Origin of the sequence: Chryseobacterium luquanense, from assembly GCF_026460945.1 — a bacterium.
GTDB lineage: Bacteria > Bacteroidota > Bacteroidia > Flavobacteriales > Weeksellaceae > Chryseobacterium > Chryseobacterium luquanense.
The window spans coordinates 1-57,671 of sequence record NZ_JAOVZV010000019.1; the positions used below are offsets into that span (position 1 = coordinate 1).

Consider the following 57,671-nt stretch of genomic DNA (forward strand, 5'->3'; position numbering starts at 1 on the left):
ACATCCGGGATGTTCAGTAGACATTGAAATGCGAAAAGTTGACACCAATGAAACTTCGTATTTCACAAGAATCATGGTGACAGAAACAACACATGAAATCGATACGATTGGTCATTACACAGGAAGTTTTAACGGAATAGCCTCCGATACAGGATTTTTACCAAAACCGGAATTCACCGTTCCAATCGCTCAACCACAGATTGCTACCGTTATTTCCAACGCAGATCCGGAAGGACAGGGAAGGGTTCAGGTAAAGTTTGATTGGCAAACCAGTGATACCACCCATTTTATCAGAATGATGAGCCCTGATGCAGGAGGAACCGATCAGATTACGCAAAACCGAGGTTATGTTGCGATTCCGGAAGTTGGAGATCAGGTAATGGTGAATTTTGTGCACAATCATCCTGACCGACCTTTTGTGATGGGTGGAATGTTTCATGGTGGAATTGGTTTGGGGGGAGGAATCAACAATCATTTAAAATCAATTCAAACCAGAAGTGGTATCAGAATTTTAATGAATGACGAAGAAGGAAGTGTAAATATTATCGATCCAAGCGGAAATACGTATTTCATGGATGGAAAAGGGAATATTTCAATGAATGCACCAAAAAATTTCACTTTAAATGCAGGTGAAAATATCAATATCACTGCAGGAAAAGAAATTTCAATTGGAGCTGGAGCAAGTATTACGAGTTCGGCAAATGACAATATTATTTCTACAGCAGGAACAGATATTGTACAAACTGCAGCGGGAGATATTCGTGAATCTTCAGATATGAGAACGGAAATGGTAGAGAAAGAGTTTTTCCGTCAGTCTGAAACTTCCAATGAAATTGCGGGAGAAATCTCAATGTTCAGCGAATTGGAAAATATGACAATGCAAAGCGGAAAAATCGTTGAATTCAACAGTGCAGAAAAATCTAAACTTTTCTAATCATGGCTATCCGAAAAACAGCAAAAAATATAATCATTAAAGTAAATGATACCTATCATTTAAATGTAGGTAAGAAAGCTGAGAAAATTGCACAAAAAATAAATGCAGAAGCTAAAAAAGGCAATCTTATTTTGGCAAGCAATAAAAAAATAATGTCTCATGGAAATAAGTAATTTTCATCAAATTCAATATTAATCCAGAAATGAAAAACCAATGGCAAATATAACTTTTGGAAGCTATTCTCCCTCTGAAGATGAAAAAGACGACGCTATTGAAATCAGATTAGGTTTTTTTTTCGATGGTACTTTGAATAATGAACGAAATACCTATATCAGAAAAGAGAAAGAAAAGAAAAAGAAAGGAGAAAAGTATGATGCTAAAGCTGTGAAAGAAGATCCTTGGGGTTTTGATAAAGACAGTTATTTAAATGACTATTCTAATGTAGCGAGAATGTATCATTTTTATACATCGGCGCCTTTTATTTATATTGAGGGAATTGGTACTTTAAATGGTGATACGGATACGGTTGTAGGTTATACAATGGGAATGGGAGAAACAGGTATTCGAGAAAAGATAAGAAAAGGATGTAAAAAACTGAGAGAAAAGCTTACTCCCGGTACCACAGTAAATATAACGGTCGATGTGTATGGTTTTAGTCGTGGCGCTGCTGCTGCAAGAGCTTTCGTGAATGAGATTACAAAGTCATCGTATGATGCCACTTTAACGGAGTATGGTTACATGGATCTTGACGGACATTCTGTGAATGCCAAAAAACTTCCCGCAAGAGGTTATTTGGGATATTTATGTAATAATGATGGGATTATTATTTCTGGTCTTAAAGTACATTTTGTAGGTCTTTATGATACAGTTTCGTCTTATGGAGGAAATTTTGAAAATGATAATACCTCTGTAAATGATAGAAAAGAATTAGGATTAAGTGCTATAAGTGGACCTAAAGTGATGAATATAGTTCAAATTGCTGCAGGTCATGAATGGAGATCAAACTTTAATATTACCACCATTGAAAGTACTACAAATAGAGGTTTGGAAGTAGTTCTTCCTGGAGCTCATGCAGATATTGGAGGTTGCTACGAGAGTGAGACATTTAAACAGTACCATAGATCATCTGTTTCTCCGGCAAGAGTTATTAACGACAATAATCAGTATAATACTTTGGCTAATCAGAAAAGACAAGTGTATATTGATGAAGGATGGTATTTGGATAAACAAATTACTATTGCTCCACATTCCAATAAATATGTGAATTATATTGGTTTACAGGGCGAAAGATTCATCGATAAAAGATACAGCTACATTCCGCTTCATTTTATGTGCAGTTTATCAACGGAAAAAGGCAGCAATTTTAGTGTAAATGGAGTTACTGAAAAATTTAAAATTCCGGAAAAAGCAGGAAATGGCTCTCACATCTTGCATTATGTAAAGTCAAAATTAGAACAATATGTTTCTGCTGTAAAAAAGGCAGAATTTAGTAAAAGAAAACAAATTTCATATAAAACTTATCTGGATTTTGAAAACGAAAAAAAATTAATCAATCAATATATTCATTGGTCTGCAACAGAAAAGATGGGGCACGGTCCAAGACCAAACAGAATAAGAAAACCAATTTATGGTTAATTTAAAAAGTATATTAATTCTATTTTTAATGGGTATTGCAACCATGCAGTTTGCTCAAAAATCTACTATGAATAAATACAAGTACGATGCAGGAATAGGAACTCCTGAAAACTTTGATATCGATACCTATCAACAGGTTTTTTACTCTGGAAATAATGAAATGATTCCTATAAACGGGATGGGTGTTCAGCTTGGAGGGATGTGGGGAAGCGGAGGTGATTTTGTTGTGGGCGATGAGACGAAAGAAGTTCCTCAACTATTAAAAATTGGATATTATTCATACATAGAAAATAAATTCTTTGAAGGAGAATTTGAATTACCTAAAGATGATATTGAAAAACTTCTGCAGGAAAAAACAGTAAATCCGTTTAATGGTTTAAAAGAGCAAAAATATAATTATTTTGCTGTTGGTATTGCTTTAAACGGTGTTACTGTACTTTGGATTAAAGGTAATGAAAATCAGAAAGAAATAGGACGTTTTCAGGCTTTAGAAAAACATTATGATAAATTCAGTGATGTTATAGACGATGACAGAAGTCAGCAGGAAATTTATGAAGGATGGTTCAAAAATTATAGTGAAGACCTTAAAAAGCAAATAGCTTCTAATTCTTTACCTTACGATAGATTGGATTTGTATAGAAAAAAATACAAGCTCAAAATCAATCTTTCCAAAAAAATAAATTGGATGCAGATTGGAGAAATTAATATGGAAAAACAGACCACTTTTGCCAATAATGAAGCATATAATGATACTGCAATTCCTTATAATATTTGGTTTAAATGGAGTGATGGAGATAAAAAATATGAAGCCAGAATTGTATTTTCTAAAGATGAAAAATATTACAGAGCCAATTACAAAGGAGAAACTGGTTCGAAGTTTCCACCAGATTTTACAACTGAGCAAACGTATAAAGTTTTCAATTTAATAGATCAGAATATTCCTGCGGATTTATTCATTAACGTAAATCCGGAAAATAATGGAATTAAGATTTTATTAAAACAGAATGACAAAGAGCATGAAATAAGTGACTTCACCTTTAAAATATTTAGTAAATGAAAAATTTAGCAGTTCATATCATAATTAGGCTTGCTATTGCTCTTGTTCCAATTTTTATTCTCGTAAATAAAAAACTAAATGAAACGAGTGGTAATAGCGGAATGGGCATAGATTTGCCAATGATGATTGCTTTTGGGATACTTATAATTTGGGGGATTTTTATGATTTTTGAAACTGGTAGATTTTTTTATTCGAAAAATAATAAAATGGCTGTAATCAATCTATTTTTAATCGTTCCTGTACTTTTTGCTTTCATTTATATAGGAGGAATGTAAGTAAATATTATGCAGAAGTTTAATAAACATATCATTCAATCTGGTGAAACGCTGAAAAGTATTGCGAATCTTTATGGTATTTCCGAGTCGTCATTGAAGCTTTTTCACAACAATCATTGTAAGATAGAAGATCAAGTCTTAATACAGCTTAACAAACAAAAAGAACTTTTTCTGCCAAGAACAGCAGTTTCAGATAAGAATAAACTTGTAAAATTTGGTCATGGAAACAGATTGCTGTTTCAACCGGAAAATTCGTCTCTGAAATACAGCACGATGATTACGATTGAAAAGAACGGACAAAAAAATGAACTTAGATATGACAGTTCCGTTCGATGGATAAAAAGTGAAAACGGATTTCATTTTTTTGAAATTGACAGAATTTCAGATCTTTTTATAAATGAAGAACAAGTAAACGAAATTGCAGATTTATTGGCATATAAAACATCAAAAGTTTTATTTCCAATGCAGATAAGTGTCGATCAGCAAGGCAAATTTAATAATGTTGAAAGTACTGATCTATTTAAAGAAAGATGGAAAAATATTAAAGATGAGATTTATAAAGAGTTTGAAGGGGATATTGTAGATGAATATTGTCAAAAAATTGAGAAGGTTTTAGAACAACCTAATTCTCTTTTTATTTTCATTAAAAACGATTATTTCATCCGCACTTTGTTTTTTGGAATTTATAAGAAATTTAATCAGGATTATCAGACTGAAATGACTGAAACTTTTCCAGTAGTCAATAATGCAATTGAACCAAGCTATAAAATTGAAGTTGAAATTGATCCTTTAAAAGATGAAGATGATTTAATAAATATTGCAGGAACCGGAAAATTATATGATGAAAGAAGCCGATATGATTTTAGCAATGGAGCGCCATTTTCTTTGATTATAGAAGATAATCCGGTAATGAATGATGACGGAAATTTCAGGCTTAAATATTATCTGAATGGTGAAACCCAACTTTCAGAATCACTGTATTTAGAATGTGACATTAATCTTGAAAGCAGAAAAAAAGTATCGGTAGTTGTAACAATTCTTACCGATTAAATTTAAAACCAAACCAATGAAAAAAATAGTATTTGATAAACTTTTCTTAATGCTTTTTATTCTGGTTTTTGCTCTGAATTTTGGGCAGAAAACAGAATTTACGGTTCCAAAAGATATTGAAACATTGCAAAACACCATTTTCGATTTTGCCAATGATTTTACGAAAGACGAACCAAAAGCCGCTGCTGCAGGAGATAATGAATTTTCAACCACGGTTGATCTGTATGATTTGAAATTTGACTCAAATGAGAAAAATCCTTATTTGGATTTAGCTTTAAAAAAAGGTGCGAAACCTAAACAGTTTATCCAAAAAGCGATCTGGAATGTTTCTATGAAAAAACTTTCAGCAAAAAGCACAAAAGTCACTGTTTTCCTGGAAGAAATCAATCCTGACAATTGGTCAAAGAAAGAAGTTGATGTAAAACTCACAAAATCGACAGGGAAGCTAGAGAAAGAAGTCAAAGAATTTCTTTTAAACTCAAAAAACAAAAAAAAATCAAATGAATCAGCTTCGGTAAGTTCAGACCCGGAAATTGAGGTTACTACAGAAGCTCAAACAGCCAATGAAATTGCTGGCTTTGAAGCTAAAAAGTCGCAAAAAAAGATTGCATCAAAATATCTTCAGAATCTTTTTTCAAAAAAACAATTTATCAGTCTTCCGACCAATGCAGATCAGATTACCAGGCTTTTAAAAACAGATCCTAGTGAAATGGATTGTGAAACCTGCAAAAACGGAAAATATTCTAATTGGGATTTTGAAAATTTTAATATGATTTATGCAAATATGACGAGCGGAGAAGAATATTACGCTATTCAATATTATGGTGAAGATGCCGTTTCGGGATTGCCTTACGGTTTGGTTTTTAATGACAGTTCGCCTTCAGAATGTAAAGATAAATTTGCGAGATATAAAGCTCAATTGTATCAGACAACAGTGGGAGTAGATGAAAATACCTCAAAAGCTTTGACGGTTGTAACTTTTAAAATGAATACTTCATTCGTCCGTTTAGAATTCGGTAATGAATATTTATCGAGAATTATAATTTCAAATAAAGAATTTTAGTTATGGCAGAAAAACACATCGTAGTACAGGGAGCTATGTGCAAATGCCAATTTGGGCAGGCTCCGGATAATCTAAAAGTGCTTACTCACCAAAAAGAGTATGCAAATGATAAAAGTGCAGCAAAAAAATTGATTGTTACCACTAAAGAAATTGGCGCTGCAACATTTGAGAAAAATACATTCGGAAGTTGCTTAAAAATGGGAAGTCCGCCTCCGCCATGTAAAATTATGGTTACTGAATGGCAGAATTTTTACGATAAAGTACAGCTTAGCAACGGAGGTTACATTATTTTGGAAGACAGCAAAGCTGTTTGTGCGATTGCCGGAACTCCGTGCATAGAAATTATAGATCACGGCCAAAGAGCTGAAGCAAGCCAGCAAAATTTCAAAAATGCTGATCAGGATGTGCAGCAGCAAATTAATCCGTTGATAGATTCGGAGTCTATGTATAAAGAGCAATCTTCAATGACGGGAGTGCAGGAAGGTGTAATTTAAAGAATAATCAGATGGCAAAAGGCGTAAAAAAAATAAAAGTTACACAGGGTAAATATTATCCGAAAATGTCTGTTCCCGGTCAGCGAGTTACGATTATGGCAGAGCAGGATGTGTATTTTCAGGTAGAAGAATGGTTGCCCAATACCACTGCTGAAGATAAAAAAAAGCCTGTGATTTGGATGAGACAAACCAATGATCGTAAAATTATTCTTTTTCAGTCACCTTCAACTACAGGATATAAATTCTATATGCAGAAAAAGTTTTGCGGTAGTTATAATTTTTATGTTGAAGCAAGTTTTTCCGGGCAGCGAGATTTTAAAAATAATGTAGGTTTATATGTTAAAGGTTGGTGCGAACCGAAAATTATCACCAGCAAATGGTCTTATCAAAAAGACAGTCCAAGTATTAAAAACAATAAGAAAGCACAACATATATCTTACGGTCATATTGTACATCTCAATTTACAAACTGAGGGTCTTAACGGAAATAAATTAATTATAGAACTGTGGAATCAGCAGTATGCAAAAGCAGATAAGCAGATTTGTGTATATACTGATGTGCAGGTTATTGATGGTGAAGTTAATCTGAAAATACAGAATACTTACGCCTGGATGGCTCATGTAGATAATATTCAGAATCTTGAGGAATTTTATATCAAGGTTAAAGATCAGGCTTCAGGAAAATATATTAAAGATAATCTTGGTGATGATTTGCATGCAATTTACCTTAATGTTAAGAATAAAGTTGCCACAACAAATACAAATGTTAGCCAAAATCAAACTCCTACAAAAGTTTATAAACCCGATGTAAATTCTGCAAGAATTGAACCTTGTAAATTTGAGGTGATTAAATTTACAGAAAACGTCGTGAAAGACGGAAAAGCAAGCAATTCTACAGTTACAGTTTTTGATAATGGAAAAGGAATAAAACGAATTAAAGCTCCCGATGAAAGAATTCACAGAACCATTTATTACAAATTTGATTCTACCGAAATTGATAAAGACGGACTGGAAGTTTTAAATAATATTTTGAAGTTTCTTTTAGAGCATAAAGGTTCTACCATAAATTTAAGCGGTTACGCATGTGTTATCGGAAAAGAAAATTACAATAAAGGTCTTTCACAAAGGAGAGCAGATGTTGTGAAAAAATTCTTTGGATCCGGAGGGTTGGATCTGTCCAGAATCATTTCTCTCGGAAAAGGAGAAGTAGATCCTACCGATGATAAAATGGGTAGAGATAATATAAAATACAAGAACGAAAAAGACTACGAAAACAACAGAAGAGTAGATATTTCTTTTACGTTTCATGCTCATGATGCTCAAACGATTATTTATGAAACTTTAGCACCAAGCTCAGATATAAATCTTACAGTTGATGTTTTACAGCATGTAAATAAAGCCTGTTTCAGAGATAAAGATAAACATGAAAAGAAAATTGTTGTAAAGTCTATTGAGTACAAACAACCTCATGAAATTGGTGCGAGTTCATTGGCTTTTCCTGTAAATTCTCAATTAGCTTGGGGAAATATTGCACCTCTGAATTATATTTGGCCCTCTTTCAATGTATTGGAAATGGGAAGTTCTGCTACAGTTTACAGTGTTTTTGTGAATTCCTGCAGATGGTTTTCAAATAAAAACAATGCGGTTGTTCAGGTGAAAGTTTTCCCGGATATAAAATGGACTGTCGAATTTAAATGGAATCACGATCAACCTTTTGCGCATACTTTTGGAAATAAACTTCATCCTTATGATATTAAAGAAGGACGAGACAAAGTAATCGGCGCTGAAGCCGATCGTGGATGGTCTAAAAACTATGGCGAAATGGATCAGTCATTTGCTCTTTCATTAAAAGCAGAGTGGAATAGAATCACACAGGGAAGATCAAGTGCTCCTCAAACCATGGAACTCGGGCACAAATGGGATGGTAAGATCCGAAAAACGCTTGGGATTTTTAATAAAATGAAAAGCATGACGGAAAGGGTTTCAAACTCACCACTTTCAAAAGGCAGAGCTAAATTTACAATAGAATCTCCCAAAATTGCATTCGCAGCACAGTGGTATTTAGAAAGAGCCCCTAAAACTGCGATTGATCTTACAACAATGGTATCAATAGGAGTTTCTGCTAAACCTTTGGTAGAAGCTAAAATTGAAATTGATCTCTGGAAAATATTTATCAAATTTGGTGGAGATGCTGTTTGTCCGGGAGCGGGAAGTGTGATTTCATGGATTTTAGATAAATTGGGGAAAGAGGCAGGAATGCATTTCCTTATTAGTATAAGTGGTGGTATATATCTTGATGGGAAAGTAACGATTAACACTTCTTACCCGAAAGAAACTTCCGGAGAAGTAAAAGCAACCGGAAAAATTCAGGTTGTTGCCGAGTTTAAAGCTTGGGCAAAAGGAGGAATTGGTTATCTGGCTTTCGAAGGTGAAGTTAAAGCTGATGTAAGCACTTCTGTGACTGGTGGAATAAAAGTTGGTGCAGATAAAAAAGGAATTTATGCTGCTCCAATCGCAGAGTTTGCAGGTGTAAAGGCAACTTTTGTTGCCATCGGAACGGTGAAATTAGGGATTTTTAAAAGAACCTTGAGTTATGAAGGCGAATCGAGACTCGTGATGCCCGATGAAATCAAGTTTGAAAAACAATATATTGGACAATAAAAAAATAAAAATGAAACAATTGTTAGTTATTTTAGGATGTTTTTTAGCGTTTAGCTGTAATTCTCAAAAACAGGGAGATGAAAAATTAATCGGTAAATGGGAGAGTTCTCTTAAAGATTCAAAAACAGGAAGCCCGATCGAAAAAATTGTAGTAGAGTTTACAAAAGACGGAAAATTCATGCAATATGTAGGAGAAGGAAAAATGCAAAACACTGTAGAATCTACTTATGAGGTTAATGGTGATAAAATTGTAACTGTTGAAAAAGAAACGAAAGAAAAAACAGAAGGCAAATACACCGTTAAAAATGATACTCTAACAATCTCTTTTGAAGGAATGGAAAATAAATTTGTGAAACTTAGGTAACACTATATTTTCAAGTATCAATATCAAATCAAATATTTTCAGAAAAAAATAACAAATGGCTCAATTCAACGAACCTTATTACTTGGTAGACTTCAATTCGTCTATATGTAATTTTGATATTCTCATTAATGATATGCCCGCTTTCAGCCATCACGTTGGAGGTGCGGTTTCGTCTCATATTCCCATCAATCATTTTATATTAGAAAATGGGTTGCAGAATATTAAAATAAACGTGTTGCCCTTGCAAGGTGAAGAATCTTTGAGAAATGACGGTTTTATTACAATAAAAGTCTTTAGTTATGATGCTTCAACAGATAATTATGACAATACAGTTGAAGCGTTCAAGTATGAAAAATTAGATTTTTCAGAAAACAATTTACCTGTTGTAAGTTTGACTCATGATTTTAAAGCTGAGGTGAATTATTTAATTAGCGGTTGGAAAAATTCGGAACAATTTAATACCCATACATTGAATAAATATGAGGTTGAAAAATATTTCAGATTCATTCATGGTTTATTTAAAGATAGGGATATTGATAAACTTCACGATGAAATGAAGGATAGATTTGATGAAATTGATACCTCAATGTACCTCGGAGTTGTAGATAATAAATTAGAACTGTCAAATCTTTTTGGAGAACTGTTTGGTGGAAAATACGTACTGGATAATTTCCCGGAAGTAACTGATGTGAAATTTTTTGGAGATGGTAAAATTTGTACTTTATTAGATTCAGAAAAAAAGCCAATTATACATTATACCAATAAAGAAACGAAAGAGGAGTTTTCTCTACCGTTATTTATTCATAAGCCAAAAGATAAATACAAGATTATCAGATAAAATTTAAATTAAGAGAAATATCAAACTATATTCTGGTTTTTTATTTCTCTTATTTTTTTATGGTCTAAAAATTCCCCAAAATATTCCCAGGCAATTGAAAATAACCAATTTTTAATTTTAATGATTGATAAAAAAGACTTATTTTAGTTATACCAAAAATCAAAATATTAAAATATAAATGGGAGTACTTGTTACCAACGAGACTGTAAAACAATTATTTCATATTGCACAGTCAATTGCAAGAGAAAATTATAACGCAACCTACAGCGGACCGCACATTCTACAGGCTTTAATGCACAAAGATATTGGTCTGAATGAATTTCTAAAATCTATAGATAAAGATCCGGGATATTTTTACGAATGGGCAGATGTCCGAATTGAAGATTATCCTAAAACCACACATCTTCCTGCCGAAGTTGGAGAAGGCGAATTTGTAGATCAGATTTTAGAAGAAGCCGATGATATCCGTTTAAAATTAGGTTTGGATGAGATTACTCCGGTTTGTATTTTGACAGCGATTGTAAAACCGCAGGTTGCTTTTACTTTGCAGCAGCTAAAATCACTTCCGTTAAGAGAACACGAAATTTTCAATTTATACAGAAAAGATACACCTTTCGCAGCAACACAAAATGGTGAAATTTCATCGCTTTTTGGTGGAAGTTCATCAGATTTTTCAGATTCATCTTTTCCTTCCATTAAAGCATATTGTATAGATCGAACTGCACAAGCGAGAAACGGCGATTTGGAAAACATTATCGGAAGAGATAAAGAACTGAGAATGTTGGTTGAAATTCTTTGTAGAAGAAGCAAGCCGAATGTAATTATTATCGGTGAACCGGGAGTGGGTAAAACTGCTTTAGTCGAAGGTTTTGCCACAGAAATAATCAAAGGAAATGTTCCCGAAATGCTTAAAAACGCAACTTTACTGGAACTTGATACCGGAGCATTATTAGCTGGAACTTCTTATAAAGGTGAAATTGAAGACCGTCTGAAAAAAGTAATCAATGAATGCAAAAAGATTGAAAAAGCAGTTCTCTTTATTGATGAAATTCACACGCTTTTAGACCCAAAAGGCAGCATCGGAAATGTTGCTAATTTATTGAAACCTGAATTAGCTCGTGGAGAAATTACCGTAATCGGAGCAACAACTCAGGAAGAATATAGAAAAATTATCGAACCGGAACAGGCGTTTAACAGACGTTTTGAAGTTTTAACGGTCAATGAGCCGGATGAAAAAACCTGCGTTAAAATGATTGATGTTTTGCTCGATGGTTATAAAAAACACCACGGAATTGAAGTTGAAAAAACAGCAATTCCTGAATGTGTACGTTTAGCAAAACGCTATGCAAAAGGTAAAAAACTTCCTGATGCAGCGATTGATTTATTAGACCGAACAATGGCAGCAATAAAAATGCTGGATGAATTGTCAGAAAAAGAATTGGAAAGTTGGAAAGAAATCTATGAAAATATTTTAAAAGAAGAATATTTTGATGATAAAGATAAAGCTGATGAATTAATCTGGAATTATAATTTATTACGAGATAAAATCAGCCCGATTCTGTGGGGTTCTTTAAATGAACAGCCACAAATTGATAACTCAATGCCGGTTGAATCTATCCAAAAAATTATTGAAGATACTTATGCTGAACTTTTACAACATGCAGCTGTAAAAAGAGAAAAAGTAGATCGCTTGGAATTAGCGGCGGTAATGGCGGCAAAAACCAATATTCCAATCGGTAAAATTCAGGCTCAGGAAAAAGAGAAACTTCTGAATATGGAAGGTCTATTAATGAATAGAGTAGTAGGACAAGATCATGCTTTAAAAATTCTTTCGGATGCGATTGTAGAAAACCGAAGCGGATTGAATAAACCGGGACAGCCAATCGGTTCATTCTTCCTTTTAGGACCGACTGGAACTGGTAAAACAGAGTTGGCAAAATCTATGGCAGAATTGCTTTTCAATGATGAAAAAGCGATGGTTCGTTTCGATATGTCAGAATTTAAAGAAGAGCATTCTGCAGCACTGTTATACGGTGCGCCTCCTGGTTACGTTGGCTACGAAGAAGGTGGAATGTTGGTCAATAAAATAAGACAGCAACCTTACACGGTTGTTTTATTTGATGAAATCGAAAAAGCACATCATTCTGTTTTTGACGTGTTTTTGCAGATTATGGACGAAGGAAAAGTTCATGATAAACTAGGAAAAGAAGGTGATTTCAGCAATGCTTTGATTTTATTTACTTCAAACATCGGAAGCGAAGAAATTGTAAAACAGTTTGAAGAAGGAAAAGTTCCTGAATCAAATTCATTAATGCAGATTATGTCAAATTCAGGTAAATTCAGGCCGGAGTTTTTGGCGAGAATTACAGAAATTATTCCTTTTGCGCCGATTACTGAATCTATTGCGGAAAGAATTTTTAATATTCAGTTGAAATCACTTCATAATTCTTTGACAAGATTAGGAATGAGTTTGAAAATTAGTGATGAAGCTGTGAAAAATTTAGCTTTAAACGGATTTAGCAGTAAATACGGAGCGAGACAGATTTCAGGAGTAATCAGATCTCAATTGGCAAGACCAATTTCTAAGATGATTGTAAGAGAAGAAGTGAAATCCGGACAGAATCTTTCAGTCGATTGGAATACTGAAGAAGAAAAAATCAGCTGGAAAGTAGATTAATTGAAGAGTCTAAATAAATTCTCTCGCAGATTGAGCCGATTATTTTAATCTGAAAAATCTGCGAGAATATAAATATAATTTGATTGTGATTTTTCAGGATAAAAATTTGAAATATCTAAATGAAAATACACTGAGAAACATATTAAAATGAAATCCAATCTTAAAAGCATCATATTAGCTACAGCATTTTTAAGCTGCTCTCAATTTGTGAGTGCGCAGTTTCTTTCCGCATCCGATACTTCCGAAAGCAGTGTGAGGAAATATAAGAATATTATTGAAGCCAACAGAGAAATCGTTACTTTCATCGAATATTCTATGGTTGAAAGAGGTTTACCGAAGCATTTGAGAAATTTAGCTTTAATTGAATCTCATTTTAATAGAAATATTACTTCAAGCGCTGGAGCAGTGGGAGTTTGGCAATTCATGACTGCTCATGCCAATCAATATGGATTAACAGAAGATCGCCGAAATGATTTGTACAGAAGCACGAAAACGGCTGCAGTTTCATTAAAAAATCTGTATAAAAAATACAACAATTGGGTGACGGTTGTTGCGGCTTACAATTGTGGCGAAGGAAATATTGCCAAAGCAATGCAGGCCGCCAATTCAACGCAATATCACGTTTTCTCAAAATATTTGCCTGCAGAAACCATTAATCACGTTAAAAAGTATCTCAACGCATGTTATGCAACAGGTGAGTTGTCATCGGTTTTGGCTAATTACAGCGATTCAAGAACGATGTCGCTTTTGAAAGCAAGAGAAAATCATATTCCGGGAATTGCATTGTCTGAAACTGAAATTAATGCAGGTTTTAAACTAGATGTAATTGCCGAAGAATTAAAAATTAACATGAACGATTTATTAAGCTGGAATCCTGAAATTGTAAGCAACTTAGAAGCAGATGGAGAAAGCAAACTCTTTCTTCCCACAGATGTAATGCCTGATTTTTTAATGAGAAAAAATTCAATTCTTTCTAAGTCAATACGTTCGAAATAAAGATTGTGAAAAATAATAATTAAAAAGCCTGGAAATTCCAGGCTTTCTTAGTAAAATATCAAAATCATTAATTTATGAAGTCATTTTGTGCTTTAAGGATTTGAAATAATCAACGTTGAAGGAATATCAGATAACCAAAGACTTTTTGAGTCGATTAGCCCTCTCCAGCTTTTCCTACTGATTAACATTAAATCCTGAGTGTTAAGAAATTCCTTTTCAATCTTTTTCTCGTTGTATAAAGTGATGTGATTTGGTGCAACCTGTTCGATACTTCTGATCAATTCTTTCACTTCGATATTATTTCTGATCTGTCCTGCGACATCCAGAATGATAATTTGTGAATTGTTATTATTAATCAGCCTTTTCGCATATTCAAGTAAATAAAAATCACTTAAATTAAACATAGGAATGAAAACTCTGTCTGCAGAATTAAAATCTTTTTCAACCAGAACTCCCACCGGAATATTGGTATTATCCAAAATCTGCAGCGTAGAATCGTCGAATGGTGAATTGTTGAAAATATTGCTTTTTCCTTTTACCGTATTCAGTAATTTTTCAGGATTAATAATTTTTGTAGTGAAACCTAGAAGTCTTCCCAGCAAACTACCTTCATACATCGACTTTCCAAGCATAATCAGAAGAAGATCGTAATTTCCTTTGTTTGAAATATTCGTTAAATCATTTTCAAGATCAGTTGAAGCCTTAAATAGAGTGGTGACCTCAAGATTTAGCTCTTCAGAAGTTTCAATAACATTTTTAAACTGCTCTTTTTCAAAATTATCGATATCAAAAGCGTGCAGTTCATCAACCGGAGCAATATTCATTGCGGTTACACTTTTGTTTCCGTTCATTTTATGGGTAAGATTATCGGCAAGTTTTAATAATGTACTTCCGGATTCCGGAGTTTCAAAAGATAAAAGAACTCTGTATTTTGCATCGTTTTCATCTGAATCATCCTCTTCCAATGAAGATTTTTTTCCTTTAAAGAAATAATTGATAACGTCAAGACAAGGCCCGGTCATAAACGTGGTGAATAATGCCATAATCACCAACATTGCAAACAGTTCGGGTCCTAAAACCCCTAAGTCATACCCGATATTTAAAACAATCAATTCGGTTAAACCTCTCGTGTTCATCAATGCGCCGATTGTGAGACTGTCTTTCCAGCTGAGTTTGAGGAATTTTGCTGTTAAAGCACTTCCTACAAATTTTCCGACAACGGCAGTTAGAATAATAAAACCTCCGATTTTCCAAAGATGCGGATCATTCAATAATCCGATTTGTGTTCTTAAACCAGTAAAAACAAAAAATAACGGAAGCAATAAAACCAATGCCACATCTTCTATTTTTTCGATAAACAGATTTCTGAATTTTACGTTTTCAGGCATAATTGCTCCTGCCATAAATGCTCCGAATAAGGCATGAATTCCGATAACTTCTGTTGCGTAAGAAGAGATAATTAAAATTAAGAAAAATACGGCCACCAAAGCTTTGCTGATGAAACCTTTTCCTTTTTGAGATTCTGCAATTCTGTGTAAGAACGGTCTTACTGCTTTTATCATAATAAAAACATACACTATCGCCATGATAATTACGAAAATCGACCCCGAAAAAGATCCGGCTTTTACCACTGCGATTACGGCCGCCAAAATACACCACGCTGTAATGTCATCGGCTGCAGCACAGGTAATTACAACAGTTCCTATCTTGGTTTTATGAAGATTTCGTTCCTGAACAATTCTTGCTAAAACCGGAAATGCTGTAATACTCATCGCTATTGCTATAAATAAAGCAAAGGAGCTGAACTGAATTCCGTCCGGTGCAAATTCTTTATAAATGAAATATGAGAGCCCAACTCCCAATGCAAATGGAATGATAATACTTGCGTGACTGATAACCACTGCATCGTGAGCTTTTTTTCTTAAAACACTCAGATCAAGTTCCATTCCGACGATATACATGAAGAGAATCAAACCGATTTGGCTCAAAAACTGCAGGTTTCCTAATGATTCCTTTGGGAAAATAAATGCTGAAAGTTCAGGAAAATACAATCCGAAAAGAGAAGGTCCCAAAACAATACCGGCAATCATTTCGCCAATTACGGAAGGTTGTTTTAATTTAACACAAATCCACCCAAACAGTTTGGCTACCATTATAATCGTAACAATCTGTGCGAGTAAAAGTGCTAATGGATGATGAAGATTTGATAGAAAGGAATCTGTGAAGTTTTCCCACATTGTAGCTCCCGTTGCTTTGCTCGGTGGAATGTTTTCCCCAATTTCGAGCGTTTTTCCTTCCACAAAAAACCAGTACATTATGCACGAGAAAAAGATAATCGTTGCTACATAAAAAATAATATTTCTATATTTCTTCATAATCATTAATCATTTTATTAAAGTGTAAATTTCTAAAGAATAAACGGATGCTAAAAGTTGATTTAACTTAAATGTAATCAATACACAGAATAATGTAATGAAACTTATCTGAAGCGATATCCCAATCCGATACCCATTTTCCAGCTCCCATTATCAGTAGAAGTTTTGGTATTGTAATAGAAGGGAATCTGTAACACTGCCTTTTTATAAGCCACTGCAAAACCAACTCCCAAAGTTGGCATTATTATGCTGTTTTTTGTTCCGGAAGACTGATCTTCTTTTATTCTTAAAGAGGGTAGCATTCCAATTATTATTTTGGTGCTTTTGTGGTTGAAGTTTACATTCGGACCTGTGAAATTTAGAAATGCACCGTGGTCAACATAACCTGCAACGGCAATTCCATCAAAAAATGAAACTTTTATTTTAGAGTCTTTTTCCTGAGAAAAATAAAAAGCGGAAATAAAAATTCCGCATCCGTAAAGAACTTTTTTCATGATAAACCAATTTAATCAAGGGGCAAAAATAAGTTTACTAAAAGTTTTTCTTAGAGTTGATGTAATAAAACGGATGAATTCTGCAATGAAAGCTAAAACATTTGAAAAAAGTTTATTTTCCAAACATTTCCATTAATGAATTTTTGTATGTTTCACCGATATGAATTTTTAAAAACTGATCTGATTCTGTAGAAATTGTGGTGATAATTTCATTGGTAGATAAAACTTTCACAGAAGACAAGGCGATAATTTCTTTCTTATTAACCTGTGCAAAATCTTTTGAAGGAAGCATTTCCAGAAGGGATTTAAAATTAAGATTTTTCAGTACGAGTATTGTTCCGTCTTTCAGAATAATGTCTTTGTCTCGACTGTCGATTTCAGAAGTTTTAATATAGGCAATTTGTTCTGTGAAAATCGTAGACTTACCGATGTTGGTATTCCACTCGATGAATTCTTTTTTCTGACTGTTATTTAAAAGATCTGCCGCTTTTTCAAATGCCTGAATCAATCTTTCTTTTTTGATTGGTTTTCGTACATAGTCCACAACATTCAGATCAAAAGCTTCGGCTGCATATTCTTTGTAGGCGGTTGTAAAGATAATTTTTTTTGAGTCAGAAATCAGTTCGGCAACCTGTAACCCGGTCATTCCAGGCATTTCAATGTCTAAAACGCAGAGATTACAGTCTATGTTTTCAATTTCGCTGAGAAATATTTTGGGATCATTAAATGCTTTTACAACTTCCACGTTTTCAATTTGCTCGCACAGAAGTTTCAGGTAGCTTATCGCCAATAATTCATCATCAAGAATAACGCATTTTATCATAGAATTCGCCTAAATTGATTGTTAATTCTGCGGTGAAGATACCGTTTTTTGAGTTTTTATGAAGCGTGTAAAAATCGTTATAAATCATTTTCAATCTTTGGTCTAAAGACTGACTTCCAAAACCGCTGTTTTCTTTGTGTAAAACATTTTTCAGAGAAGCTTTATTGCTTACTCTCATTGTAAATATTCCGCCGTCAAGCTCCATTTGAATGGAAATAAATGAATCTTGCGCTAAAAAATCGGTGTGTTTAAAAGCATTTTCAATTAAATCAACAGAAATTAGCGGTGCAAAAATTTTCTCTTCAAAAACAGAATCAGACTTATCAATTTTAGATTTAATTCTGAAATCAAAAAGCGGGTTAATCTTGATTTTATTAATTTCAATAAGACTTAAAGCGAAATTTAATTCTTCTTTAGGACTTACAAACTTGTTGTTGCTTTCATACAGGATATAGTCCAGAACATTCGCTAGTTTGTCAAGCGACATATACGTTTGATACGCATGTGACTGTACAGAATTGAGAATATTTTTAAATAAATGCGGATTGAGCTTGGTTCCGATATGTTCGAGCTGAACTTCATTCAATTTTTTTTCAATCAGTTTATTAGCTTCAGAAAGTCTGATGTTTTTATTTTTTAACCGTTGATTTTGGCTGAAAAGATAAATTCCGACCGTTAAAAAAAAGAAAATAGCAAAAACTCCAATGAAAATCAGATAATCTTGAATCAAATAGAGATTGCCTTCCATTTTTTAGGGGAATATTGAGATGAAATTTATTGTTTCAAATATAGTTAAAACTATGAATTTAAAACATTTTACTAATATATGTGCCACGAATTCACGAATTTTCATTAAATTTTATTTGTGCATTTGTGGCATTAAACAATTTAAATTCGTAATGATTTTATTTCAGCTTTTTCAAAGAATTTAAAATCGCCTTTTCTTCACACTTTTCATATGTAATTTCATACATCGGATTTTTCTCAGGATAGGTAATCACATAATCCGGACAAGGTTTTTTCTGAGCATGACTGCGCTCGAAATCTATTTTTCCTAAAGTAATGATGCTATCTTTTAAAAATTTTTCATCAACTTTTAAACCAGTCATTTCATTTTTAAATTGATCAGAATATTGAAAATCTTTTGATAATGTTTCGGCGATAACACGGCTGTTTGGTAAATATCCGCTGCAGCTTACGCCTTTTCTATTAAGAACAAAAAATACAATCAGAAATCCGGGAAGAAGTCCTATTAAAAAGAATTTAAGTTTTTTCACTTTAGAAAATTAAAAGATTGATATCGTGATAAGTAAGTCCGAAACGGTCGCAGATAACTTTTTTGGTATGTCTGCCTTTGTACATATACAGACTTTGCTTCATTTCGTTTTTTCTAATCAGCATATTTTCAAAACCGCCTTCTTCATCATAATTTAAAATATAGGAAAGGAAGAAATTGGAAATTGCTTTTGTGGTTGTTCTTGGCATTTTCGAGGTAAGATTCGGTAATCCGCAATGAATAACGCCGTGTTTGATGATGTAAGGATCTTCCATTGTTGTCAGTTCGGAAGTTTCGATGGCTTTTCCGTTGTCGATCACGATATCGATAATTACGCTGCCTTTTTTCATTTTCATCACCATATCTTCGGTTACAATCGGCTGCGAATTGAGTCTTGGTAAGGCTCCGATAACAACATCGGCTCTTCTTAAACTCTTGCTTAATTCTTTAGGATCGATAATAGATGTTGGAACTCGGCTGTCAACCAAAGTATGAAGTCTTCTCAGTTTTGAAAGTGAATTATCAAAAACTTTTACGCTTGCTCCTAAACCGATTGCTGCTTTTGTGGCAAATTCACCGACGATTCCGGCTCCTAGAACGACAACTTCTGCAGGTCTTACTCCGGTAATTCCGCCAAGCATTAATCCGTTTGATAAGGCTAATAATTCTGAAGCGTATAAAATTGAAACAGTTCCTGCAATTTCTCCGATTAACCTTACCAAAGCCAGTTGTTTGTATTCATCAGCGATAAATTCAAACGCAATAGCGTTGATTTTTTTCTCGGCTAGTTTTAAGAAATAATCTTTGTCTCTTAAATTGATCTGAAGCGCAGAAACTAAATAGGTATTTGGTTTAAAATAATCAATTTCTTCTTCTGTAGGCGGATTTATTTTTAGAACCAAATCTTGGGAAAATGCCTCTTTAGCATCCTGAGTAATTCTCGCTCCCGATTCCGAATACTGCAAATCTGTGAAAAATGAGCCTTGTCCTGCACCGGATTCGATGATGATTTCATGACCGTGCTCTACCAAAACCTGTACTGCATCAGGAGTTATACATGTTCTTCTTTCATTGAGACAGGTTTCTTTTGGGATTCCTATACTGAATTGTTTCCCTTTTTTAATAACTTCCAACTTTTCCTCCTTCGGCATTAATTCTTCCTCGGAAAAAGGAGTAAAAATATTTGTAGTACTCATTATTTATTCAATTATAACTTACAGAAAATTATTTTGTACAATCGATTTCTTTAAGCAAAGATATGTTATTTAATCGAATGTAATCTCTCTGCTTTCTCCAGTATTATTAATGGTCATCGAGTGATAGTCTATTCCGTAAAGCTCATCTTCATACACTTCAGGCCATTCTATAATGCATAAAAATGAATTGTCGAGATATTCTTCAATACCAATATCATATACTTCATCAATATTTTTTAAACGGTATAAATCGAAGTGAAAAATCTTTCCTTTAGGTGAATTGTATTCATTTACAATCGAATAAGTAGGAGAGTTTACTTCATCTTCACTGCCTAAGTTTTTAAGCAGAAACTGAGTGAAAGTAGTTTTACCTGCACCCAAATTTCCTTTTAATAAAAGAATATTGTGTTTCAGTTCGGGTAAAAGTGAATCAACGACTTTTTGCCAGTCTTCTATCTTTTCTATATTAAATTGCATGAGCAAAGATAATTAATTGTACTAAATTTTTAATTTCCAAAATATGAACTTTTAATTTGAGATTATAAAATGGCGAACATTTTAACCTTTAAAAAAATCGGTGAAAGTGAAATATTATTGATTTACTTTAAACTCAGAATCCACTGATACAGATTATTTGTCCAGTTTTCAAGATGCCCTTTCCCAATGGCCAAACCAAAACCGTGACCTCCCTTTGGAAAAATATGCATTTCGACTCCTACTTTTTCTTTCTGCAAAGCTTCATAAAAGACAATACTGTTTCTCACAGGCACTGTTTGATCATCTGAAGAATGAACTAAAAATGTGGGCGGAGTTTTACTGTTAACATGCAGTTCGTTGGAATAATAATTAACAAGATCTTGACTTGGATGTAGTCCTAATAAGTTTTCCTTCGAGCCTTGATGTCCAAATGCTGAATTCATAGTAATCACAGGATATACTAAAATCATAAAGTCTGGTCTTGCACTGATTGATTCAATTTCTGATTTTGGCAATTTGTCTTCACTGTCAAAATGAGTTCCCAATGTGGAAGCAAGATGACCTCCCGCTGAAAAACCCATAATTCCAATTTGGTTTTCATCGATATTCCATTTTTTAGCGTTAATTCTTACAATTCTTATGGCTCGTTTGGCATCTTGCAATGGCGCTTCGTTCGCAATAATTAATGATTTTGATACCGGAAGTCTATATTTTAGTACAAATGCTGCAATACCTTTAGAATTAAACCATTTAGCAATATCAGTACCTTCACCATCGTACGCTAAACCTCGATAACCACCTCCCGGACAAATAACTACTGCTTTGCCAATTGCGATTTTTTTAGAAGGTAAATAGACTTCTAACGTAGGTTTTTGAACATTTTCAATCCACAAAATAGTTTTTTCAGTTGAAGTTTCTTTTTCCTCAGTGATTTTCTGATTTGGAATTTGCTCTGCCCAAAGTGGAACTATTTCCTGACCGTGAAATATAGCAAATGATGAAAGTAATAAGCTAAGCAAAAGATTTTTTTTCATTGCTGAAATTTTTATTTAATTGTTTTCAAATTTAAGGTAAATTGGGGTTAATTTGTCATTCTGAATGAATCTAAATATTTTTTAGAAGTTGAGATCCTTTAAAACTGGGAGGAAATTTATAGATATAATTGTGATATGAAAAAAAGATATATTAGTTTTAAAAAATGGTCACCAATAAAATTTCTATCAATATTAATGTTATGCACCATTTTCTTTTCATGCCGTAGTCATGATGTTGCTTTGCATTATTACAATGGTTTGAATTCGAATAAAAATCATACCTGGTCTTCTTCTCTATATATATTTTTTGAAAAAGATGAAGAAATGACAAAAGTTCCAATTAAAAGTAAAATTTTAAAAGAAGAATTGTCAAATATTAAAAATAAAATTATTACTACAAATCAGGTGTTAGATTTTGATGATGGTAATTATTCTTTTGCATTTATTAATGAAAAAGATACTTTGTTTGCAGATGATAGATTGGAATTTTGGAAATATAGAAACAAAGGTTTAGCCGTAAAGCTTGGTGATTTTTCAAAAAAGAAAATATTGGAGTACTACAAAATTAGCCCAAACCAATACTGAAATTCGTATTTTTGCCAATATGATTTCCAAGCAGTCAATAGATAAAATATTTTCAACAATCCGGGTAGAAGAGATTGTTGGCGAATATGTGCAGTTGAAGAGAGCGGGGTCAAATTTTAAAGGTTTGAGTCCGTTTCACGAAGAAAAGTCGCCCAGTTTTGTAGTTTCTCCAAGTAAACAGATTTGGAAAGATTTCTCAACAGGAAAAGGGGGAACTGCGATTTCTTTTTTAATGGAAATCGAAAACTTTACCTATCCTGAAGCGCTACGTCACGCTGCCAAAAAATACGCCATCGAAATTGAAGAAGATCAGCGTGAATTTTCTGAGGAAGCTAAAAATGCCCAATCTGAAAGAGATATACTTTATAAAATACATGAAGTTGCCAATGATTATTTCCAAAATATTCTTTGGGAAAATGATGAGGGAAGAGCAATCGGACTTTCGTATTTCAGAGAGCGTGAACTGAAAGATGAGATTATCAAAAAATTCCAGCTTGGTTTTTCCCCTGAAAAGAAAAATTCATTTACAGAATATGCGATTGAAAAAGGATATTCAAAAGAGATTTTAGAAAAATCCGGTTTGGCAATTTTCCCGGAAAACGCTCCGAATGGAATCGACCGTTTCCGTGAAAGAGTGATGTTCCCGATTCACAGTTTTTCCGGCAGGGTTTTGGGTTTTGGAGCCAGAATTCTTAAAAACAATATTAAAACTGCCAAATATCTCAATTCTCCCGAAACAGAAATTTATCATAAATCAAATGTTCTTTATGGTTTAAACCAAAGCAAACAGGCAATTTCGAGAAAAAACATTTGTCTTTTAGTGGAAGGTTATATGGATGTGATTTCACTTCATATGTCTGGAATTGAAAATGTTGTGGCAAGTTCCGGAACTTCTTTAACGACCGAGCAAATTAAACTCATCAAAAGGCTCACAGAAAATGTAACGATTCTTTTTGATGGTGATAATGCAGGAATTAAAGCGAGTTTCAGAAGTATTGATATGCTTTTGACGGAAGGAATGAACATTAGAGTTCTTCTTTTTCCTGATGGTGATGACCCCGATTCTTTCGCCAGAAAACATCCTCAGGAATATGTTGAAAAATTCATCGAAAATCAGGCGATGGATTTTATTGATTTTAAAGCGGAAATTCTTTTAAAAGAAGTCGGAAATGATCCAATAAAAAAAGCTGAAGCAATCCGTGATATTGTAAAATCAGTTGGTTTTGTTCAGAATGCTTTAAAACAAGAAGTTTATTTAAAGGAAGTTTCAAATAAATTTGGTCTTTCTGAGCAGAGTTTGTTTAATGAACTGGATGTTCAGAGACAGGTTACTCAAAATCATAATCAACACGCTCAACAGCAAAAAGAAACTGCTGCTCCTGTAAAAATGGAGATCGTTCCTTTTGATGAGGAAAAAAGTGATCCTTATTTGTATGATGTTTTATTCATGGAAAACAAATTGGTTGATCATATGTTGATGTTTGGCGATATTGTTTTAAAAAGAACAGACGATAATAATACTGAATATCAAATTACAGTTATTGAAGAAATTTTGCATCATTTTGACGAAGAACAGTATAAATTTCTGGTAAAAGGAAACGAAATTATCATTAATCAGGTAAAAGAAGGAATTCAGAATGATGAGCTTCGAAGCGGAAGTTTTTTTGTCAGTTTTATGGATGAAGAAATCACCACTAAAGTTGTTGATGCATTGATTCCTTTGGATGAGCTTGAAAATTGGAGCTCAAGAAATATTCATCCGCCAAATTATGGTGATAAAGTTGCCGAACAAATTAAAGGTGATGTTTTACTTCACAAATACCGATATATCGATTATTTAATGAAAGAAACGATTGCTGAACTCGAAAAATACAGCAGTACCGATGAGGTAAAATATTTTGAGCTGATTAAAAAAATTACTTTGTTAAAACAGGCTTCAATGAGACTGAATGATATTATTGAATATTCGCCCATCAAAGGAATTTATGTTGACAGAAAGCGATAGTTAGTTGATTATCTTTAATTGTCGGCTGATAATTTGAAAAAATAGCTCTTCATTTTGTTATAAAAAAATCTGAAAGCTTAAAACTAAATCCAGCAACCTAAACTGACAAAAAGTCCTATAAAATTTTAGGAATAAAAGTTGTAATTTACAGTTTAAATAAATTTTAAAATAATACCGATAGAAATATGGACATTAAAAAAGAATTCAGAGATTTCTCTACGAAACACTTGGGAAATAACGGTTTGGTAACCGATCAGTATATGGGAATGTTTAATCCTACCAATCTTACACCTTACATTATGGAGGAAAGAAGATTAAATGTTGCTCAAATGGACGTTTTCTCTCGTTTGATGATGGACAGAATTATTTTTCTAGGAACAGGAATTGACGATCAGGTTGCAAACATTGTAACGGCTCAGTTGTTATTCTTAGAAAGCGCAGATCCTTCAAAAGATATTCAAATCTACATCAATTCTCCTGGTGGAAGCGTTTATGCTGGTTTAGGAATTTATGACACAATGCAGATTATAAAGCCGGATGTTGCAACAATCTGTACCGGTATTGCCGCTTCAATGGGAGCTGTTTTATTGGTTGCAGGTGAAAAAGGAAAACGTTCTGCTTTGAAACACTCAAGAGTGATGATTCACCAACCTTCTGGTGGAGCTCAAGGGGTAGCTTCGGATATGGAAATCAATTTGAGAGAAATGTTGAAGCTTAAAAAAGAGTTATATGACATTATTTCAGAACATTCCGGGCAAACTTACGAGTGGGTAGAGAAAGCTTCAGACAGAGATTACTGGATGACTTCTACCGAAGCAAAAGAGTTTGGAATGGTAGACGAAGTTTTACAGAGATCAAAAGAGAAGAAATAATTTTTCTTGAATTAAAATAAAAATCCCCGTTCACTGATAAAAGTGAGCGGGGATTTTTTGTGTTTCAGAATCAATTATTTTTTGATAATCTTATGAACCGTTGTTGATTTATCTGTTTTAATTTCAACAAAATAAACTCCCGATTGTAAGTTTTGAATATTAATCTTTTTGTTTAGCGTATTCATTAGTTTTTGTCCGGAAACAGAGTAGATGTTAATATCTTTAATGTTGTCCTGAGTTTCAATAACCACAAAATCACTTGCCGGATTTGGATAAATCTTAAAACTTTCCTTTACCGAATTTGAAACACTTAAAGTAACATTTGCCTCCGTTGGAGTAAACGGTCTTCTTGTTCCAAAACTTAATCCGAACCAATCGTTATTATTTAAAGTAATCGCTGAAAGATTAGCATTGGTTTTCCAGTTTGACAAATTGGTTCCTTTGTATAACTTCCAAGTGTTTGTTCCGTTCGCTGTTCCAGAAAAAGAATTTAATAACAATGTTGAAACCTGATTCGCTGCTGAAGTATAACTAAATGTACTAGTTTGTGCATCAATTAATTGTAAAGCCTGTTCTGCGGTAATTGTTCCGTTATATTGAATTCCAAAAACAAAAGAATTGGCATTTCCGTTAGAGTTATTAGTTCCAAAATCGACAACGACTAAGCTTTTGTTAGAACCCGTCCCGATCCAATTAGTAATTTGTGATGCATTATACCAAAGTGAACTATATGCAGGAATCGGTGTTGCAGGAGCTTCAGCAGTTGGATTGCTAAATCCATAACTTGCACCATACCATTCTCCGTTTGCAATTGTTCCGGAATTCATCCATCCTCCCATAGACCAATTACTTGTGTCGCTTCCGCTCCATAAACTCCAATAATCAGGAACTGACTGTGCAGTATGGTTGTTAAAAGAAATCTTATCAAGAAAACCGTTATTAAAAGTCAGATTATAATCAAATGCAGGTTCTGCACTTTTAATCATTTGTAACATTTGCGGGCCTGTAATATTTTGTCCGGAATTGAATCTCACTCCCCAAACATAAGATCTGTCATCTGTTCCATCTTTAAAATCGGCAACAAAATAGGCTGTTTGTGAGCCTGTTCCTACAAAAAACTTTACATCATTTGCTGTTAACTGCGCAAAGCACAATGCAACGATAAAAGTACATGTAAGACTTAATATTTTTTGCATTTTAAATCTTATTTAATGATTAATTTCTCACTGAAACTGTTATTTTTATCTGTGATTTTTACAACGTAAACTCCTTTAGAAAGTGTACTTACTTCAATTCCGTTTGGAGTATATTGCGTGTTGATAATCATTCTTCCATTCACATCATAAACCTGAATATTTCCTCCATTTAAGTCTTGTACAAAGAACTTGTAGCTTGCAGGATTTGGATATATTGATAATTTAGAAGTTTTTAAATTTTCAGCAGTTGAAAGAGATGCGCTGCTGTATGCAATAATTTGATTAGGTAAAGAAGTTACCGTAAAAGTATTCAATAAAGAACCTTGTAAATCGTAAGTGTAAATTTTTCCCGGCGCAACATATCCTTGTGGATCGGCGGCATAAATTTTATTATTCACAACATTAAATCCATAAGCTGTTCCGTAACTGTTTACAGCAATCGGGGTAACTGCGATTGGATTTGTAGTGATGGAAGGCGAAGCAATCGGTGTTTTATAAATCGAAGCTTCGTTCATATAATAGATATTCGTTCCATCTGTGTCCATGTAAGACGGTTTTACACCGACAGGAAATGTTGTGCTTGAAGCTACACTTTGAGTAGTCGTGTTGTAAACAGTAAGCCTTCCAAAAGATGTTGCAGAGTAGGGATCTCCCGAACTCATAATGTACAGTAGGTTATCTTTTTCAAAAATACTGTTTGGAGAATTCCCAACATTTACCTGAGATTCAACGGTGTTGGTTGTCGTATTGATTATATCCATAAACTGATTCAATCCGTAACCTCCTTTTAACAAAACATATAATTTGTTGTTTTTGCTGAAGATTTTTTCAGGACCGTTTCCTACAGGGATATTTGTTTCGTGAGTATAATTGTTAAGATTAAATACTGCCACATAATCATCAGTAGTACTACTGCCGCTTCCCCAATTGGTGACGTAAGCTTTGTTGCCATTAAAAGCAATGTATCTTGGATTATTAAGATTGGTCGAAATTGTTGTAATTAAAGAAAAATCAGATTTGTTGATGACTTTGATTTGGTTTGAAATATTTAAAACCACAAAAATTTTATCACCAAAAATTTTAATGTCTTGAGCCGTATCGCCCAATGTTGCATTGTTATTTTTACTTTTATAATAATTGTTGGTGACAACCGATTGATTGTTAATAAGTGATATTTCAGCATTATTGCTTCCAGCACCGCCTTCGTTAAGTACTAAGACTCCTTCAGTCTGAGCATTTGCAAAAGAAATTACAAACGCAAGAATAAGAAAATAGATTTTCTTCATGATATAATTATATTAAAGTTTTACTCCCGAAACTTCACTGCAGGAAAAAACAGTCATGAAAAAATCTATAAAGATTCTTATTTCATAAACTTTTCTTCCCGAAAGTTGAAATTCATCTAAGGCAGGTCTCCTGGCTTGCATCTTATTATTACCTTCCCATTTCGTTTAAAACAAAACAGTGGTTTTATTTATAATAAGTTGAATAGCTTACAGTTGCGGGTACAGCTCAAGAATTATTGTATTTCACTTGATTCCCTATTAATGAACGCATGGGTTCAACCTTAAACTTTTGCAAAGATATTATTTAAAAATTGAATGATATTTTAATAATAATTCAATGATTTTTAAATTATGTTGAATAATGATTATTTGTTAAATGCTTGTATTGTTGATTTAACTAAAAAAGACATATCAAACGATATGTCTTTACTTTTTTATGTGAATTGTTTCTTAATTAAAACCTTCAATAATTTTTGAGAAATCTTCAAGTTTTAATGCAGCTCCACCAATCAAACCACCGTCAATATCAGGTTGAGAGAAAATTTCTTTTGCGTTATCAGGTTTTACAGAACCACCGTAAAGAATAGAAACTTCGTCAGCAACTTCCTGTCCGTATTTTTCTGCAATAATTCCTCTGATGTGAGCGTGAATTTCCTGCGCTTGTTCCGGGGTTGCAGTTTCTCCTGTTCCGATTGCCCAAACTGGTTCGTAAGCGATGACAACTTTTTTAATTTCTTCTGCAGAAAGCGTGAAAAGAGCCGTTTCAGTCTGAGTTTTTACAACGTCAAAATGTTGCCCTGCTTTTCTTTGCTCTAAAGTTTCCCCGTTACAGTAAACAGGAATTAAACCTTTATCTAAAGCTAATTTTACTTTTTTATTGCAACTTTCATCGCTTTCTCCGTGATATTGTCTTCTCTCAGAGTGACCGATTAGAGAACCTGTTGCATCGATAGACTCCAACATATCTGCAGAAAGTTCGCCTGTGTATGCTCCACTTTCAAATTCGCTCATATCCTGAGAAAAAACTCCGATTTCGTCTTTCTCAAAAATATCTTTTGCCATCATTAAATACAAAGAAGGCGGCGCAATCCAAACTTCGCAATTGCTAGTATTACTATTTTTATAGCTTAATAATTGAATCATTAATTGTTGAGCATCAATGACATTTTTGTTCATTTTCCAGTTTCCTGCAACTATTTTTCTTCTCATAGTTCTATATTATCTTTTTGTTTCTTTTTTATTTATTAATTCCCTCCAATTTAAACATGAAAGCATATTCCAAAGCAATATCTTTCAGATAATCAAATCTTCCTGAAGCGCCTCCATGACCGTATTCCATATCTGTTTTTAAAAATAATACGTTTTTGTCAGTTTTTAAATCTCTTAATTTTGCTACCCATTTTGCAGGCTCAAAATATTGTACCTGAGAGTCGTGTAAACCTGTTGTTACCAATAAATTAGGATAGTTTTTTCTCTCAATATTTTCATACGGAGAATAAGATTTCATATAATCGTATGCTTCTTTATTATTCGGATTTCCCCATTCATCATACTCATTCGTTGTCAAAGGAATACTTTCATCCAACATCGTATTGATAACATCCACAAAAGGAACTTGTGCAATTACTCCGTTCCATAATTCTGGTTTCATGTTGACAACAGCTCCCATCAAAAGTCCACCTGCACTTCCTCCTTGAGCATACAAATGTTTTGGTGAGGTATATTTTTCTTTCATTAAAAATTCTCCTGCGTTGATAAAATCGGTAAATGTATTTTTCTTTTTCAACATTTTTCCGTCTTCATACCATTGGCGCCCCATTTCTTGTCCCCCACGAATGTGCGCAATTGCAAAAGCAAAACCTCTATCCAGAAGACTCAGTCTTGTACTGCTGAAAGTTGCTTCCATCGAGCTCCCGTAAGAGCCGTAAGCGTAGAGTAGGAGTGGGTTTTTACCTTCCTTTTTCAACCCTTTTTTATAAACAATAGAAATTGGAATTTTTATGCCGTCTTTTGCAAAAGCGAAAAGTCTCTCCGTTACATAATTGGCTTTATTGTAACCTCCCAAAACTTCCTGTTGTTTGAGTAAAGTTCTTTTTCCTGTTTGTAAATTTTGCTCATACTGTGAACTCGGAGTAATCATCGAAGTATATCCGAATCTGAAATAATCAGTATTATACTCAGGATTTCCTGATGGATAAACGGTATAAGCTGCTTCATCGAATTTTAAAAACTCTTTTTTATTGGTTCTTCTGTCAATAATCACCAATTGAGAAAGCCCGTTTTGTCTTTCACTGAAAACCAGGTAATTTTTAAACTCACTGATTCCTTCCATCAAAACATCTTTTCGGTGCGGCATGAAATCTTTCCAGTTTTCAACGCCTGTTTTATCCAAAGGAGTTTCCATCACTTTGAAATTGAGCGCGTCTTTATTGGTTGTGATTAGAAACTTATCTTCCAAGGCAGTTACATCATATAAAACGTCTTTCATTCTTGGCTGGAAAACCTTGAAAGCTGCATTAGGCTCATCTGCATTAATATATCTTGTCTCTGAAGAAGTGGTCGCTGAAGAAACAATCATAATGATTTTTTCGTTCTTGGATTTTCCTACGCCAATATAATTGGTTTTGTCTTTTTCTTCGTAGACTAAAGCATCTTTTGAGGGATCTGTACCTAGAGAATGTCTGTAAATTTTCTCTGTTAAAAGCGTTTCAGGATTTTTTCCTGTATAGAAAATTGTTTTGTTGTCATTCGCCCAGGTTGCAGAACCAGTGGTGTTTTTAATTCCTAAATCGGTAATTTTTCCGGTTGTTAAGTCTTTTAAAAATAATTTATACTGCCTTCTTGAAACATCATCAACACCGTAAATCATCTTAGAATTATCTGGACTGATGCTGAAACCTGCCGCAGAATAGTAAGCATGACCTTCCGCAAGCTGGTCTACATCCAAAAGAATTTCTTCGGGAGAACTAAGATTACCTTTTTTTCTGCAATATTTAAAATACTGTTTTCCGGTCTCAGTTCGGGTGTAGTAATAATATCCTTTCCTGAAAACCGGAACAGATTCGTCTTTTTCCTTAATTCTTGCCTTCATTTCCTGAAAAAGCTTCTCTCTGAAAGGCACTGTATCTTTCATCATTCCTTCCCAGTAAGAATTTTCGGAGGTAAGATAATTAACAACTTGTGTAGAATCTTTTCCCTTTTTGAAATAATCGATCATCCAGTAATAAGGATCATTCACCTTATCACCATGAATGTTTCTCAGGTGTTGTTTTTTATCGGCAATCGGAGCTTTCATCTCCGGAAATATCTGAGACTGAAATAGGGTTGTACTCATTACTAATAGGGACAGGCAAATTTTTTTCATGTTATTGTTGCATTTTTTATCTTTAGTTTAAGTTCCAAAGATTTTTCAGAAGAACATAGAATGTATGTTCTTCATCGGTCACTTTATCATCAGCTTTAATCAACGTTTTAGCAAATTGAATGAAACTTAAACGTTCTTCTTCCGTAGAATCCTCCAGGAAACAACGTCCGTGAAATTCAAAATGATCTTTCCATTCTTCAGGTTGAAGTAATGCGATCGTTTCTAATTCGTTATCCAAATTCATTTTAAAAGGAAATTCGTCAGCAAGATATTGTTGTACCAACATTCCTTCTTCGGGAGCAAACTCTCCGTCAACAGACGAAAGAATCATTAATAAGTGATAACCGGCGATAGATTTATTTGATTTTTGCATTTTTTTAGTTTAAAATTTAATATTCTGAGTTTACTATTTTTTAAAGGTTTAAAAATTGATAATTCCTTATTCACAATTGGCTATGAAAACCTAGTCAATATAGTTTTTAGCAGGTTGTTTATCAACAATTTTTCCTTTTTCTAATGTTAAAACGAATGGATTACTTCTTGCAATGGTTTTAATTGCAGTTCCATCCATCATTGCATTTTTTATTGTTTTAAAAGTATTTTGTTCGGTAGAAACTCCATAAATCACAGCTCCCTTCTGAGCGTTTACTTTAGCTTCTATGTTTTTAATTAATTCTGGAGAAACCTCTTTTGGATGATACGAAAAAACTAAAATTGCTTTTGGAGCATTGATAACTTCATCAGTTAAATCAATTCCTGTAGGATCTTCAATTTTGAATTTTACGATTTCAGATTTATAACCTTCTTTGATTAATTTAGACTCATTTTTACCTTCTTCAATTTTCCAAGGCGAACCTTCTTCCCAATATTTTGTTTGGTTAACGTAATCATCTTGATTCACTTTTAGAACTTCTCTTGTCTTAGAATTTTTCATTGAATAGACAGTTTTATATTCAGAAGGATTTTTATTGATTTTTGCTTTTTCGGCTTTCAAATCAGTTCCGACTTTATAATCACGGAAGTCAATAATCGGTTCATTGATGATTCCCATTGACATAATAACGATCATGATTCCACAGAAAACGCCTAAAGCGACTGATTTAAATTTATTGTTCTCAGGTTTATTATTGTCACTGTAAGCATCTTTTTTAGTGAATTCTTTTCTGTATAAAATGAAAAGGATAATTAGACCAACCAAAAGAATAACATCTTTCAAAAAGCTTTCCCAAGGTGTAAATTTAATCGCATCTCCGAAACATCCGCAATCTGTAACAACATTAAAATAAGCTGAATAGAATGTTAAAAATCCAAAGAAGACACAAAGAGCAATCAGTGCAGAAAGCGTGAATTTCAGTTTTAATTTTAATAAAAGTAAGAATCCTAAGAATAACTCAAGAACAACTACAATAATTGAAAAAAGGAGGGCAAATTTCTCCAAAAACGGCATATTGAAAACCGATGGAGAAAAATATTCTTCCATTTTAAAGGAAAAACCTACCAAATCCACAGCTTTTACAAAACCTGAAGCGATGAAAATAACAGCAATAATGAAACGTAATAAACCTTTTATCATAATAATCGTTTTTATTTCGGTTGAGTTGTTTGTTCAGAAAATTTAATCAGACAGAAAACTGCATAATTCAGCATATCAAAATAATTGGCATCCAAACCTTCGGAAACCAAAGTTTTTCCTTGGTTATCTTCAATCTGTTTGGTTCTCAGTACTTTTTGGTAAATCAAATCGGTGATGGAAGAAATTCTCATATCTCTCCATGCTTCGCCGTAGTCGTGATTTTTCTTTTCCATTAAAGCCTGAGCTTCAGCAGAATATTTATCGTAAAGATTTAGAATTTCTTCAGGATTTTCATTAAAATCGTTCGAAAGACCTTTCTCAAGTTGAATCAATCCTATAATTGAGTAATTAACGATAGCGACAAATTCTCCTTCCTCACTTTCATCAATCATTTTTACATCGGTCATCTGTAACGTGCGGATTCTGTTGACTTTAATATAAATTTGGTCGGTAATCGAACTTGGGCGTAAAACTCTCCAAGCTGCACCATAATCATGCATTTTTTTACTGAAAAGATCACGACATTCACTGATGATTTTACCGAACTGTTCTGAAGTTTTTGACATAAATTTCCTTAATCTTTCAAAGATACAAATTAGGTTTTAGGTAGCAGGAATCAGATATTAGTTTTTTAGGTAGAAATTACAGGTTTGACACAAGAAGTAAGTATTTTTGCACAATGGAAAATCATTCATCACTCATTGATAATTATTCATTAAACTGCAACGGAAAATTAGTTGATTTAAGTTCACCAAAAATCATGGGAATTTTAAATCTTACACCTGATTCTTTTTCTGACGGCGGACAATTTAATAATGAAAAATCGGCTTTAGAACAAGCCGAAAAGTTGTTGAAAGATGGAGCTGAAATTATTGACATCGGTCCTCAATCTACAAGACCAAATGCTGAATTTTTGAGCAGTGAAGAAGAAATAAGAAGAACTGGAAAAATGATTTCATATATTAAAAAAGAGTTTCCTGAAGCTTTAATTTCTCTTGATACTTTTTATGCAGAAACCGTAAAATTTGGTTTTAATGAAGGAATTGATATTGTAAATGACATTTCAGGCGGACAATTTGATAAAAATATGTTTGACACGGTTGCTGAAGCAAAACTTCCCTATATTTTAATGCACGTAAATCCTTCTTACGAAACAATGCATGATAAAATTAAATTTGATGATATTATATTGAATGTCAATCAATATTTTACTAAAAAAACGAACGAACTTTTACAAAAAGGAATTAAAGATATTATTCTTGATCCCGGTTTCGGATTCGGAAAAATGGTTGAAGATCAAATGAAAATGATTAATGAAACGCAATTTTTAGGCTTTGGAAAATTTCCTTTATTGATTGGTATTTCACGAAAATCTTTTATTTATAAGCCTTTAGGGAAATCTCCTTTAAATATCAACGAAGAAACGCAAAAACTACATTTAAAAGTTTTAAAACAGGGAGCCAAAATTTTGCGTGTTCATGATGTTTCAGAAGCGAAAGAAACAGTAGATAATTTCTTGAAATTAAATTACTAAGATCATAATTGAGTTACTTTTAATAGTTAACATCTTCTATAACGTAGCCAATGAGTGTAGAATCTGCATCATATCTTAGTTTAAGATTAATTTCTCCGTTGGGATCAATCATATCATATTTTTCTTCAATCTGATACACTTCGTAATGATTACAATCTAATGAAGATGGTTTACCGATTAATTTGATAACATCACTTTTTTTGGTGCCTTTTTTATCTTTGGTAACGCGGAAATCCAAAACATTATAGATTAAATCATCAAGCATTTTTTTTCTGTAATTTTCTCCATACAAACCATTTTCAAAAGGAATCCATTTTGAAGAATCAAATTTTTGCCTGTTACATCCGCTCAAAAGAAAAGCAGTGAAAATGACAACTGTTATTCTGAAATTTCTTTTCATTTGAAATATTAATTTGAAAAAATGAACGATACTAATTCAAATTCGCAAGTTTATCTGAGAATTGTTTTGAAAATTCTTTTCTGTCTTCTTCCAGCTTTTCAGGATTTGACGGAAGAATATAGTTGAAAAGTATTTTTTCTTCGTTGTCTAAAAAGATGATTTCTTTTTCTTCGCCATCAATCATTTGCGAAAAAAGTGACCACATCGAAGTGTCTTTTAGTCTTAATAATTCAAAAAATTGCTCTGCTTTTATTTCTATTTTTTTCATTGATTTATTTTTTAATTAATTACTGCTTCTTTAACCATCCCTTCAAAAATTCTTTCGAATTTTCGCCACCCCTCCAAAGGAGTGGAATTTTTAGAATTCTAATAATTTAAGTTTAAACTGTATTGCAAAATTCTGCTTAAAATTAGGCGTTGTATAATATCCGACTCTATAAAATAAACCAAGATTAAAATAAGAGGAGAGAAAATTATTCCATTCCAAACCAACTTCCTGATACAGATGATCCAGTTTTTTAAATCTGAAATCATGGTATTCCGGATGCTTCATATCGCCAATAGTTCCACGCAGAACAAAATCAAAACTTGTCACATTTTGTCCGATACTTTTAAAATAAAACGGGAGTTTATGAGTAAGATAATACGCTACAAATTTATCATTGTAAAATTTTCCGCCTTCCAAAGTGGCAAACCCCAAGTAAGAAGTAAGGTTAAAATTAATATCTCGACTCGGAGAAGCCAAACCGTTTGTTGTAAAGTTCTTCCAAATCGGAGCTTCACCCAAAAGAAAACCTCCGTATAAACGAAGTCCGGTAGTTCCTAATCTTGTTTTAAAATTATGAACAAACAAAGCATCAAAACGGGTGTAATTAAAATCTCCTCCAAAAATTTTTAGACTTTGCTCATAATTAAAATAAAGCTCAGGATATTTTTGGTCAATCACCGACTTTCCTTGCGGAGTCATCACATTCGTAGAATTTGGAGAGTATTTCAATGTAATTAAAGTGTTGAAATTTTCAAATGCACCTTGTTTTCCTCGGAAACTGTAATCAAACAAAGCTTCTTCTGTATTTCTTCTTGCAGCAAAAGCTAAAGTTAAACCGTTTGTTACATCATTTAAATAAGACAAAGAAGCACCTTTATATCGGTAATATTTGTCGTTGTTCAGGTTATTTCCATAATTCATCATTCGCATTCTGAACGTCCAAAGTCTGCGGTAAAATTCGCCGGAAGAATTTACATCATCATAATATTCAATTCTGAAATAAGAATTTTTTTCGAGAGAAGTTTTCATGTCCAGACCGATTCCGTACTTGAATTTATCGTCGCCTAGCCCGTAAGCAAAATAATAATCCGGAGAAAAATAAGGATCAAAATTCTCATTCAGTTTTCCTTTTAAACCAAATCTGAAACCCTCGTATAAGTTATAATTGACAACTTCACCAATATCAAAATCAAAACTTCCTACACGAACCTGTCCGTTTATCAAACCTGTCAAAACCCTTGCTGTACGGTCAATATTATAGAGTTTTCCTAAACTGTCGAGAGTTTTATAAGTGTGGCTTTCCCGTGAAGATAATGGTTCGGTTCGGTAAAGATGAAGCGTTTTTCCATCGGTGTTTTTTACGGAAAAAGTATAGCCTTTAAAATCATCGGCTTTTTCTTCGATAGGGGAGGTGTAATTAGAATATTTTGCATATAGATAAGCATAAGTTCCGAAACTGCTCTTTTTTTCTTGCTCTTTTTCGGGATTTTCGTTGTCTTGTCCCATCATCATTCGGCTCATGCGAAGTTTTATGCTTTCTTCGTACAAAAACCATTTATGGTTGAAAAAAATCCATGTACTGGTAATATTTCCTTCATTTTTTTCTTTACTGATGCTCTCTATTTTTTTAATTCCGTATGTTTCAGTGTCGATATAAATGGAACCGCTGAATTTTCTCTTTTTCATCGGTTTTTTATAATTGACTTCACGAAATCGAATTACATAATTCTGTCTTCCGTCGATTTCTATGCTGTCTGTAAGGAAAAAACGGTACAAACCACGGTTTTCCTGTTTGATCTGATTTGGTATTTTATTTCGGTTACTTTGCAGGGCTATCATTTCGTAGATGGGCTGTTTCAGTCCGGAAATTCGATTATCGAGAATGTTTATTTTTTCGCCGTATTTTTTAGAATAAATAAATTCCTGAGCTCTTTCCCAAAGGAAAAGTTTACTGTTGGCAAAAATTCTTCTTGCCGAAATGTCTTTCAGAGAATCTTCTTTTTTATTTTTTTTAAATAAGCCTAAATTATTGGTAAAAACATTGTTGAATGCCGTAATACTGTCCTGATCGATATCCAAAGAAACTTTTTCGTAAGAATTGTAAGCATAAGAATCGAGACTTTCGGGGGAATTACTTTTAAATAATTTATCTACTTTTCGTAGAATTTCCAATGCTCTCGGATCACTTTTATCTTCGAGGATGACGGTTTCTATCGCATAGGTTTTAGAGGAAGTTTTAGTAAGATAAACTTTGATATTCTCTTCAGATGAAGCGCTTTCTTTATAAAAACCCGGTGCTTCAATCTGAATATTTTTACATTTAGATTTAAATTCCAGAAAACCGTTAGAATTGGTTTTTCCTAAGATTTTATTGTCACACGAAATGGTTGCGTTAGAAATTGGAGTTTGTTCGTCTTCACTATAAACAGTAATTTTTGATTGTGAAAAACCAAAAATAAAAACCAGAAAAAATATAAAACTCAGACTCCTTTTCATACAGAAATTCTCACTTCAAAATTACAGATATTTCTTGTGGTGGGAAAGTTTTTGAAGTTAAGTATTTTTACTCAAAATGAGATTTCGAAATATTTTTTTAATTTTACTTTAACATGTTTGTGAGATAAGTAATTGCTAATAAGTAAATTTCACTTTTAGACATTTTATTATTTTCAAATTCAAAAGAAGTAAATTGTTCATCTTCTTTGGCTATCAAAGCACAACCACTATATTTTTTGTCTTTATATGTGTAGCTGTAGTTTATGATTTTAGAATTTTTTTTATCAATTTCCGTACTTATATTTCCTAGATTTTTGTTCTTTTTTATTGCTTTAAAGTTTTCTAGCATATCATTTTTAGAACTGTAAGAGTGTAAAAATAAACTTGTGTTGTCGGGAAGTTTTACCGCTATTTGAAGAGAGTCGTCATAATTTTTCTGAATAAAACTTTTAGCTTCAATTTTTATTTTTGAATTAAAATCTAAAGGCAGTAAGGTGTCTTTTTTTACTTTTATTACCTTAAAAATTGCCATCTGTACGTCATTCATTTTATTAATACTGTCATAGTTTTCGTAGAATAAATCATTTGATGCACTCTCGTCTTTATAAGAATCACTATCGTATTTGTAACTGCTTTGCTGAATCGGAAAATTTGCATCTTCGTAACTTTTTTCAGAATAAGATTTATCGGATGATTTGTTGCACATCATTACGAGTCTTATTACAACAAAAAGACATAAGACAATACTTAGAATGTTTTTCCAAACCGGTCTTTCCTGCATTATTGTATGTCTGTTTTGGAGATGGTGATTTCTTTCACGCTATTTCCTTTCGCATCTATGTAATTAAAAATAATATTGTTTACTCCCAAAGCTTCTGTTTTTGTAAAGATTTGTTTGAAACGAGGAGAATTCGCAATGGCTTCTTTTATCACTTCCTCAGAATCATCAATAGTAAGAAGCACTTTGAAACTTTCGGGAACTTCTACTGTATAAACGATATTGTTTTCTTCATCAGCTTTTATACTCATAATCTTTGTGCCGGAAGATTTATCTTCGAACGGAAGATTCTTATTATATACTTCAAGAACAGTATCAAGTGCAGAGACTTGTTTATTTTCTTTTGGTAAAGATTTTATATTTTTTGAAACTTTCCCGATAGAACTATTTTTATCAATGATTTCATTTGCGATTACTCTTCCGCCAATACCGTAAATTTTAATGATAAACTTTACATCCTTTTCAAGAAGTTCTTTTCCTTCTCTTTCACTTCTAATAGCCTGTCCCATAATTTCAGGAATTGAAGATTTGATTAATCTTTTTTCTTCCTTATTTTCGGAATCATTGAAAGTATTGATGTTAATTGTAATTTCATTTTCGCCAGACGCAACAGCTTTTGTAGATTTAATCATATAGCTATTTTTCATAGAGGAGGAAGCATTGTAGTTGCTTACGAAATTATCTATTTTGTCAATTTTTGTCTCGCATGAGGAAAGTAATAATGCTGAAAATAAGATAATAAATAATTTTCTCATGGGTATTTTTTTGAAAGATAAATAAAAAAACAGAAACTCTAAAGTCCCTGTTTTTAGTTTAATTTAAAAGATTAAATTTCAACTTAATTTAAATTTCAATTATTTTAAAAGTATCGTAATTACATTGCTTCTTCTTTTGTAATCGTAACTTCTTTCAACACTTTTCCGTTTTTATCGACATATAGATATTTAATGTGATTAATTCCTAAAACCGAAGTTTGCGCAAAAACCTGCTTTATTTCTCCTGATTGCAACATAGCTTCTTTCATCGCTTTTTCTGTTCCTTCTACTGCTAAAGCCGTTTTAAAGCTATCCGGAACTTCGCAGGTGTATACCAAATTGTTCTCTGCATCAGCTTTAATGCTTGTGATTTTAGTTCCTGTAGAAGCATCTACAATAGGAAGATTTTTGTTGAATGACTCCAGGATAGTGTTCAGTTGCTTGCTGTCTGGTTTTTCACCTTTGGCTATCGCTTTAAAATCAACATCTTTCGATAATTTTTTATCGTCAATAGGCTGGCTTAAAATAACCTGAGAATTTTTACCATACACTTTGATGTTAAACTGAACACCACTTTCGAAAAGCTCTTTTCCCAGTTTCTCGCTTCTTATTGCCTGTCCGATCAAATCGGGAAGAGCGCTGGTTACAAGATCACTTTCCATATCGCCTTTTTCATAATCTGTCTCCAAAGAGATGTCAACCTGATTTTCTGAAACAGCAGTTGCTTTGGTAGATTTAATTTGGTTGGTTGCAATCATGCTTGACGAGCGATTGTACATATCAACAAAATCCTGAACCTTATCTTTCTTAGATTGACAAGATAATAACAGTAGTGAAGTCATTACTGCAAAAAGTAGTTTTTTCATAAATAATATTTTTTGAAAAGATAATAACAAAACAGAAGCCATTCGACTTCTGCTTGAAATATTTTGATTGCTCACATTTATAATGTTTAAAACTTTGTGAGCTTTTATAAGTGAAGCGCCTTTGTGTAACTTAAAACAGTTAATAGTTAAAAAAACTTTTATGGGCTTTGCGTTAAAATTGAGTGCATTTTTGTATTATAACTCATCTAATTCAAAACATTAAACCTTAATTTAACCCCGAAATTATCCTTAAACTCTGAAGTCTGATAATACCCCAATCGATACGAGAACCCAACCCCAAAGCTTCTTCCTAAGAATCTATTCCAAATTAAGCCAACTTCCTGATAATTATGATCCAAAACCTGGAAATTAAACTGATGGTCGCCTCTGTTTTTAAAATCTCCGATTGCAGACTGATATTCCACTTCGATATTTGAATATCTAGTTCCGAATGTTTTAAATCTGAACGGTAAATATTGTGAAATTTTAAACCCGACAAACTTATCCGCATAAAAAGTTCCCGCGGGCATCGTCGTAAAACCTAGGTTCGAAGGTGTGTTGATATTCTGATACCATTTATCCGGATTGCTGTCTCTATGACCTGCAATTTCAAAGTTTTTCCAAATCGGAGCGGTTCCCGAAGAAATCCCACCGAAAAGTTTGATGTTGGTATATCCCAATTTTGATCTGAACTGATGAATAATCATTGCATCCAGTCTGTGGTAATCCAAATTTCCGCCTAAGGCGTTGAATCCTTTCTCGAAATTCATGAAAACCTGTGGAAATGCCTTTTCGTAAGTATATTTTCCGCTGGGCGTCATAATGTTTTTATCGTTCGGAGAGAATTTCAAAGATAGAGTAGCACTCGTATTGTCAAAGCTGTTGCCTAAATTTTTATACTGATAATCAAAAAGAGCGGACTGTTTCTCTTTATTCAAACTCAATTTCATGCTTAAAGAATTAGAAATATCATACAAATAAGACGCGCCCCATTTCTGATTTTTATAGAAATTAGCATTGTGAATATCAAGATTCAAATCATTAATTCTCATCATCATGTCCCACATATTGTTGCTGAATCTTCCTGCTGCAAACACATCATCCACATAATCGATTCTGAAAACCGAAGTTCTTTTGCTCGATAATTTCACATCTAAACCTAAACCGTATTTCCAGGTGTGGTCTTTAAAACCGTAGCCGAAATATCCATCCGGAGAAAACGTCTTGCTGAATTTCTCATTCAGTTTCACACCGGCTCCCAAACGGATTCCCTGATATTTATCGTAACTGAAAATCTTCGTAATATCAAAATCAATCATTTTATAGCGGAGATTTCCTCGCAGCAATTGGGTTAAGGTATTTAATTTCTTTTCGAAATCATGTTTCTGCACAAGGCTGTCGATATTCGAATAGGTGGCGCTTTCTCTTGCGGTCAGACTGTCGGTTCTGTACTGGTCGAGAAGACTTCCGTCTGAGTTTTTCATTTCCAGAGAATAGCCTTTAAACTCTGATGCTTTTTGAGATTCATTCAGTTTAAAATCAAAAAAGCGATTTTTTACATAGAGATAATTACCAAAACTTTTCTGATGGTATTTCCTTTTGTCACTGATGTAAGCGCCTTTCTTCAGGCTGTCGGTTTTCACGCTGTCTCTCTTGGCAACGTTAAAGGACTGGTCGCCCATTCTCAGTTTAATATCTTCATAATCCAGAAACCATTTTCCATCAATCGGTTTCCAGACGGAGACGATGTCGCCTTCACTTCTTTTTTTGTTGGCACTTTCAAACTTTTTCAGAGCGTAGGTTTCAGAATCGATATAGATTTTTCCGTTGAATTTTCTCGGATTCTGCTTCTTTTTATCCGTTATTTCTTTGAATTTAATCACAAAGGTTTTTCTCCCGTCAATCTGCAGCGTATCGGAAAGATAGAAATTGAACAGCTTTCTGTTTTCAGGTCTCAACTGTCTTGGAACACGGTCGAGATTGGAAATATTAATCGCCAACGCTTCATAGATAGGATTTTTAAAACCCGACATCCGGTTGTCGATGATATTGGTTTTTTCACCAAAACTTTTAGAATATTTGTACTCTGTGGCTTTTTCCCAAAGAAACATCTGGCTCTGTTCGGTGGCGTTGATGAAATCCTGTTCTATAAGAGAATCTTTAATCTCTTTCTCCTTCATTTTAAGATCTCTCTTTTCCACTTTGGCAAGAGAATCTTTTCGTACCGCAAGAAAGCGGGTGTAGGTATCCACAGAATCTTTGTCGACATCAAGCGAAAACTTACTGTACGATTTAAAGTCGTATGAGTCTAATGATTTGGGCGAATTATCTTTGGCTCTTTTATTTACTTCGTCTAAAATCCTCAACGCTCTCGGGTCGCTTTTATCTTGAATCACCACGCGGTCGATATTGTTTCTTTTTTCGGATAAAGGCAGCATCGAAATCTCCATCGACTTTTTCACATCCACCGTGATGTCTTCAAAATTGCTGGCCAGAATTTCTACTTTTTTACATTTCGTTTTAAAACTGAGATTCCCGCTGTAATCGGTTTTACCAAGCAGTGCATCATCACAATAAACTGCCGCATTGGGAATTGGTTCTTTGTTGGATTTGTTAAATACTTTCAGTTGAGTTTGCCCGAAAAACAGGAGTGTGGACAATACAAGCAGAGCAGATAAAAGTTTAGTCATTGAGTTTTTTATTAATGAGACAAAACTATTGATTAGAAAGTTACAAAACCGCAACAGAAAATATAATCTTTTGTTAAAAATTAAATCAGCTGTACTTCAATGCAATACCGCTGATTTTTATATTCTTCAATTCCCGTTGGAATGAAAAAAGGGAGTATGTTTAAGAATTTTTAAGGATTTTACTTAAATATTTTTCTATTGCCGAATCTCCATCAGTTCGAGTAGGAATTTTTGGAAGAAAAATTTTGTATTGAGAACATGGTTTTTTTTCATCTGCGGTTGAAATAAAATTGTTTTGTGTTTTGATATTTTCTATTTTTAAAAAATTATATATTGGATGGGCTTATTAAGTAAATCCAAATTTAAAAGAAATCCAAAATATATCTTACCAAACAAAATGACACAAGAAGAATTTATAAAAGAAGTTAGAAATTCGTATTTAAAAGCAAGAAAATGTATCTATCCTCCCAAAAACAATTTTGAAAAATTAAGCCGGGGAACTAGCCATTCAATTTCATCAGTTACAGAAGACTTATTTGGATGTTATTGTGCTGAAAAAATTACTAAGAAAGAAAACAATGCTATGATATTTATTGACCCACCTATTTCTTTTAAAGGAACAACTTTAAAAAATAAAAGTAAAAGAAGGGCTCTACTAATAAGACCAGATTTGGCATTTGTTGTTAATGACATTGCAACTGTACTATTTGATATTAAAACTGACTTGGGATATAAACGAAAAGATTTTTTCAATCAAGCAAAGGAAAGAAATGCACAACTTGATAAAATAAAAAAAAAGAAATGTTCATTTAATGATGGTGAAACAAAGGAAAAAAATGAAATAGTAATTTCGGAAAATATTAAATTTATTTACATAATTATTTCTCAAGGAAATATAACCCGAAAAATACAAGATGAATTTATTAGCCAAATTAAAGAACTCGAAAATATGGATATTTTTTTGCTTACAAATGGTGGTCATTTAAACACTTATGTTGATGAAATATCTTACACAATAAACAAAAATGAGTTTAATCGACTTGATAATATAATAAATACTGAATTAAACTTTTAAATTTACTATTGCTGAAAGTATTTTACATTAGGCAAATTAATGTACAAAATATAAATTAAGTTTTTTCAATTAAAATTCTATTAACAATTTCAGTTTTTATATTTTACTTCTAACAAGAACGTAAAAAAACTTTAAATTTTACAAAAATCATAATGGCTACATTATACGATCAATTCAAAATTATACTTGAAAAATATTCAAGCGAAAATAAAATTCAAATTTTACATCGAGGTTTTACAAAAGATTATTCTTTTAAAAAATTTAATTTGGATGTAAACTATAATACTTTAGAACAATTTGGTGAAAGGCTCTTTTTCTTTGGTGAAAAATCGAAAAATTTTGAATTCAAAAAGAATAATCTTAAGTTTAAAATAAATGATACTTCTAGTGAAACATTTGAAAGAATTTTTAATATTTTCGGCGAATTAGAAAACGATAATATTCCACAAGAATATTATCTTAAAAATGAAAAAAAAATTAATTATTTTACACAAGAAAATAAGATTGATTTTCTTGAAAAAGTTCAAAACTTACATGAAAACTGCAAGATATATCTTCGAAATTATTATTTTACAGTCTTACACCAATTAGATTATAATGATTTTAAAGATGTTTCTTTAATGGTATCTTCTTCGATAGAAAATAAAGTGGCTGAAAGTTTCTCTAACAAGAGTGGAATAAAAATAAATTTTTGGAAGTGGAATTCAGAAACAGATGTTTGCAATTTAGCTGATTTACCAATATTTGAAGGAGTTCCACATCCATATGAAAAAGAGGAAACTATTTTTGGCGCAATTTTCCCACATTATATATATTCCTTTGAATCAGAAGGGAAGATATTTATTAATCCTAATATTGAAGAGTTAGAAGATTATGAAGTTTTATTATATGCTGGTTTTGATATAGACCAATCAAATTTTAAAGAAAAACTTGAAATAATGACTTCTTATCAAACTTACTTAGAAAATAATAATGGTAAACTTGAAGAATTTTAATTTTATTACAAATTAATTTATTAAAATTGTATAGCCCATCTGCGAGGTTTTTCCATTTCAAAAAAAATCTTCTCTCAATCCCATACTATTCAAAAATATTTTTATATTTGTCTGAAGAACAACAAAAAACAAAATGATGATTAAGAAATATAACTCCGCAGCTCCTGCGCACGCTTCCGGCACCACCGGATCTCAGAAAAATTCCAATTGTACAAAACAGATTGTCCGTCTCAAAAACCGGTAAAGTACTACGACAGACCGCTCAACGACTTCGAAGACCGCTTCAATCGCTCCGAAAAGGCGTTCAGGCATTTCGATGAACCCGCCAACCATTTCTATAAAGCGTTCAAGAGTTTCAATGAGGTAATCAATCACTTCGATGAGCCCGTCAACCACTTCGATAAAGCAATCAGGCATTTCGAATAGGCAATCAACCACTTCGAATGGGTAATCAAGTACAATTTATTATATTTCAATGCCTTATAGGATTTTTTGAAAAATTGGTTTTCATGAACAATCAATAGCAATAAGATTTTAACTCTATTTTTTAAACACAAAAAACAATTACATTATGAAAAAAGAACAAGTAATCCGCATTTTCAGACTAACCGATGCTGTCCTTAAACAAAAAGCGGATGAATACATCGATTTACTCGACAGAGATTTCATCGAATTCGCAGACCGTGGCTACAACGCCGCCAAAAAATCTGAACTGACGACCGCCCGGGACACGGTAGAAAGCTTCCCCAACGATGAACAGCTGGAAGCCATCAAAATGAATCTTACCGAACAGAAAGATGCTGCCCGCAAAGCCCTCGAAAAAACCATGCGCAGTATTTTTAATATGGCAGAAAATGTTTTCGGGCAGTACAGTGCAAAACACAGGGAGTTTGGTGATGCTTTAATCAGTCAGCAAAGCGATGCCGAAATCGTGCGTGTCGCCAAAATCATGAGCCTTACCGCAGAAAAATACCTTACCGAACTTTCCGCAGAAGGTCTTACCCAGAATAAAATTAACACCCTCATTGCCCAACGGGAAGCACTTGATGTTGCAATCGATGCACAGGCTCAGGGAATTTCCGACCGTGATGTTGCCACCGAAGGCAGGGTAGAAGCCCTCAATGCACTCCATCGGTTGCTCATGAAATACGCAGGCATCGGCCAGGATATCTTCTACGAAACCAACGAAGCCAAATATAACGACTACATCATCTACGATACTCCTAACGGATTGCCGGAGGTGCCACCAGCGGAGCCAGTATAAATTAAATTCTATAAAAGTCACTCGTCAGTCGCACCGTCAGTCGTACATCACTCATGCGTCAGTTCGAGTGTTTTTCGTAGCGCAGCGTAGAAAAATGTATCGAGAACCCGTGAACCGAAGCACAAAATTAGTCTTCAATACAAAAACTTCTCGATACACTCCGCTTCGCTGCGTTACTCGAAGTGACGTCCTTCGAATCAAGATTGTGCCAAAGTAAAATGCTCGTCAGTTTGAACACTGTCAGTTCGAGTGTTTTTCTGCAACGAAGTGGAAGAAAAATGTATCGCGAACTTAGTGAACCGAAGCTCAAATTTATTCTTCAATACAAAAACTTCTCGTTACACTCTGCTTCGCTGCTTTAGTCGAAGTGACGTCTTTCTAATCAAGATTGTGCCAAAGTAAAATGCTCGTCAGTTTGAACACTGTCAGTTCGAGTGTTTTTCTGCAACGAAGTGGAAGAAAAATGTATCGAGAACTTAGTGAACCGAAGCTCAAAATTATTCTTCAATACAAAAACTTCTCGATACACTCTGCTTCGCTGCGTTAGTCGAAGTGACGTCTTTCAAATCAAGATTGTGCCAAAGTAAAACGCTCGTCAGTTTGAACACCGTCAGTTCGAGTGTTTTTCTGCAACGAAGTGGAAGAAAAATGTATCGAGAACTTAGTGAACCGCAGCACAAAATTATTCTTCAATACAAGAACTTCTCGATACACTCCGCTTCGCTGCGTTAGTCGAAGTGACGTCTTACAAATCCAGATTGTGCCAAAGTAAAACGCTCGTCAGTTTGAACACCGTCAGTTCGAGTGTTTTTCTGCAACGAAGTGGAAGAAAAATGTATCGAGAACTTAGTGAACCGAAGCACAAAATTATTCTTCAATACAAAAACTTCTCGATACACTCCGCTTTGCTGCGTTACTCGAAGTGACGTCCGTTTAATCAAAGTACTAATTAAGTGATGTCCGTTAAATCAAAAATTCTTAATACAAATAATCATGCAAACCTCATTCGTTTATATATTACTTTGTTCTGATAATACTTACTACACGGGAGTAACCGAAAATGTTTATAAACGGTTCGACGAACATCAGGATGGAAAACATTTTGGTTCTTACACATTCTCAAGGCGTCCGTTGCAGTTAGTCTATTTTTGTCAGTTTATGGATATCGAACAAGCAATTGTTTTTGAGAAAAAGATTAAAAAATGGTCTCAAGCAAAGAAATTAGCATTAATCGAAGGACGTTATGAGGATTTGCCTAATCTTGCGAGGAAGAAGTTTAAATAAAAAGAATAATATGGATTTCGTGTTTCTTTCGTCGTCTGTCAGTTTGATTTCCGTCAGTTCGAGTGTTTTTCGCAGCGCAGCGGAGAAAAATGTATCGAGAACTCGTGAACCGAAGCACAAATTTTGTCATTATATCATAAACTTCTCGATACACTCCGCTTCGCTGCGTTACTCGAAGTGACGGTAGATTTAAATTAATAAATTCGCCACGTCAGTTCGAGTGTTTTTCTGCAACGAAGTGAAAGAAAAATGTATCGAGAACCCGTGAACCGAAGCTCAAAATCTGTCATCCTGTCACGAACTTCTCGATACGATTTTTTCAAAATCTATTCGAACTGACGACTGGTAAACAGTATGTCAAAATGATTCCATCATTTGAAGTGACGTTCGTTGAATCAGGATTTCATCATAACGACTATAGTGATAAACGAATTATAAACAACAAATCCCTCTCAAAACAGAAAGGGATTTGTTGTTGTACCTTAAATAACAAGGAAATTTATATAAATTAAATATTCAAAGCTTTCTGATATGCATTTTCCAAACCATCAAGGTTTTTACCACCTGCTGTTGCGAAGCCCGGGTTTCCGCCGCCGCCGCCTTGGATTTCTTTTGCCAAATCTTTTACGATGGTTCCTGCCTGATAGCTTGAAGCCAAATCGTCTGAAATTCCAACGGTAATCATCGGTTTTCCATCGGCATCTGAAAGGATAATCGTTACAGAAGTCGGGATTTCTTTTTTCAACTGGAATACGATATCTTTTACAGAACCTGCATCAAGCGAAGTTTTCTTTACCAAAAGCTGCTTGTCGCCTTTGTGTTCATATGCGTTTTTCCAGTCGCCGATTTCGCCTTTTGCTTTTTCTTTTTTGAAAGCTTCAACTTCAGATTTTAAAGAAGTGTTTTCTTCAATTAATTTCTCAATCGATTTTACGACATCTTTAGATTTCAGCAATTGGGAAAGTTCAGCAACTTGTTTTTCTAAATTCTTAAAATATTCAGCCGATTTATCGCCTGAAATTGCTTCGATTCTTCTTATTCCTGCAGCTGCAGAACTTTCAGAAACAATTTTAAAATGACCGATTTCGCTGGTATTTTTTACGTGAGTTCCACCACAAAGTTCTTTTGAACTTCCAAATTGGATCATTCTCACGCTGTCCCCATATTTTTCCCCAAATAATGCCATTGCACCTTTGTCAATCGCTTCCTGAATCGGGATATTTCTGAATTCCTGTAAAACAATACTTTCTTTAATTTTAGCATTTACTTTTTCTTCAACCAAAGCTAATTCTTCTTCCGTCATTTTATTGAAATGGGAGAAGTCAAAACGCAGATAATCAGGACCTACGAATGAACCTTTCTGCTCAACATGTGTTCCCAAAACTTCTCTTAAAGCTTCATGCAATAAGTGGGTAACAGAGTGATTGGCCTGAGAATTTTTTCTGTCTACAGCATTAACTTTAGCATAGAAAACTGCACCTGCATCTTTCGGAAGTCCGTTGATTAACGAAATGATCAATCCGTTTTCTTTTTTAGTTTCTAAAACTTCAAAGCTTTCGGTAGCATTTTCAAGAAGACCTTTATCACCGATTTGTCCACCACCTTCCGGATAGAAAGGAGATTCGCTCAATACAACCTGATAAAATTCTCCGTCTTTATTTTCTACTTTTCTGTATCTTGTAATATAAGTCTCAGACTCGATTTTATCGTAACCAACAAAGTTTTCAGGTTTTTCTTCCAACGTTACCCAATCATATACTTTAGAAGCTGAGTCTTTTTTAGAACGCTGTTTTTGTTCATTTAAAGCTTGTTCGAAACCTTTTTCATCGATGGTTAAACCTTTTTCTTCCGCAATAATTCTTGTTAAATCATCCGGGAAGCCATAAGTATCATATAATTCGAAAACTTCTTCTGTTGGCAATACTTTTTTACCTTCAGAAATCGTTTGCTGAATTAATTTATCAACTCTGATTAATCCTGTTTCAATCGTTCTTAAGAAAGATTCTTCCTCACTTTTGATTACTTCTGTAACCAAAGTTCCTTGTTTTTCAAGTTCTGGGAAGAATTTACCCATTTGTTCCTGTAAAACAGCAACCAATTGATAAAGGAAAGGTTCTTTTCTGTCTAAGAATCTATAAGCATAAGAAATACTTCTTCTCAAAATTCTTCTGATCACATAACCTGCTCCTCCGTTTGAAGGCAACTGTCCGTCTGCAATCGCAAAAGAAACCGCTCTGATGTGGTCAACAACTACACGAATCGCAATATCTTTTTCATCAGTTAGAATTCCGTTATATTTTTTACCTGAAAGTTCTTCAACCTTAGCAATTAAAGGGGTGAAAACATCAGTGTCGTAATTAGATTCTTTCTGTTGCAAAGCCATACAAAGACGCTCGAATCCCATTCCGGTATCGATGTGTTTTGCAGGGAGATTTTCCAGCGAGCCGTCTGCTTTTCTGTTGAACTGCATAAATACAAGATTCCAGATTTCTACTACTTGTGGATGGTCATTATTGACCAATTCTAATCCTGAAACTTTAGCTTTTTCTTCGGCACTTCTCAAATCAACGTGGATTTCAGAACAAGGTCCGCAAGGTCCGCTTGCACCCATTTCCCAGAAATTGTCTTTTTTGTTTCCGTTGATAATTCGGTCTTCAGAAATGAACTTTTTCCACAGATCGTAAGCTTCAGTATCTCTGTCAAGATTTTCTTTTTCGTCACCTTCAAAAATGGTTACGTAAAGATTTTCCTTTGGAATTCCGTAAACTTCCGTCAGCAATTCCCAAGCCCACGAAATCGCTTCTTTTTTGAAATAATCACCAAAAGACCAGTTCCCCAACATCTCAAACATTGTGTGATGATAGGTATCACGACCCACATCATCCAAATCATTATGCTTCCCAGAAACTCTTAAACATTTCTGAGTATCGGCAATTCTTGAGGCTTTAGGCTCTTTGTACCCTAAAAAATAATCTTTGAACTGCGTCATTCCAGAGTTGGAAAACATTAAGGTAGGATCGTCTTTCAGCACAATCGGCGCCGATGGAACGATGAGGTGTTGTTTAGATTGAAAAAAGTCTAAAAACTGTTGTCTTATTTCCTGTGAAGTCATATTTGTTGCTTTTAGCTGATTGCTTTTGGCTTTCAGCTTTTTTTGATTCGCAAATTTAATGTTTTTGTCTGATTTTATATCAAATATTTGATATATTGAAAATAGTAATATTACTATTTAATTTTTCATATTTCTCAGTAGCTATTTCCCGCTTTCCGCACTCGCTATTTTGTTGATTCTGCGGTCTCGCCTTTGGCGAGACCGCAGAATCAACAAAATGAGCTCAAACAATTGCTACAATCGGGGCTAGGATTTCTGATGCCTTACAAATTTTGCCATTTCGACGAAGGAGAAATCTGAAAAACGAATTGATATTATAATAGGAACATACTTCAAATCCTAAAAACCACCTTTCAAAAATTCTTCCGAATTTTCGAAACCCCTTTAATGGAGTGAGATTTTGTTTCGAAATGTTAGAGGTTTCTAAAAGCTATAACGTTTATTAAGATAAGAAATCTGTTTTAACAAAATCAAATCCATTCCATCTAAGTTTTCGTATATAAAAGTGTAAGAAACTCAACGAAAAAATACGATCAATCCGATAGAAATTATCAGTGATTTAAGATAGTTATTAGTCTGAAATTTGCAATATGATGTTGCAGATTTTAATAAAGAAGAAAAATTAAAATGAACAAAAAGTCAAAAATGAAAAACATATTTATATTTCTCGGAATGATTCTGGGAATAGCAGTATTTGCAACAAGCTGTGGAGATTCAAAAAAAGTAAATCTCACAGGAAATGAAAAAGAAAATGAGAAAATTATGGAAGCAGGAAATGTAAAGGAAATTTATTTTGCGGGAGGATGTTTTTGGGGAACCGAACATTTGTTTCAGCAGGTTCGCGGAGTAGTTGGAACTGAAGTGGGGTATGCTAACGGAAATATTAAAAATCCAACGTACGAACAGGTAATCAGTCATACCACTGGATTTACGGAAGCGGTAAAAGTAAAATATGATGCAGATCAGGTAGATTTGAAACTGCTGATTAATTTATTTTTTAAATCAATTGATCCTACAACGTTAAACAGACAAGGAAATGATGTAGGAGATAACTACAGAAGCGGAATTTATTTTACAGATAACAATACAGAAGTAGTTGTTAAAAGTGAAGTTGAAAAATTAGCTAAAAACTATTCAAAACCGGTCGTAGTAGAAACCATCACCTTGAAAAACTTCTATAAAGCTGAAGACTATCATCAGGATTATTTGGATAAAAATCCAGGTGGCTATTGTCATATCGAACCGGGACTTTTTGAAGTTGCCAGAAAAGCGAATCCGCTTCCGAAAAAAAGTGAAGTAAAATATCAGAAGCAGGATAAAAAAGTTTTAAAACAAAAACTAACTGCTGAACAATATAAGGTTACTCAGGAAAATGATACGGAAAGACCTTTCCAAAATGAATATTGGGATGAAACAAGAGAAGGAATTTATGTAGATATTACAACTGGAGAACCATTGTTTATTTCTACTGATAAATTTGAGTCAGGTTGTGGGTGGCCAAGTTTTTCAAAACCAATTACTCAAAAACTGATTTCAGAAAAAGTTGATAATTCAGTGGGAATGACAAGAACTGAAGTGAGAAGTAAAACAGGAGACGCACATTTAGGACACGTTTTTGATGACGGTCCGAAAGACAAGGGAGGACTGAGATATTGTATTAATTCTGCTTCGTTAAAGTTTATTCCGAAAGCTGAAATGGAGAAAAAAGGTTACGGAGATTATATTTCCCTTCTCAATAAAAAGTAAATGAAAAAACTGTCGAAAGGCAGTCTTTTTTTGTTTAGTTGAGTTGAAATCTTTCTTTAATACTCAACATCGAAATATTTAGAAATAATAAAAATCCGAAAATTATGGGGAAGCTTCCTTTTGGAAGTTGAGCTACTTTTTCTGAAGAAGTATCTGCAATTTTTGTGTCTGCAAAATCACTAAGGTAATTCCAAATATTTTTTTGAGGAAAGTCAACGATTTCAACAAAAGGGACGCACATCAGCACATTGTCAGTATTTTCGACTGGCTGTGGTAAATTATAATTGGTGCTTGCTACCAAGTTTCCGCTTTCCAAATCTATTCCATAATATTCATGCTTTGAAATATGAAAATCATTTAATAATGATACAAAATCACCGTAAGTATTGTTTTTATCCAAAACAAATTCAATTCCTTTGTTTTCTGAATTTTGATTGTTAAGTTTTCTGATTTCTGAAACATATAAATTAGAATTTTTTTTTGCTTCATTACCACTAACAGGTACTTTAGAATAATGGTCACGTTTTAAAGGCAGGAAATTTCCGATATTATTTTCTTCCTGATTGATGCTTATATTTTTATCTTTTGAGGGAAGTTTTATATCGATAACATTGGTTACAGTAAAGTCTATGTAAGGTGTCATATAATACCAAAGTAAAACAGGCATTAACAATGCGCTGATTAATCCCGGAACATAATAAATTTTTCTCATGGTAATAATTTGCAAAAACCGAATGAAAATTTTAAGCCAAATCTAAATAACAAAACAAACTGTATTTCTCATTGAACAGATTATGATTCCAATGTCAGTTTCTCTTATTTTGTTTATCTCTAAATTAGTTTTAAAGCTTAACTACGATTGATTATTTAAGTATATTTGAAAGATATGATGTTTTTATTTAATAATAAATGCATTTTGAAATATTTTCTTAAATGTAAAACTAAAATATCATATAAATTGAATTTAAAATTCTACTGCAATGCCTGAAAAATCAAATTACAGCAGAAGACTTTTCCTGAAAACTTCTGCAATGGCAGCTTTATTGGCTGCGATACCTTCCTCAGTCAAAGCTTTTTACAATGATGTAAAAACGTTTATACTTCCCCGGAAAACCGTACTTTCCGTAAAAATCTCTGTTAATAAAAAATCATACGAGCTAAAAAGTGATTCACGTACAACACTTTTAGATGTTTTGAGAGAAGATTTAAATCTGACAGGAACAAAAAAAGGCTGTGACCACGGTCAATGCGGAGCTTGTACAGTTAATATAGATGGAGAAAGGGCTTTAAGTTGTCTTACTTTGGCGGTTATGATTCCTGGAAAAGAAGTTACCACGATTGAAGGTCTTGCCGATGGAGAAAAGCTTCATCCGATGCAGGAAGCTTTTATTGAATGTGACGGTTTTCAGTGTGGATATTGCACTCCGGGACAGATTATGTCTGCAGTAGCTTGCGTGAAAGAGGGGCATACCAATTCTGTAGAAGAAATAAAAGAATTTATGAGCGGAAATCTCTGCCGTTGCGGAGCCTATAACGGAATTGTTCAATCTATCCAAAAAGTTGCAGCACGATGAAACCTTATACTTTTGAAAAAGCAGCAAATATAAATACTGCATTACGTTTGAAAAACGAAAAAGCACAGTTTATTGCAGGAGGAACGAACTTGGTTGATCTTCTGAAAAAAAATATTGCTCAACCGGATGCTTTAATAGACATTACTACAGCTGTTTCCAATGAAATCAGCGTGTCAAAAAAGAACATCAGCATCGGCGGAATGGTTCGGAATACGGCATTAACAACAGATAAAAATATTCTTCAAAATACGCCACTGATTGCAAAAGCAGTTTTGGCAGGAGCTTCTCCGCAGATTAGAAATATGGCAAGTACGGCAGGAAATTTATTGCAACGTACAAGATGTATCTATTTTTATGATGTGACAATGCCTTGTAATAAAAGAAATCCTGGAAGTGGATGCAGTGCATTGAAGAGTGAGAATAACATGAGTGCTTTGGTGGGGTATAATGAACAGTGCGTTGCGGTGCATCCTTCCGATTTATGTGTTGGACTTGCTGCTCTTGATGCTGAAGTTTTTGCAACTTCTGAAAACAAAAAGAAAATTAAAATTCTTTTTAAAGATTTTCATAAGCTGCCGGAAAATACACCTTCACTGGATAATACACTTCCTCAAAATGCATTAATTACGCATATTGAAATTCCGATAGAACCTTTCTCTAAAAACTTTGCGTATGTGAAACTTCGTGAGCGTACATCGTATGCTTTTGCGCTGGTCTCGGTTGCTTCGGCTTTGCATTTGGAAGGTGATAAAATCATTGAAGCAAGATTAGCTTCAGGTGGAGTTGCCCACAAACCTTGGCGTTGGTATGAAGCGGAAAATTATTTAAAAGGAAAGAAACCTTCTGCAGAAATTTTCGCAAAAGCAGCTTCCATAGCGATAGAAAATATTAAACCACTTTCGAAAAACGGATATAAAATTCCGATGTTGAAAGGTGCAATTGAAACGGCTTTACAAAATAGCTTGAAATCTTAAATAAGTAAAGAATATTTAATTTAAAATTAAAAGAATGGGATTTTTTGACGAAACAGAAATGTATACAATTCCTGTTGATGGAAGGGTAGAAGCTTTGGCGAAAGTCACTGGAAAAGGAAAGTATGCTGCGGAATATGAGGTAGAAAATGTTTGTTATGCTGTATTGGTGACAAGTGAAATTCCTTCGGGTAAGATTAAAACTTTACAACTTGATCTGGCAAAGCAGGCAGAAGGAGTTTTAGATATTATTTCTCATCTTAAAAAACCTGCAGTTCCCGGATTTGCAGATGAAGCAAAAATAAAAGAGTCCAAATTCGGATTACCGGTTTTTCATACCGACACGATTTATTTTAAAGGTCAACCGATTGCCTTGGTGATTGCCAATACTTTTGAGGAAGCGACGTATGCTGCCTCTTTGGTAAAAGCAGATTATGAAAAAGCTCCTTTCGAAGTTGATTTTAATAAAGCAAGAATTAATACAGAATTAAAACCTGCCGGAAAAGAAAGAGGAAATATAGATGCTTGGAAAAATCTTCCTTTTTCAGTAGAGCAGGAATACAATATTGCGGAAGAAGTTCACAATCCTATGGAAATGCATGCAACAATTGCGCAATGGGATGGAAACAAACTAAAATTGTACGACAAGAATCAGGGAGTGAATGGTGTTCAGAAAACGATTTCAGGATTATTTAATTTACCGACAGACAATATTCAGGTTTTCAGTGAATTTGTGGGTGGTGGTTTTGGTTCAGGTTTAAAAGTATGGCCTCATGTTTTGGCAGCTGTTTTAGGAGCTAAACAGGTTAACCGACCTGTGAAATTAATGCTTACCCGTCCTCAAATGTTTCATTCTGTAGGTTACAGACCTGCTTCATGGCAGAAAATTAAGTTAGGAGCAGATTCTACTGGAAAAATCTTAGGAATTCATCATCAGGCAAAAAACGGATGTGCTATTTATGATCCTTTCAGTGACGGAATTACCCGCGTTACAAGATTGATCTATCAGTTTGATAATTTGAAAACAGAAAACGCTGTCGTTCCGCTTAATCTCAGTGCGCCGACATGGATGCGTGGTCCGGGAGATTGTACAGGAGATTTTGCTGTGGAATCAGCGATGGATGAGTTGAGTTATCAGCTTAAAATGGATCCGGTTGAACTTAGGTATAAGAATTTAGCTTTAGATAAAAATCCAGATACAGGCTTGCCTTGGTCAACCAATTATTTAAAAGAAGCTGTCCAAAAAGGGGCTGAAATGATTGGCTGGAATCAAAGAAAATCAGTTCCAAATTCACAAACAGAAGGTGACTGGAAAATAGGCTATGGAATGGCAGTCGGAATGTGGAATGCGGGAAGAAATAAAGCCAGTGCAGGAATTGTGATGGATAAAGAAGGAAATATTATTCTACAGACAGCAATGACAGACATCGGAACGGGAACAGGAACAGGAATGTTGAATATTTTGCACGATGCGACAGGAATATCAAAATCTAAAATTAAAATACAGCTTGGAAATTCGGATTTGCCTCCTGCAGGAAGTCAGGGTGGAAGTACTGGAATGTCTTCCATCAGTGGAGCTGTGGTTGCGGTGATTGATGTTTTAAAGCTGAAATTGACAGAATACATTACAAAATTCGATTCAGCATATAAAAATTCGACAGCCAAGGATCTTCTTCTTTCTGATACCGGAGTTTCACTGAACAAAGCAGGGCAGCATTTTGTTCCGTATCAAAAAATATGGGAAGGAAATAATCTTACGCTTTTGGAAGTAGAAGCGAGCTCCGGTCCGGGAGATGAAAGGTCAAAATACTCATTCTGCTCTTCGGCAGCGCATTTCTGTAAAGTAAGAGTTAATTCTAAAACAGGAAAAATAGTTGTTGAAAAAATGGTTGCCGTCGTTGATGGTGGAAAAGTTATCAATCCGAAGCCTGCAACCAATCAGATTACGGGTGCTGCAGTTGGCGGTATCGGTATGGCTCTAATGGAAAAACAAATGATTGACGGGAAATTGGGAAGTTTGGTAGGAAATGATTTGGCAGGTTACCATTTTCCGGTGAATGCAGATGCTCCAATGATTGAGGTGGCATTCATTAATAAGCCTGACCCAAATATCAATCCGAGTGGCGCAAAAGGTTTAGGTGAAGTGGGAATTATCGGTGTTGCTCCTGCGATTGCCAATGCTGTTTTCAATGCAACAGGAAAACGTTTCAGAGATTTACCAATTACTCCGGAGAAGTTTTTTTCTGAATCATAAGCGCTATTTCAGGAAAACTTATTCAATATACTCAAAACCTTAGTTATAATAAAGCTGAGGTTTTTTTGATTTTTATACATTCGGATGCTTATGTATTTCAAAAGTCTATTTTTTAAGAAAAATATTAGTATTTCCGCTATTGATAATAGATTTAGCCAATAAGAAGACTGTAATTTATAGTATTATCGTAATCTGACAAAAGCAAATTAGTATCAATAAAAGTTAATTTTAAAACTTCACTTTATTGAGAATTAAGTATTATATTTGCTGCTCAATTTTATTTATTTAAAATTTACAAAAGCATAATGAATATTATTACCAGTACATTTTCAGTTTTAAAGCAGTCTTCAGCCATTATTGTTTTGTCGGCAACTGTTATCAGTACTCAGCTTTCAGCGCAGAAAAAAATCGACACTTATTTTGATCATTTATTCAGTAATAATAAGATGATGGGCAGTGTTGCTGTTTCATATAAAGACAGTATTATTTATACCAAAGCGTTTGGTTATGCCGATGTAGATGCCAAATTAATGAACAATACAGATACAAAATTTCGTATTGGTTCTATTACAAAGACTTTCACAGGAGTATTGGTATTAAAGGCAGTTGAAGAACAGAAGTTAAAATTAGAAGACAGGCTTTCCGCTTATTTTCCTCAAGTGAAGAATGCTGAAAAAATTACAATAAGACAGCTTCTTAACCAACGTACCGGAATTTTTAATTTTACAGAAATTGAAGGTGAAGATGAATGGGAAAGAAAATTTCATACTCAAAAAGAGTTTATGGATTTTTTCATCAATAAAAAAAGCAACTTTGAGCCGGGTGCAGAGTATGAATACAGCAATACCAATTATGCTTTGCTTGGTTTTATTCTTGAAAAACTATATCAAAAATCTTATGCTGAAATTCTTAATGAAAAAATCTGTACACCGCTTCGGTTAAAAAACACCTATTATTCGTTTGAAGTTGACAGTAAAAAGAATGAAGCCATCTCTTACAATATTCAAAAT

At 33.7% G+C, this 57,671-nt stretch carries 50 protein-coding genes and 1 riboswitch (1 of these 51 running past the window's edge); of the genes, 26 read left to right on the top strand and 24 right to left on the bottom strand.

The window, feature by feature from the left end:
• The 13 genes from OEA66_RS16220 to OEA66_RS16280 form a co-directional block, all read left to right on the top strand.
• Positions 1-934 (top strand): phage baseplate assembly protein V (locus tag OEA66_RS16220; RefSeq protein ID WP_267282359.1); only part of this gene is annotated, 934 nt, incomplete at its 5' end.
• Positions 935-936: 2 nt separating this feature from the next.
• On the top strand, positions 937-1,107 hold the full coding sequence (locus OEA66_RS16225; protein WP_267282360.1) for a hypothetical protein: 171 nt from the start codon (positions 937-939) through the stop codon (positions 1,105-1,107).
• A gap of 40 nt (positions 1,108-1,147) precedes the next feature.
• Complete coding sequence (locus OEA66_RS16230; RefSeq protein ID WP_267282361.1) at positions 1,148-2,569, top strand: phospholipase effector Tle1 domain-containing protein; 1,422 nt, start codon at positions 1,148-1,150, stop codon at positions 2,567-2,569.
• Positions 2,562-3,626, top strand: coding sequence for a DUF2931 family protein (locus tag OEA66_RS16235; RefSeq protein WP_267282362.1), 1,065 nt, complete (start codon positions 2,562-2,564; stop codon positions 3,624-3,626). The genes OEA66_RS16230 and OEA66_RS16235 overlap by 8 nt, the downstream gene beginning before the upstream one ends.
• Complete coding sequence (locus tag OEA66_RS16240; RefSeq protein ID WP_267282363.1) at positions 3,623-3,901, top strand: hypothetical protein; 279 nt, start codon at positions 3,623-3,625, stop codon at positions 3,899-3,901. The genes OEA66_RS16235 and OEA66_RS16240 overlap by 4 nt, the downstream gene beginning before the upstream one ends.
• 9 nt (positions 3,902-3,910) lie before the next feature.
• Positions 3,911-4,951, top strand: a complete 1,041-nt coding sequence (locus OEA66_RS16245; protein ID WP_267282364.1) for a LysM peptidoglycan-binding domain-containing protein — start codon at positions 3,911-3,913, stop codon at positions 4,949-4,951.
• A 16-nt stretch (positions 4,952-4,967) separates the two neighbouring features.
• On the top strand, positions 4,968-6,014 hold the full coding sequence (locus OEA66_RS16250; RefSeq protein ID WP_267282365.1) for a hypothetical protein: 1,047 nt from the start codon (positions 4,968-4,970) through the stop codon (positions 6,012-6,014).
• 2 nt (positions 6,015-6,016) lie between these two features.
• Complete coding sequence (locus OEA66_RS16255; RefSeq protein ID WP_267282366.1) at positions 6,017-6,508, top strand: DUF4280 domain-containing protein; 492 nt, start codon at positions 6,017-6,019, stop codon at positions 6,506-6,508.
• Between the two features lie 11 nt (positions 6,509-6,519).
• On the top strand, positions 6,520-9,168 hold the full coding sequence (locus OEA66_RS16260; RefSeq protein WP_267282367.1) for an OmpA family protein: 2,649 nt from the start codon (positions 6,520-6,522) through the stop codon (positions 9,166-9,168).
• Positions 9,169-9,178: 10 nt separating this feature from the next.
• Positions 9,179-9,532 (top strand): hypothetical protein, encoded by a 354-nt coding sequence (locus OEA66_RS16265; RefSeq protein ID WP_267282368.1) that lies wholly within the window; start codon positions 9,179-9,181, stop codon positions 9,530-9,532.
• Between the two features lie 55 nt (positions 9,533-9,587).
• Positions 9,588-10,370 carry a hypothetical protein gene (locus OEA66_RS16270; RefSeq protein WP_267282369.1) on the top strand — a complete coding sequence of 261 codons (783 nt, stop codon included), beginning with the start codon at positions 9,588-9,590 and terminating at the stop codon, positions 10,368-10,370.
• Between the two features lie 178 nt (positions 10,371-10,548).
• Complete coding sequence (locus OEA66_RS16275) at positions 10,549-13,047, top strand: ATP-dependent Clp protease ATP-binding subunit (RefSeq protein ID WP_267282370.1); 2,499 nt, start codon at positions 10,549-10,551, stop codon at positions 13,045-13,047.
• Between the two features lie 147 nt (positions 13,048-13,194).
• The gene (locus OEA66_RS16280) at positions 13,195-14,043 is read left to right on the top strand and encodes a lytic transglycosylase domain-containing protein (protein WP_267282371.1); all 849 of its coding nucleotides are present in this window, start codon (positions 13,195-13,197) and stop codon (positions 14,041-14,043) included.
• Positions 14,044-14,135: 92 nt separating this feature from the next.
• Here the strand turns inward: OEA66_RS16280 and OEA66_RS16285 are convergent, their stop codons facing one another.
• The 8 genes from OEA66_RS16285 to OEA66_RS16320 all read right to left on the bottom strand — a co-directional run bounded on the left by OEA66_RS16285 (position 14,136) and on the right by OEA66_RS16320 (position 21,718).
• The gene (locus OEA66_RS16285) at positions 14,136-16,418 is read right to left on the bottom strand and encodes a cation:proton antiporter (RefSeq protein ID WP_267282372.1); all 2,283 of its coding nucleotides are present in this window, start codon (positions 16,416-16,418) and stop codon (positions 14,136-14,138) included.
• Positions 16,419-16,522: 104 nt separating this feature from the next.
• Entirely contained in the window at positions 16,523-16,912 is a 390-nt protein-coding gene (locus tag OEA66_RS16290; RefSeq protein WP_267282373.1) for a hypothetical protein, read from the bottom strand.
• Positions 16,913-17,024: 112 nt separating this feature from the next.
• Positions 17,025-17,735 carry a LytR/AlgR family response regulator transcription factor gene (locus tag OEA66_RS16295; protein ID WP_267282374.1) on the bottom strand — a complete coding sequence of 237 codons (711 nt, stop codon included), beginning with the start codon at positions 17,733-17,735 and terminating at the stop codon, positions 17,025-17,027.
• A complete protein-coding gene (locus OEA66_RS16300; protein WP_267282375.1) occupies positions 17,713-18,483 on the bottom strand; it encodes a histidine kinase in 771 nt (256 codons plus the stop codon). The genes OEA66_RS16295 and OEA66_RS16300 overlap by 23 nt, the downstream gene beginning before the upstream one ends.
• A 157-nt stretch (positions 18,484-18,640) precedes the next feature.
• Entirely contained in the window at positions 18,641-19,012 is a 372-nt protein-coding gene (locus OEA66_RS16305; protein ID WP_267282376.1) for a hypothetical protein, read from the bottom strand.
• A 1-nt stretch (position 19,013) separates the two neighbouring features.
• Complete coding sequence (locus OEA66_RS16310; RefSeq protein WP_267282377.1) at positions 19,014-20,207, bottom strand: alanine dehydrogenase; 1,194 nt, start codon at positions 20,205-20,207, stop codon at positions 19,014-19,016.
• A gap of 69 nt (positions 20,208-20,276) precedes the next feature.
• A complete protein-coding gene (gene tsaE / locus OEA66_RS16315; protein WP_267282378.1) occupies positions 20,277-20,684 on the bottom strand; it encodes a tRNA (adenosine(37)-N6)-threonylcarbamoyltransferase complex ATPase subunit type 1 TsaE in 408 nt (135 codons plus the stop codon).
• 122 nt (positions 20,685-20,806) lie between these two features.
• Entirely contained in the window at positions 20,807-21,718 is a 912-nt protein-coding gene (locus tag OEA66_RS16320) for an alpha/beta hydrolase (protein WP_267282379.1), read from the bottom strand.
• Between the two features lie 135 nt (positions 21,719-21,853).
• On the opposite strand from OEA66_RS16320, the gene OEA66_RS16325 reads away from it, so the two are divergent.
• From OEA66_RS16325 to clpP, 3 genes are all read left to right on the top strand, one after another.
• On the top strand, positions 21,854-22,303 hold the full coding sequence (locus tag OEA66_RS16325) for a hypothetical protein (protein WP_267282380.1): 450 nt from the start codon (positions 21,854-21,856) through the stop codon (positions 22,301-22,303).
• A 19-nt stretch (positions 22,304-22,322) separates the two neighbouring features.
• Complete coding sequence (gene dnaG / locus OEA66_RS16330) at positions 22,323-24,308, top strand: DNA primase (RefSeq protein WP_267282446.1); 1,986 nt, start codon at positions 22,323-22,325, stop codon at positions 24,306-24,308.
• Between the two features lie 185 nt (positions 24,309-24,493).
• Positions 24,494-25,180, top strand: coding sequence for an ATP-dependent Clp endopeptidase proteolytic subunit ClpP (gene clpP, locus OEA66_RS16335; RefSeq protein ID WP_079466770.1), 687 nt, complete (start codon positions 24,494-24,496; stop codon positions 25,178-25,180).
• A gap of 74 nt (positions 25,181-25,254) precedes the next feature.
• On the opposite strand, the gene OEA66_RS16340 is transcribed toward clpP, so the two are convergent.
• The 7 genes from OEA66_RS16340 to OEA66_RS16370 form a co-directional block, all read right to left on the bottom strand.
• Positions 25,255-26,376: a T9SS type A sorting domain-containing protein gene (locus OEA66_RS16340; RefSeq protein WP_267282381.1), complete on the bottom strand. Its 1,122-nt coding sequence runs from the start codon at positions 26,374-26,376 to the stop codon at positions 25,255-25,257.
• 8 nt (positions 26,377-26,384) lie between these two features.
• Positions 26,385-27,662: a T9SS type A sorting domain-containing protein gene (locus OEA66_RS16345; protein ID WP_267282382.1), complete on the bottom strand. Its 1,278-nt coding sequence runs from the start codon at positions 27,660-27,662 to the stop codon at positions 26,385-26,387.
• 103 nt (positions 27,663-27,765) lie between these two features.
• A riboswitch (cobalamin riboswitch) is annotated at positions 27,766-27,961 on the bottom strand.
• Positions 27,962-28,112: 151 nt separating this feature from the next.
• Positions 28,113-28,871 carry a triose-phosphate isomerase gene (gene tpiA / locus OEA66_RS16350; protein WP_267282383.1) on the bottom strand — a complete coding sequence of 253 codons (759 nt, stop codon included), beginning with the start codon at positions 28,869-28,871 and terminating at the stop codon, positions 28,113-28,115.
• Positions 28,872-28,899: 28 nt separating this feature from the next.
• Positions 28,900-31,026 (bottom strand): S9 family peptidase, encoded by a 2,127-nt coding sequence (locus OEA66_RS16355; RefSeq protein ID WP_267282384.1) that lies wholly within the window; start codon positions 31,024-31,026, stop codon positions 28,900-28,902.
• Positions 31,027-31,048: 22 nt separating this feature from the next.
• Complete coding sequence (locus tag OEA66_RS16360) at positions 31,049-31,399, bottom strand: TerB family tellurite resistance protein (protein ID WP_267282385.1); 351 nt, start codon at positions 31,397-31,399, stop codon at positions 31,049-31,051.
• A 90-nt stretch (positions 31,400-31,489) separates the two neighbouring features.
• Positions 31,490-32,599: a BT_3928 family protein gene (locus OEA66_RS16365; protein WP_267282386.1), complete on the bottom strand. Its 1,110-nt coding sequence runs from the start codon at positions 32,597-32,599 to the stop codon at positions 31,490-31,492.
• A gap of 11 nt (positions 32,600-32,610) precedes the next feature.
• A complete protein-coding gene (locus OEA66_RS16370; RefSeq protein WP_267264412.1) occupies positions 32,611-33,165 on the bottom strand; it encodes a DUF1599 domain-containing protein in 555 nt (184 codons plus the stop codon).
• 113 nt (positions 33,166-33,278) lie between these two features.
• Between OEA66_RS16370 and folP the strand changes: the two genes are divergently transcribed.
• Positions 33,279-34,133: a dihydropteroate synthase gene (gene folP, locus OEA66_RS16375; RefSeq protein ID WP_267282387.1), complete on the top strand. Its 855-nt coding sequence runs from the start codon at positions 33,279-33,281 to the stop codon at positions 34,131-34,133.
• 19 nt (positions 34,134-34,152) lie between these two features.
• On the opposite strand, the gene OEA66_RS16380 is transcribed toward folP, so the two are convergent.
• From OEA66_RS16380 to OEA66_RS16410, 7 genes are all read right to left on the bottom strand, one after another.
• Positions 34,153-34,533, bottom strand: a complete 381-nt coding sequence (locus tag OEA66_RS16380) for a hypothetical protein (protein WP_267282388.1) — start codon at positions 34,531-34,533, stop codon at positions 34,153-34,155.
• Positions 34,534-34,564: 31 nt separating this feature from the next.
• Positions 34,565-34,801 (bottom strand): hypothetical protein, encoded by a 237-nt coding sequence (locus tag OEA66_RS16385; RefSeq protein ID WP_267282389.1) that lies wholly within the window; start codon positions 34,799-34,801, stop codon positions 34,565-34,567.
• A 90-nt stretch (positions 34,802-34,891) separates the two neighbouring features.
• The gene (locus OEA66_RS16390; RefSeq protein ID WP_267282390.1) at positions 34,892-37,297 is read right to left on the bottom strand and encodes a hypothetical protein; all 2,406 of its coding nucleotides are present in this window, start codon (positions 37,295-37,297) and stop codon (positions 34,892-34,894) included.
• Between the two features lie 103 nt (positions 37,298-37,400).
• Entirely contained in the window at positions 37,401-38,078 is a 678-nt protein-coding gene (locus tag OEA66_RS16395) for a hypothetical protein (protein WP_267282391.1), read from the bottom strand.
• Positions 38,078-38,830: a hypothetical protein gene (locus OEA66_RS16400; protein ID WP_267282392.1), complete on the bottom strand. Its 753-nt coding sequence runs from the start codon at positions 38,828-38,830 to the stop codon at positions 38,078-38,080. Before OEA66_RS16400 ends, OEA66_RS16395 begins: the two co-directional genes overlap by 1 nt.
• 119 nt (positions 38,831-38,949) lie before the next feature.
• The gene (locus OEA66_RS16405) at positions 38,950-39,696 is read right to left on the bottom strand and encodes a hypothetical protein (protein ID WP_267282393.1); all 747 of its coding nucleotides are present in this window, start codon (positions 39,694-39,696) and stop codon (positions 38,950-38,952) included.
• A gap of 206 nt (positions 39,697-39,902) precedes the next feature.
• Positions 39,903-42,386 (bottom strand): peptidase associated and DUF5686 domain-containing protein, encoded by a 2,484-nt coding sequence (locus tag OEA66_RS16410; RefSeq protein ID WP_267282394.1) that lies wholly within the window; start codon positions 42,384-42,386, stop codon positions 39,903-39,905.
• A 337-nt stretch (positions 42,387-42,723) separates the two neighbouring features.
• On the opposite strand from OEA66_RS16410, the gene OEA66_RS16415 reads away from it, so the two are divergent.
• The 4 genes from OEA66_RS16415 (at position 42,724) to OEA66_RS16430 (ending at position 47,004) form a co-directional block, all read left to right on the top strand.
• On the top strand, positions 42,724-43,461 hold the full coding sequence (locus OEA66_RS16415) for a hypothetical protein (protein WP_267282395.1): 738 nt from the start codon (positions 42,724-42,726) through the stop codon (positions 43,459-43,461).
• A 152-nt stretch (positions 43,462-43,613) separates the two neighbouring features.
• Positions 43,614-44,456, top strand: coding sequence for a hypothetical protein (locus OEA66_RS16420; RefSeq protein ID WP_267282396.1), 843 nt, complete (start codon positions 43,614-43,616; stop codon positions 44,454-44,456).
• A 571-nt stretch (positions 44,457-45,027) separates the two neighbouring features.
• Positions 45,028-45,720 carry a hypothetical protein gene (locus tag OEA66_RS16425; protein ID WP_267282397.1) on the top strand — a complete coding sequence of 231 codons (693 nt, stop codon included), beginning with the start codon at positions 45,028-45,030 and terminating at the stop codon, positions 45,718-45,720.
• 993 nt (positions 45,721-46,713) lie between these two features.
• Entirely contained in the window at positions 46,714-47,004 is a 291-nt protein-coding gene (locus OEA66_RS16430; RefSeq protein ID WP_267282398.1) for a GIY-YIG nuclease family protein, read from the top strand.
• A gap of 508 nt (positions 47,005-47,512) precedes the next feature.
• On the opposite strand, the gene alaS is transcribed toward OEA66_RS16430, so the two are convergent.
• Entirely contained in the window at positions 47,513-50,116 is a 2,604-nt protein-coding gene (gene alaS / locus OEA66_RS16435) for an alanine--tRNA ligase (protein ID WP_267282399.1), read from the bottom strand.
• Positions 50,117-50,761: 645 nt separating this feature from the next.
• On the opposite strand from alaS, the gene msrB reads away from it, so the two are divergent.
• Entirely contained in the window at positions 50,762-51,862 is a 1,101-nt protein-coding gene (msrB, locus tag OEA66_RS16440) for a peptide-methionine (R)-S-oxide reductase MsrB (RefSeq protein ID WP_267282400.1), read from the top strand.
• A gap of 34 nt (positions 51,863-51,896) precedes the next feature.
• Here the strand turns inward: msrB and OEA66_RS16445 are convergent, their stop codons facing one another.
• On the bottom strand, positions 51,897-52,574 hold the full coding sequence (locus tag OEA66_RS16445; protein ID WP_267282401.1) for a hypothetical protein: 678 nt from the start codon (positions 52,572-52,574) through the stop codon (positions 51,897-51,899).
• A gap of 268 nt (positions 52,575-52,842) precedes the next feature.
• Between OEA66_RS16445 and OEA66_RS16450 the strand changes: the two genes are divergently transcribed.
• From OEA66_RS16450 to OEA66_RS16465, 4 genes are all read left to right on the top strand, one after another.
• A complete protein-coding gene (locus OEA66_RS16450) occupies positions 52,843-53,436 on the top strand; it encodes a (2Fe-2S)-binding protein (protein ID WP_267282402.1) in 594 nt (197 codons plus the stop codon).
• On the top strand, positions 53,433-54,410 hold the full coding sequence (locus OEA66_RS16455) for an FAD binding domain-containing protein (RefSeq protein ID WP_267282403.1): 978 nt from the start codon (positions 53,433-53,435) through the stop codon (positions 54,408-54,410). The genes OEA66_RS16450 and OEA66_RS16455 overlap by 4 nt, the downstream gene beginning before the upstream one ends.
• Positions 54,411-54,444: 34 nt before the next feature.
• Positions 54,445-56,661: a xanthine dehydrogenase family protein molybdopterin-binding subunit gene (locus OEA66_RS16460; protein ID WP_267282404.1), complete on the top strand. Its 2,217-nt coding sequence runs from the start codon at positions 54,445-54,447 to the stop codon at positions 56,659-56,661.
• Between the two features lie 305 nt (positions 56,662-56,966).
• Positions 56,967-57,671, top strand: partial view of a serine hydrolase domain-containing protein gene (locus OEA66_RS16465; protein ID WP_267282405.1) — the 5' portion only. It continues 645 nt past the right edge of the window; only the first 705 of its 1,350 coding nucleotides appear in the window; its start codon is at positions 56,967-56,969; the stop codon falls past the right edge of the window.

Coding starts and splice junctions, on each gene's coding strand:
- OEA66_RS16225 (WP_267282360.1), top strand. CDS start 937: ATGGCTATCCGAAAAACAGCAAAAAATATAATCATTAAAGTAAATGAT.
- OEA66_RS16230 (WP_267282361.1), top strand. CDS start 1,148: ATGGCAAATATAACTTTTGGAAGCTATTCTCCCTCTGAAGATGAAAAA.
- OEA66_RS16235 (WP_267282362.1), top strand. CDS start 2,562: ATGGTTAATTTAAAAAGTATATTAATTCTATTTTTAATGGGTATTGCA.
- OEA66_RS16240 (WP_267282363.1), top strand. CDS start 3,623: ATGAAAAATTTAGCAGTTCATATCATAATTAGGCTTGCTATTGCTCTT.
- OEA66_RS16245 (WP_267282364.1), top strand. CDS start 3,911: ATGCAGAAGTTTAATAAACATATCATTCAATCTGGTGAAACGCTGAAA.
- OEA66_RS16250 (WP_267282365.1), top strand. CDS start 4,968: ATGAAAAAAATAGTATTTGATAAACTTTTCTTAATGCTTTTTATTCTG.
- OEA66_RS16255 (WP_267282366.1), top strand. CDS start 6,017: ATGGCAGAAAAACACATCGTAGTACAGGGAGCTATGTGCAAATGCCAA.
- OEA66_RS16260 (WP_267282367.1), top strand. CDS start 6,520: ATGGCAAAAGGCGTAAAAAAAATAAAAGTTACACAGGGTAAATATTAT.
- OEA66_RS16265 (WP_267282368.1), top strand. CDS start 9,179: ATGAAACAATTGTTAGTTATTTTAGGATGTTTTTTAGCGTTTAGCTGT.
- OEA66_RS16270 (WP_267282369.1), top strand. CDS start 9,588: ATGGCTCAATTCAACGAACCTTATTACTTGGTAGACTTCAATTCGTCT.
- OEA66_RS16275 (WP_267282370.1), top strand. CDS start 10,549: ATGGGAGTACTTGTTACCAACGAGACTGTAAAACAATTATTTCATATT.
- OEA66_RS16280 (WP_267282371.1), top strand. CDS start 13,195: ATGAAATCCAATCTTAAAAGCATCATATTAGCTACAGCATTTTTAAGC.
- OEA66_RS16285 (WP_267282372.1), bottom strand. CDS start 16,418: ATGAAGAAATATAGAAATATTATTTTTTATGTAGCAACGATTATCTTT.
- OEA66_RS16290 (WP_267282373.1), bottom strand. CDS start 16,912: ATGAAAAAAGTTCTTTACGGATGCGGAATTTTTATTTCCGCTTTTTAT.
- OEA66_RS16295 (WP_267282374.1), bottom strand. CDS start 17,735: ATGATAAAATGCGTTATTCTTGATGATGAATTATTGGCGATAAGCTAC.
- OEA66_RS16300 (WP_267282375.1), bottom strand. CDS start 18,483: ATGGAAGGCAATCTCTATTTGATTCAAGATTATCTGATTTTCATTGGA.
- OEA66_RS16310 (WP_267282377.1), bottom strand. CDS start 20,207: ATGAGTACTACAAATATTTTTACTCCTTTTTCCGAGGAAGAATTAATG.
- tsaE (WP_267282378.1), bottom strand. CDS start 20,684: ATGCAATTTAATATAGAAAAGATAGAAGACTGGCAAAAAGTCGTTGAT.
- OEA66_RS16320 (WP_267282379.1), bottom strand. CDS start 21,718: ATGAAAAAAAATCTTTTGCTTAGCTTATTACTTTCATCATTTGCTATA.
- OEA66_RS16325 (WP_267282380.1), top strand. CDS start 21,854: ATGAAAAAAAGATATATTAGTTTTAAAAAATGGTCACCAATAAAATTT.
- dnaG (WP_267282446.1), top strand. CDS start 22,323: ATGATTTCCAAGCAGTCAATAGATAAAATATTTTCAACAATCCGGGTA.
- clpP (WP_079466770.1), top strand. CDS start 24,494: ATGGACATTAAAAAAGAATTCAGAGATTTCTCTACGAAACACTTGGGA.
- OEA66_RS16340 (WP_267282381.1), bottom strand. CDS start 26,376: ATGCAAAAAATATTAAGTCTTACATGTACTTTTATCGTTGCATTGTGC.
- OEA66_RS16345 (WP_267282382.1), bottom strand. CDS start 27,662: ATGAAGAAAATCTATTTTCTTATTCTTGCGTTTGTAATTTCTTTTGCA.
- tpiA (WP_267282383.1), bottom strand. CDS start 28,871: ATGAGAAGAAAAATAGTTGCAGGAAACTGGAAAATGAACAAAAATGTC.
- OEA66_RS16355 (WP_267282384.1), bottom strand. CDS start 31,026: ATGAAAAAAATTTGCCTGTCCCTATTAGTAATGAGTACAACCCTATTT.
- OEA66_RS16360 (WP_267282385.1), bottom strand. CDS start 31,399: ATGCAAAAATCAAATAAATCTATCGCCGGTTATCACTTATTAATGATT.
- OEA66_RS16365 (WP_267282386.1), bottom strand. CDS start 32,599: ATGATAAAAGGTTTATTACGTTTCATTATTGCTGTTATTTTCATCGCT.
- OEA66_RS16370 (WP_267264412.1), bottom strand. CDS start 33,165: ATGTCAAAAACTTCAGAACAGTTCGGTAAAATCATCAGTGAATGTCGT.
- folP (WP_267282387.1), top strand. CDS start 33,279: ATGGAAAATCATTCATCACTCATTGATAATTATTCATTAAACTGCAAC.
- OEA66_RS16380 (WP_267282388.1), bottom strand. CDS start 34,533: ATGAAAAGAAATTTCAGAATAACAGTTGTCATTTTCACTGCTTTTCTT.
- OEA66_RS16385 (WP_267282389.1), bottom strand. CDS start 34,801: ATGAAAAAAATAGAAATAAAAGCAGAGCAATTTTTTGAATTATTAAGA.
- OEA66_RS16390 (WP_267282390.1), bottom strand. CDS start 37,297: ATGAAAAGGAGTCTGAGTTTTATATTTTTTCTGGTTTTTATTTTTGGT.
- OEA66_RS16395 (WP_267282391.1), bottom strand. CDS start 38,078: ATGCAGGAAAGACCGGTTTGGAAAAACATTCTAAGTATTGTCTTATGT.
- OEA66_RS16400 (WP_267282392.1), bottom strand. CDS start 38,830: ATGAGAAAATTATTTATTATCTTATTTTCAGCATTATTACTTTCCTCA.
- OEA66_RS16405 (WP_267282393.1), bottom strand. CDS start 39,696: ATGAAAAAACTACTTTTTGCAGTAATGACTTCACTACTGTTATTATCT.
- OEA66_RS16410 (WP_267282394.1), bottom strand. CDS start 42,386: ATGACTAAACTTTTATCTGCTCTGCTTGTATTGTCCACACTCCTGTTT.
- OEA66_RS16415 (WP_267282395.1), top strand. CDS start 42,724: ATGGGCTTATTAAGTAAATCCAAATTTAAAAGAAATCCAAAATATATC.
- OEA66_RS16420 (WP_267282396.1), top strand. CDS start 43,614: ATGGCTACATTATACGATCAATTCAAAATTATACTTGAAAAATATTCA.
- OEA66_RS16425 (WP_267282397.1), top strand. CDS start 45,028: ATGAAAAAAGAACAAGTAATCCGCATTTTCAGACTAACCGATGCTGTC.
- OEA66_RS16430 (WP_267282398.1), top strand. CDS start 46,714: ATGCAAACCTCATTCGTTTATATATTACTTTGTTCTGATAATACTTAC.
- alaS (WP_267282399.1), bottom strand. CDS start 50,116: ATGACTTCACAGGAAATAAGACAACAGTTTTTAGACTTTTTTCAATCT.
- msrB (WP_267282400.1), top strand. CDS start 50,762: ATGAAAAACATATTTATATTTCTCGGAATGATTCTGGGAATAGCAGTA.
- OEA66_RS16445 (WP_267282401.1), bottom strand. CDS start 52,574: ATGAGAAAAATTTATTATGTTCCGGGATTAATCAGCGCATTGTTAATG.
- OEA66_RS16450 (WP_267282402.1), top strand. CDS start 52,843: ATGCCTGAAAAATCAAATTACAGCAGAAGACTTTTCCTGAAAACTTCT.
- OEA66_RS16455 (WP_267282403.1), top strand. CDS start 53,433: ATGAAACCTTATACTTTTGAAAAAGCAGCAAATATAAATACTGCATTA.
- OEA66_RS16460 (WP_267282404.1), top strand. CDS start 54,445: ATGGGATTTTTTGACGAAACAGAAATGTATACAATTCCTGTTGATGGA.